This window comes from Azospirillum humicireducens, assembly GCF_001639105.2.
GTDB classification, from domain to species: Bacteria; Pseudomonadota; Alphaproteobacteria; order Azospirillales; family Azospirillaceae; genus Azospirillum; species Azospirillum humicireducens.
In genome coordinates this window covers 115343-173013 of sequence record NZ_CP028905.1, presented here as the reverse complement: position 1 = coordinate 173013, position 57671 = coordinate 115343, and the positions used below count along the sequence as shown (strand labels likewise).

29 protein-coding genes (2 of these 29 running past the window's edge) are annotated in these 57671 nt (G+C 67.4%); 18 read left to right on the top strand and 11 right to left on the bottom strand.

Annotated features, from left to right (window positions below; all coding sequences use genetic code 11):
* From A6A40_RS23760 to A6A40_RS23735, 5 genes are all read right to left on the bottom strand, one after another.
* A protein-coding gene (locus A6A40_RS23760) for a methyltransferase domain-containing protein (RefSeq protein ID WP_108548355.1) crosses the window boundary here: on the bottom strand, window positions 1–979 show its 5' portion. 149 nt of this gene lie to the left of the window's left edge; the window shows 979 of its 1128 coding nt (coding positions 1–979); it begins with the start codon at window positions 977–979; its stop codon lies off the left edge, out of view.
* Window positions 980–984: 5 nt separating this feature from the next.
* Window positions 985–2856: a glycosyltransferase family 4 protein gene (locus A6A40_RS30545; RefSeq protein ID WP_146191630.1), complete on the bottom strand. Its 1872-nt coding sequence runs from the start codon at window positions 2854–2856 to the stop codon at window positions 985–987.
* Complete coding sequence (locus tag A6A40_RS23745) at window positions 2850–3818, bottom strand: NAD-dependent epimerase/dehydratase family protein (RefSeq protein ID WP_108548483.1); 969 nt, start codon at window positions 3816–3818, stop codon at window positions 2850–2852. Before A6A40_RS23745 ends, A6A40_RS30545 begins: the two co-directional genes overlap by 7 nt.
* Before the next feature lie 108 nt (window positions 3819–3926).
* On the bottom strand, window positions 3927–5282 hold the full coding sequence (locus A6A40_RS23740; protein WP_146191629.1) for a tetratricopeptide repeat protein: 1356 nt from the start codon (window positions 5280–5282) through the stop codon (window positions 3927–3929).
* A gap of 173 nt (window positions 5283–5455) precedes the next feature.
* Window positions 5456–6594 (bottom strand): IS3 family transposase gene (locus A6A40_RS23735; protein ID WP_108548351.1). Its coding sequence is split into 2 segments (ribosomal slippage): window positions 5456–6339 and window positions 6339–6594, totalling 1140 coding nucleotides; the frame shifts between segments, so codons are not numbered across the junction.
* 265 nt (window positions 6595–6859) lie between these two features.
* Here A6A40_RS23735 and asnB point away from each other — a divergent pair.
* The 9 genes from asnB to A6A40_RS23690 all read left to right on the top strand — a co-directional run bounded on the left by asnB (window position 6860) and on the right by A6A40_RS23690 (window position 17092).
* Window positions 6860–8818, top strand: a complete 1959-nt coding sequence (gene asnB, locus A6A40_RS23730; RefSeq protein WP_108548350.1) for an asparagine synthase (glutamine-hydrolyzing) — start codon at window positions 6860–6862, stop codon at window positions 8816–8818.
* 49 nt (window positions 8819–8867) lie between these two features.
* Window positions 8868–9806: an NAD-dependent epimerase/dehydratase family protein gene (locus A6A40_RS23725; RefSeq protein ID WP_108548349.1), complete on the top strand. Its 939-nt coding sequence runs from the start codon at window positions 8868–8870 to the stop codon at window positions 9804–9806.
* The gene (locus A6A40_RS23720; protein WP_236783999.1) at window positions 9803–10738 is read left to right on the top strand and encodes an NAD-dependent epimerase/dehydratase family protein; all 936 of its coding nucleotides are present in this window, start codon (window positions 9803–9805) and stop codon (window positions 10736–10738) included. The genes A6A40_RS23725 and A6A40_RS23720 overlap by 4 nt, the downstream gene beginning before the upstream one ends.
* Before the next feature lie 16 nt (window positions 10739–10754).
* Window positions 10755–11852, top strand: a complete 1098-nt coding sequence (locus A6A40_RS23715; protein ID WP_108548348.1) for an NAD-dependent epimerase/dehydratase family protein — start codon at window positions 10755–10757, stop codon at window positions 11850–11852.
* Window positions 11849–12964: a non-hydrolyzing UDP-N-acetylglucosamine 2-epimerase gene (wecB, locus tag A6A40_RS23710; RefSeq protein WP_108548347.1), complete on the top strand. Its 1116-nt coding sequence runs from the start codon at window positions 11849–11851 to the stop codon at window positions 12962–12964. The genes A6A40_RS23715 and wecB overlap by 4 nt, the downstream gene beginning before the upstream one ends.
* Window positions 12965–13002: 38 nt before the next feature.
* Window positions 13003–13947, top strand: coding sequence for a Gfo/Idh/MocA family protein (locus A6A40_RS23705; RefSeq protein ID WP_108548346.1), 945 nt, complete (start codon window positions 13003–13005; stop codon window positions 13945–13947).
* Between the two features lie 13 nt (window positions 13948–13960).
* A complete protein-coding gene (locus A6A40_RS23700; protein ID WP_108548345.1) occupies window positions 13961–14545 on the top strand; it encodes an acyltransferase in 585 nt (194 codons plus the stop codon).
* Window positions 14542–15666 (top strand): DegT/DnrJ/EryC1/StrS family aminotransferase, encoded by a 1125-nt coding sequence (locus tag A6A40_RS23695; protein WP_108548344.1) that lies wholly within the window; start codon window positions 14542–14544, stop codon window positions 15664–15666. The genes A6A40_RS23700 and A6A40_RS23695 overlap by 4 nt, the downstream gene beginning before the upstream one ends.
* A gap of 70 nt (window positions 15667–15736) precedes the next feature.
* Window positions 15737–17092, top strand: a complete 1356-nt coding sequence (locus tag A6A40_RS23690) for a nucleotide sugar dehydrogenase (protein ID WP_162363842.1) — start codon at window positions 15737–15739, stop codon at window positions 17090–17092.
* A gap of 16 nt (window positions 17093–17108) precedes the next feature.
* Here A6A40_RS23690 and A6A40_RS23685 read toward each other — a convergent pair whose 3' ends face one another.
* Both A6A40_RS23685 and A6A40_RS23680 read right to left on the bottom strand, forming a co-directional pair.
* Entirely contained in the window at window positions 17109–19478 is a 2370-nt protein-coding gene (locus A6A40_RS23685) for an HAD family hydrolase (protein WP_108548343.1), read from the bottom strand.
* Between the two features lie 115 nt (window positions 19479–19593).
* A complete protein-coding gene (locus A6A40_RS23680; RefSeq protein WP_108548342.1) occupies window positions 19594–20085 on the bottom strand; it encodes an RT0821/Lpp0805 family surface protein in 492 nt (163 codons plus the stop codon).
* A 348-nt stretch (window positions 20086–20433) separates the two neighbouring features.
* On the opposite strand from A6A40_RS23680, the gene A6A40_RS23675 reads away from it, so the two are divergent.
* The 6 genes from A6A40_RS23675 to A6A40_RS23650 all read left to right on the top strand — a co-directional run bounded on the left by A6A40_RS23675 (window position 20434) and on the right by A6A40_RS23650 (window position 45299).
* Complete coding sequence (locus A6A40_RS23675; RefSeq protein WP_158279360.1) at window positions 20434–21201, top strand: phage tail protein; 768 nt, start codon at window positions 20434–20436, stop codon at window positions 21199–21201.
* Between the two features lie 637 nt (window positions 21202–21838).
* Window positions 21839–38566 (top strand): autotransporter-associated beta strand repeat-containing protein, encoded by a 16728-nt coding sequence (locus A6A40_RS32230; RefSeq protein WP_146191628.1) that lies wholly within the window; start codon window positions 21839–21841, stop codon window positions 38564–38566.
* Between the two features lie 87 nt (window positions 38567–38653).
* Complete coding sequence (locus A6A40_RS23665) at window positions 38654–40741, top strand: TolC family protein (RefSeq protein WP_236783998.1); 2088 nt, start codon at window positions 38654–38656, stop codon at window positions 40739–40741.
* On the top strand, window positions 40738–41583 hold the full coding sequence (locus tag A6A40_RS23660) for an efflux RND transporter periplasmic adaptor subunit (RefSeq protein ID WP_236783997.1): 846 nt from the start codon (window positions 40738–40740) through the stop codon (window positions 41581–41583). Before A6A40_RS23665 ends, A6A40_RS23660 begins: the two co-directional genes overlap by 4 nt.
* Entirely contained in the window at window positions 41580–43025 is a 1446-nt protein-coding gene (locus A6A40_RS23655) for an efflux RND transporter periplasmic adaptor subunit (protein ID WP_108548338.1), read from the top strand. Before A6A40_RS23660 ends, A6A40_RS23655 begins: the two co-directional genes overlap by 4 nt.
* Window positions 43026–43067: 42 nt before the next feature.
* On the top strand, window positions 43068–45299 hold the full coding sequence (locus A6A40_RS23650) for a biotin/lipoyl-binding protein (protein ID WP_108548337.1): 2232 nt from the start codon (window positions 43068–43070) through the stop codon (window positions 45297–45299).
* Window positions 45300–45328: 29 nt separating this feature from the next.
* Here the strand turns inward: A6A40_RS23650 and A6A40_RS23645 are convergent, their stop codons facing one another.
* The 3 genes from A6A40_RS23645 to A6A40_RS23635 all read right to left on the bottom strand — a co-directional run bounded on the left by A6A40_RS23645 (window position 45329) and on the right by A6A40_RS23635 (window position 53178).
* Window positions 45329–48439, bottom strand: coding sequence for a M10 family metallopeptidase C-terminal domain-containing protein (locus tag A6A40_RS23645; RefSeq protein ID WP_108548336.1), 3111 nt, complete (start codon window positions 48437–48439; stop codon window positions 45329–45331).
* A gap of 129 nt (window positions 48440–48568) precedes the next feature.
* Complete coding sequence (locus A6A40_RS23640; RefSeq protein ID WP_236783996.1) at window positions 48569–51580, bottom strand: glycosyltransferase family protein; 3012 nt, start codon at window positions 51578–51580, stop codon at window positions 48569–48571.
* Complete coding sequence (locus A6A40_RS23635; protein ID WP_108548335.1) at window positions 51577–53178, bottom strand: tetratricopeptide repeat-containing glycosyltransferase family protein; 1602 nt, start codon at window positions 53176–53178, stop codon at window positions 51577–51579. Before A6A40_RS23635 ends, A6A40_RS23640 begins: the two co-directional genes overlap by 4 nt.
* A gap of 207 nt (window positions 53179–53385) precedes the next feature.
* Here A6A40_RS23635 and A6A40_RS23630 point away from each other — a divergent pair, with 207 nt between their 5' ends.
* Window positions 53386–54729, top strand: coding sequence for a tetratricopeptide repeat protein (locus tag A6A40_RS23630; RefSeq protein WP_108548334.1), 1344 nt, complete (start codon window positions 53386–53388; stop codon window positions 54727–54729).
* A gap of 31 nt (window positions 54730–54760) precedes the next feature.
* Here the strand turns inward: A6A40_RS23630 and A6A40_RS23625 are convergent, their stop codons facing one another.
* Window positions 54761–55315 (bottom strand): hypothetical protein, encoded by a 555-nt coding sequence (locus A6A40_RS23625; RefSeq protein WP_236783995.1) that lies wholly within the window; start codon window positions 55313–55315, stop codon window positions 54761–54763.
* A 302-nt stretch (window positions 55316–55617) separates the two neighbouring features.
* On the opposite strand from A6A40_RS23625, the gene A6A40_RS23620 reads away from it, so the two are divergent.
* Window positions 55618–56130, top strand: coding sequence for an SIS domain-containing protein (locus A6A40_RS23620; protein ID WP_236784008.1), 513 nt, complete (start codon window positions 55618–55620; stop codon window positions 56128–56130).
* Window positions 56131–56138: 8 nt separating this feature from the next.
* Window positions 56139–57671: the 5' portion of an O-linked N-acetylglucosamine transferase, SPINDLY family protein gene (locus tag A6A40_RS23615; RefSeq protein WP_108548332.1), read on the top strand. It continues 189 nt past the right edge of the window; the window shows 1533 of its 1722 coding nt (coding positions 1–1533); it begins with the start codon at window positions 56139–56141; its stop codon lies off the right edge, out of view.

Genomic DNA, 57671 nt, shown 5'->3' with positions numbered 1-57671 from the left:
TCATATTATTTGTTTCAAAATCAAAAGAATCGTTCCAAAAGCACTTCATGAAGTTATAATATAATAGTCTTTGAATGTTATGACTTCCTGCAGGGATGCCAAGAATATCAATTGGCTTGTCAAGTGTAATATTGATATTCAAATCGGAAAGAGCACGGCCAAGCTCGGTAATGGCAGTACATGCCTCGTAACATTGTTCAGGATCAAGCTCACTGAAGGCCGCGCGAATATGTTGGTCAACAAATTGGCGAGCTGCTCCCATTTTGCGATAGACATAGAAGAACATCTGTCCACCTGGCTGCAACAAATTAAGAGCCGAACGCAGAGCGGCGTTTGTATCCGAAGTATGATGGAGTACACCATCCGCAATGATGAGATCGAAGCTTTCCGGGGCAAAAGGTGGAAGCAGAATATCTCCTCGGACACTGACGCAGTTGTCCAGATCACGGATATTATTGTGAGTGGTATAGGCTGCATCAGAAATATCCAGTGCAACCACATCACCGCTGCATTGCTCTGCAATAAAACGGGTATTGAACCCCGATCCTGGACCGACCTCTAGAACCCGCTGTCTTTTCCGATAGAAGCGTTTCAAGGCATGCATATCAGGTAGCCCTAGTTTTGCGCAATACCAGGAGAAAAAGAATTCCTGATGTTCCGGCTCCAAGCCATAGCGTTTGAAGCGGCGCCATTTATCAGAAAAACTGTCCATCGTTCGTTGTTCAGCAGACAAGTCTTTCGAAATGAAAGTTTCGGATAGGGAAGCAAGGCCATGCTGAGCAGCAAAATCATTGTCAGAAGGACGCAAGGATCCCGCTAACAGAACTGGAACACCATTGATGATAGGGAACCATGCTCTATCCCCATCTCTTAAAATTCCAGTTTGTATATGTTCTTGGTCTCGCATAATTACTTCAAGATCCAAAGGTCTTCCACCTTCTGGTGCGCGCAGAATATTTATAAAACGTTCCAGCATCATTCACCTCATCCCAAACCTGGTGGCTGACCGGCCATCAGACGATCATAAACGGTCTCGAATCTGGCTGCACAGGCGTCATCTGACCACCAAGCCATGGCATGTTCGCGGCTTTGCTGACCGAGTTCCCGGCGCAATTCAGGAGACAAAGCCAAGCGTCGAAGAACATCGGTAATGCTATCAACGTCTGCATGAACAATGGGAGCTTCACGGACACAACGGGATTCCAGTTGTGGGGAATCCTCTTCCACCGTGACCTTAGCGACGACAGGTTTACCCAACATTAGCCCTTCTCGGGCGGTAGCCCCGGTTCGACCATACATCAGTTGATCGATCACAATATCCGCTTGTGCCATGACGAAACGATTGTGAATGTTCGGAATATTCTTCACGAAATCAAGACGAATTGGAATACCCTCCGCTGCCAGTTTCTCTATCGCAGTAATGATGGCATGAGTTCCCTTGTAGTTGCGGCCGTTGACGGTACGCCGGTCAAAGTTCCCGACCCCATGATAAACGATGATTTCATTCTCGCGGCGTGGGCGCAGAAACTGCTCAGGAACATCGAGATCCGGCCGCCACATCTCCGCGCTAACTGCAAAAGTTAATGGCTCACGATAGGTCTTCGCTGTCAGCTTCATATCTATTAGAGGATCCGTTTCAATACAGATCAGATCACACCAACGTTCAATCTTCCGTCCCCAAGCTAAATTCGAATCGTCAGAGCAGACGAGCGCATTATCACGATGGACGCAAAGATCGCACATGCCGCCAGTCCATCGACGGAAACTGGTCTGAGAGACGGCATCCAGGCAGCCACAATGAGTATAGCCCAGTTTTACCCCTCGCCGTTTCAACTCAGCCAAATCTCCTGGGAATGTATAATGATTCCACCCGCCAAACCAGTTTTCTGCAAAAAACGACATGCACCCCATACCATGGAAATGAATCATTCCATAATTGACGGATTGATTGAAATAGAATTCTACCAATTTTCTGCGTTTTTCTTCGGGATCTGGATCATACAGATGAATGTCCTGGCCATGAAAGAACATGCTTTCTGGCCCGTCAGGATCGTGCTGGCTTACGCTGATGGCATCCCAGCCACGACGTCGGAGCGCCTGCGCAAGATAGAAAAAGTTATAGTAAGCATGATGTAGGAAGAGAACAGAGCGACGGCGAGGCTCGGCCTGAAGAGGAAGTTGATCTGGCAAGTCAAGAACGCGCGCATCGTGATAAGGAGGCAGTGGCGCCCCATCTTTTTGCGCCACCAAGTAGCGTAGCAAGGTACCAATTCTTGGCGGCAAATGGCTCGCCAAAGCTGGCGACTCAAATTCCAGTTCCTGTTCCAGCTTCCATAATTGCCTTTGCTTCATCAGCAACGTCAGCAACCGGCAGAGCAAGGCACTGCCTTTCTCCTGCTGCCAACGGGAAAGCGCTGTGAGGCGATGCCGTCCCCGTTCTTGTCCGATTGGCCAGTTTGAGAGGATCTCACCATGAACTTCCCAGGAAATCTTAACACCGACCGGCAGGTCTTTCGGTATGAGCAGATTGGACAGGAGAGGACGAAGGGAGAATGACACGGCTCGCACCGGCACCATATGCAGCACGAGCGTATCATTGATCAGGGTTGGGACCGCCTGGACTTCGCTGGCTCCGAGAGAGGTCATGCGTACGGAATTTCCAGCACGCAAAATGATTAGGGCTTCGGCCAGCGCCCTGATACCAAGCCGCAGAATGGCCAAACTACCGCTCTTCCGGCATTCTTGAACGACCATATCTGCAAGTTGCCGGTCATCCTCGGTCCAAGGGGTTCCGTAGGCGGCCGATGCCACATGGCGGGTGCGTAACAATCGCTCTATCGTCATGGTAGTCAGCAACCGGCCTTATCCGCAGTTCGCCAAGCGATCAGTCGTCGCAATCCTTCATCCAAAGGAATGGAGGCCCGGAACCCCAAGTCCGCGGCAGCCTTCTTTGGGCAACCGATACGGTTGCGCACCAGAGTGGCTTGGCTGCGCTCGCGATAATGGACCGGAAGATCACTTCCAGTCTGGGCCAGAAGGCATTCGGCGAGTTGGCGCAGGGATGTACGGATGCCCGTGCCGACATTATAGAATTGATCCGAGATCTCAGATTTCATGGCACAAATATTTGCGGCGGCACAGTCCTCAACAGATACAAAATCGAAAGATTCGCTGCCATCACCTAAAATAGTCGGCCCTTCTCCGCGTTCGATAGCATCCAACATCTTCATAATTACGGCAACATATGCACCCCTATAATCCTGCCTTGGGCCGTATACGTTCATGTATCTCAAGCCAACATAATTCAGGTTATATCGATGATGCAATGCACGCAGGATTGCTTCACCACAAATTTTAGTCGCTCCGTAAAAGTTTTTGTTATTGAATGGGTGATCTTCATTCATTGGCTCTTCAATCGCATCTCCATAAACTGATGCCGATGAAGAGAACACCAACTTTTTTACATTATTATTAATGCATGATTCGAATACATTAAATGCCCCTCTGACATTTACATCAAAAGCAGAACGGGGAAATTCATGGCATTGCAACAGCCACAGCGCGGCGAAGTGAAAGACACCATCGATACCCTTTAGCGCCTTATCCAAGAGATCCGTTTGACAGATATCCCCGCCAGCTTCGAAAATTCGAACGCGCGGATCGGAGAGCGCATTCCTGAGATTATGCAGTGTCCCACGACTGAAATTATCATAAACCAAAATCTCAGCGACATCTTCAGAAAGAAGGGCATCAACCGTATGAGAGCCGATTAGGCCAGCACCGCCGATTACAGCCAGCCGCTTTCCCTGCAAATCCATAATATCACCTTGCTGTGAGTTAATCATTATCTGGATCGTCATCTGAAACGATCTCACTTTAATTCTCGACTAGGCCGAGAAGATGGATCATCCCATGATCGACGGTTGCTACAGCTTGATGCCGTCCAGAACTGCAATCAGACGCTGTGTCGCCCATGGACGCAAGCGTGCCTCATGGCGAAGGTTGCTCCCATCGCGGTGAACTGCCTCTCGGATCATCGTCTCGGCCTCGCGCTGTCGGCCTACCCCCATATAGGAAAGCGCTAGGTTAACGAGAACCCATCCCACAGGCCCCCCTCCGGCGTTGCAGGCTGCCAGCGCCGCCTCGCCAAGCGCGATTCCTTCCTTCCCGTCCCTACATAGGGCGAGTCCGACCCCTCGGCTGGATTTCGTCCAAATCTCACCCCAACGGTAACCAGCGGCCAGGCGTTCTGCCTCTGCAAGGTCAACCATTGCCATGGCACTGTCATTCTGCGACAAATGGATGAAGGCGGAAAAGCACCAAGACTGATAGGCCTGCCTGGGAGGCAATCCAACCTTAGCTTTGGAACAGAGTTCCAAAGCTCTATCCAGCTTGCCGGTGGCCATACACCATTGCGCACGGATCTGGACGAGTTCCAGATCGTCGGGTGCCAATAGTTCGATCTGTCTCAACACCCTGTCCATCCCATCGAATTCTTCCAGCATCATCCAGGCGATGGCAAGCATCCGCCCTGAATCCACGTCTTCAGGATCAAGACCAAAAGCCCGCTCCAGGTAGACAGCCGCTTCCTGATAGAGACCTGCCCAGGATTTCCGTTGTCCGTAGGTCGCCCAAACATCCGCCAATTGCTTTGATGAGAGTCGGTTAACCAGCGTGTTCAAGATGGCAATACCCTCCGCCTCACGCTCCATCCATCCAAGCAATCGGGCACGGTGCAGCATCCATAGACCAGATGTCGAATCGACCTGCTCCATGGCCTCGACATAGGATAGATTTTGGCTTGCTTGCACAGCCGACCGAGTTTCCAAGATCAAGGTGGTGACCGCTTGTTCCAAAATTTTACGATCATCCACACATAGGCTTGGCCAAGAAACCTGGATCGAGGCCCTGAAATCGTCGGCGCGGCCTTGAGCCAGCAGAGCAAGCTCCCGGACGAGTTGCATTTTCTTGGCGAAATCAGGGTCATGCGTGGCCGCCTCGACGGCGATGGCATCGGCCATTGCCGTCTGTCCCCGATCACGCAGCAGATCAACCAATTCTACCGAAGCTGTCGACAAACTCGGAAGAAGCTCCAGAGCCATTCGGTAATGCTTGACCGCCACCTCATAATCGCCTGATCTGACAATTGCCCGACCCATTTCAAGGTGATAGTTTGAGAAAGTATGGGCACGGATCCTCTGCCGCCAGCTGGCAAAATCAATCCCGGCCGCTTGAGAAACAATTTCCTTTTCAGGCGAGCCGGTACCCTGCCCCATGTTCATCGCACTCCGTTCCCATCCCGTTTCCTCTTGCTATCTTTCATCATAACCCATCCATATCGATAAGAGGAAAAGAGATCTGCTCGGTAAGCATCCGCCGAGTACCACGGTCGGGTGAGATGGTCCCCGTTTCCCGGACAGCTTGGCGGCTGGAATAAGCTTGGTTCAGATTCGTATCACGCGGCCAATCTGATCTGGTCCCTTGTGCCCTCGTAGGCCTCTGCCGGTGTTCTGCCGCCGAGCGCCGAGTGTGGGCGTTCGTGGTTGTAATAATCGATCCAGTGGCCGATCCCGGCTCTGGCCTCGCTGCCCGTTTCGAAGGCGTGGAGGTAGACGCATTCGTATTTCATCGAACGCCACAGCCGTTCGATGAAGACGTTGTCCATCCACCGGCCGCGCCCGTCCATCGACACCCGAATGCCGGCCGCGGTCAAGAGGCCGGTGAAGCGCGGGCTGGTAAACTGGCTGCCCTGATCGGTGTTGAAGATGTCCGGCCGGCCGTAGCGTGCCATCGCCTCCTCCACGGCTTCGATGCAGAACGCGAAGTCCATGGTGTTCGACAGACGCCAGCTCAGAACCTTGCGGGTTGCCCAGTCCATCACCGCCACCAAGTACAGAAAGCCGCGGCGCATGGGAATGTAGGTGATGTCGCTGCACCACACCTGATTGGGGCGGTCGATGGTCAAGTCGCGCAGCAGGTACGGCCAGACCTTGTGTTCGGGGTGTGGCACGGTCGTCTTCGGGCGCTGGTAAACCGCCTGCAAGCCCATCCGTACCATCAGGCGGCGAACCCGCTTGCGGTTGACCTGGTGGCCGTGCCGGCGCAGATGCCGGGTCATCTGCCGGCTGCCATACCAAGGCGTTTCCAGGAACTGCCCGTCGATCAGCCGCATCAACTCAAGGTTCTCGGCCGGCTCGCCTTTGGCCGGTCCGTAGTAGCTGGACCGGCTGATCGAAACCAACTCGCACTGCCGGGTGATCGACAGGCGCGGATGATCCGCCTCGACCAGCTCCCGCCTCCGACCGATGCTCATCGACCGGAGGCCTTGCGCAAAAAATCCCGCTCCACCACCAACTGGCCGATCATTGCGTGCAGCTTCTCCACCTCGCCCTGATGGCTGGTTTCAGCGGCTTCCGCCTTGCCGGAGAACACACCGGCCATCCCCTCCATCGCCTGCTTCTTCCAGGCGTTGATCAGCGTCTGGTGTACGCCGTGCTTGGCAACCAACTGCGACACCGTCAGCTCGCCCCGGATCGCCTCCAGCGCAACCTTCGCCTTGAACTCTGCCGAATACCGCTTCCGTTTCCCCGTCATCGGGTCCGTCCTTCTTCCTGGGCGAACCAAGCTTAGCCGAATGTCCGGGAAACGGGGACCATCTCAGTTGTCAAACGGGCTCTGAAATCGTGGTTTGTTAACGAAATTCCCTTACCGTGCCATTTTCCGAGTAAGCGGTCGGCAATGCCTGCAAGGCCGGGGTTTTCGTTGCATTTGTGGCTGTATCCCGATGATGGGACATGTTCCGTCCTACGGGACGAAACCTCTACGGGCTGAAGACGGATTCAGAAGGACGGGAAAGCGCATGTGCGGAATTGCCGGAGTTATCAGCCTGACAGCCGAACCGCTTGAGCGCCCCGCGTCCACCGTGGCGGTGATGAACCGGCTGCTGGCCCATCGTGGTCCGGACGGGCATGGACTCTGGGTCGCCCCCGACCGCCGGGTCGCCCTTGGGCACCAGCGGCTCAGCATCATCGACCTGTCGTCGGCCGGAGCACAGCCCATGCACGGCCCTGGCGGGCTGACGCTCACCTACAACGGCGAAATCTTCAACTACATGGATCTCCGCCGGCGCTTCGAGGCCGGCTATCCGTTCCGCACCCGCACGGACAGCGAATGCATCCTGGCCGCCTACGCCGCGTTGGGGCCGGACTGCCTGGACGAGCTGCGCGGAATGTTCGCCTTCGCCCTTTGGGACGATGCCCGGCAGCAGCTGTTCTGTGCCCGCGACCGATTTGGCGTTAAGCCCTTCTTCTACGCCCAGGTGGATGGCCGGTTCTACTTCGCTTCTGAAATCAAGGCGCTCCTGCCTTTTCTCCCCGCGGCGGAACAGGACCCGGCTGCCCTGGCCGAGTATCTGACCTTCCAGTACACACTCGGCGAGGAAACCCTGTTCCGCGGCGTCCGTCAGCTTCTGCCCGGGCAGGCGCTGCGGGTGGATCGGAATGGCGTGCATATGTGGCGCTATTGGGATGTCCAGCATGAAATGGACCTGGACCACAGCGCCCATTATTTCGTGAACCGCACCCAGGAACTGGTGGAGGAGGCCGTCAGCCTGACCATGGTCAGCGACGTGCCGGTCGGAACCTACCTGTCCGGCGGCTTCGACAGCAGCCTGGTCACGCTGCTGGCGGCAGAGCGCCAGCAGATGCCGGGGCCAGCCTTCCACGGCAAGTTCTCGGTCCCGCCCGGCTTCGACGAGAGCCACTATGCCCGCGTCGTGGCCGAACAGTCCGGCAGCCCCCTATACGAAGTCGACATCACGCCGTCCGATTTCCTGACCCATATCGAACAGGTCATCTACCATCTCGACGTACCGATCGCCGGACCCGGCAGTTTTCCGCAATATATGGTCTCGCGTCTCGCCGCCCGGCACACCAAGGTGGTTCTGGGAGGCCAGGGCGGGGATGAAATCTTTGGTGGCTATGCCCGCTATCTGCTTGCCTATTTCGAACAATGCATCAAGGCCGCCGTCAACGGCACCTATCAGAACGGCAACTTCGTCGTTACCATCGAATCCATCGTGCCGAATCTCGGGGCGCTGCAGGAATATGTCCCGCTGATGCAGGAGTTCTGGCGCAAGGGCCTGTTCGGCTCCCTGGACGACCGGTATTTCCAGTTGATCGACCGTTCCGCCGACATGGAAGCCGAGGTGGACTGGACCCAGCTGGACAAGACGGCCGTGGTGGACAAGTTCAAGGCCATCTTCAACAACCGCAACAATGTCCGCAAGGAAGCCTATTTCGACAGCATGACCCATTTCGACCTGAAGTGCCTGCTGCCGGCTCTGCTGCATGTGGAAGACCGGATGAGCATGGCCCATGGTCTGGAATCCCGGGTTCCGCTGTTGGACCACAAGCTGGTCGAGTTCGCTGCCACCATCCCCGCCAACATCAAGTTCAAGAATGGCAAGCTGAAGCATCTGCTGCGCAAGGCGTTCAAGGGCAGCGTGCCCAGGGAGCTGTACAGCCGCCGCGACAAGATGGGGTTCCCGGTGCCGCTGAAACCCTGGCTGGATATCGAGTTGAAGGACTTCGTCCACGATCTTTTCGGATCGCAGCAGGCACGGCAGCGGGGCTTCATCAACACGGACGTGGTCTTGGGCAATCTGGCCCATTCCGGCCGCTTCTCGCGCAAGCTGTGGGGTCTGATGAGCCTGGAACTCTGGCATCGGCGCTTCATCGACCAGGCGGCGGAATTCCGCCGGATGCCGGCGGCCGAGCCCGAGATGGCTCTTTCCCCGATAGGGGAAGCGGTGGCATAGAGCATCCAACGTTGCGTGGTTCGGCATGAAGCCGGTCGCAGGAGGGGTCATGAAGGTTTTCGTCACCGGGGGAGCCGGTCTGGTCGGGTCCACCACCATCGACATGCTGCTGGACCGCGGCGATCAGGTGGTGGCCGTGGACAATTTCGCCACCGGACGCCGCGACAATCTCGCTTCGCATGGCAATCTCACCCTGGTCGAGGGGGCCATCACCGATCGTCCGCTGATCCGCCAGCTGATGGGGGATTTCCGGCCCGACGCCGTGATCCACACCGCCGCCTCCTACCGCGACCCGGAGGACTGGCCCACCGATGCGCAGACCAACGCCGTCGGCACCGCGACCATCGTGCGCGAAGCCAAGGACGCCGGCGTCTCCCGCCTCGTCTATTTCCAGACCGCATTGTGCTATGGCGTGAAGCCGCTGGCCCAACCGATCCCGCTCGATCATCCGCTGGATCCCGGCAACAGCAGCTATGCCATCTCGAAGACGGCCGGGGAGCAGTACATCCAGTACAGCGGCCTGGATTTCGTCACCTTCCGCCTGGCCAATGTGGTCGGCCCGCGCGGGGTCAGCGGCCCGATCCCGATCTTCTACGAGCGTCTGGCCCAGAAGAAGCGCTGCTTCGTCACTCCGGCCCGCCGGGACTTCGTCTTCTCCGGCGACCTCGCCCGCACGGTGGTCCGGGCCATCGACGGCGTGGGGCACGGCACCTATCATTTCTCCTCCGGTACGGATGTGGCCATCCAGACGCTCTACGATCTGGTCGCCCGCTCCATGGGGCTGAACGAGGTGCCAGAACCAGAAATTCGTCCGCTCGGGCCGGACGACGCCCCGACCATCCTGCTGGACCCCGCCCGCACCTTCGCCGACTTCGGACGGCCGGACTTCACCCCGATCGAGGAGATCGTCCGCCGCAGCGTCGAGTATTACCGCACCCACGGCGTGCAGGGCGGCTATACCCACCTGAAGGATCTGGGCAAGAAATGATGCGCCTGCTGATCACCGGCGGAGCCGGCTGCCTGGGATCCAACATCGCCGAGCATGCCCTTGCCCAAGGCGCGGCGGTTCTCGTTCTGGACAATTACGCCACCAGCTTCCGCGGCGGTCTGCCCCCTCATCCGAACCTGCGCGAGGTGGAAGGATCGATCCTGGACGGCTGTCTGCTGGCCCGGCTGTTCGATGAGTTCGCCCCCACCCATGTGGTGCATGCCGCCGCCTCCTATCAGGATCCGAACGACTGGGTGGGCGACCTGCGCACCAACGCGGAAGGTACGGCGAGGGTGATGGCCGAATGCGACCGTTTGGGCGTGCGGCGGCTGATCTATCTGCAGACAGCCCTATGCTATGGCCAACCGCTCCGGACGCCGATCCCGGTCGACCATCCCCTGGCCCCGATCACCAGCTACAGCATCTCGAAGACGGCCGGCGAGCAGATGCTGCCGCTGGGGCGGACGCCCTGGGTGTCGCTGCGGCTGGCCAATATCTACGGCCCCCGGAATTACACCGGGCCGATCCCGATCTTCTTCAAGCGCCTGCGGGAAGGAAAGCGCTGCTTCGCCACCGATGCCCGGCGTGACTTCCTGCATATGGACGATTTCCTGGACCTGCTGGACCGGGTTTTGGACGAAGGCGGGGCGCAGGGCGTGTTCAACGTGTCGTCCGGGGCGGACGTCAGCATCGCGGACCTGTTCGACGCCATGGTGGTGGCGATGGGCATCACCCTCGATGAGCCCGTGGAGGTGCGGCCCCCGGCCGCCGACGATCTTGCGACGCTGCTGCTGGACCCGTCGCTGACCGAACGGACCTTCGGCTGGCGCGCCCGCATCGGCCTGAAAGAGGGGCTACGGCGGCAGGTGGCCTGGTTCGACCGCCATGGGGTGGAAGCGACCTTCACCCATCTGACCGCGGCCCGGGGCTGAAGGGAAGGAAACAGGAATGAGCGACAGCAGCGCATTCGCCGGCAGCCGCATCCTGGTGGTGGGCGGGGCCGGCTTCGTCGGTAGCAATCTCTGCCATATGCTGGCGGCGCAGCGCCCTGAGGCGCTTTTCATCGTCGACAATCTTCTGTCCTCCCATCCCTCCAATCTTCCGGAGGGGTCGGGCGTGCATTTCGTGCTGGGGTCGATCGCCGACGACCGGTTGCTCGCCGACCTGCCGGAACGGCTGGACTATGTCTTCCACCTCGCCTGTTTCCACGGCAACCAGTCCTCCATCGCCGACCCGGTCGCGGATCACGACAACAACACCATCACCACCCTGAAGCTGTTCGACCGGCTGTCCCGCCGCCGCGACGTGAAGCGGGTGGTCTATGCGGGGGCCGGCTGTGCCGTCGCGAAGAAGACCTTCGACGGAGCGGTGGCGACGCCGGAAGACGCGCCCGTCTCGCTGTCCCATGACAGCCCCTATTCCATCTCGAAGCTGGTGGGGGAGATGTACGCCGCCTACTACGCGCGCCAGCATGGGCTGCCGGTGGTGACGGCACGGTTCCAGAACATCTACGGCCCCCGGGAAATCCTCGGCGCCGGCAGCTGGCGGGGAACGGTCCATTCGGTCTGGCGCAACGTCATCCCCACCTTCGTCTGGAAGGCTCTGCACGGGGAAAGCCTGCCTCTGGACAATGGCGGCATCGCCAGCCGTGATTTCATCTTCGTGGAGGATCTGGCGCGCGGCCTTCAGGCCTGCGCCCTTCGCGGCGCCGCGGGCGAGGTCTACAACCTTGCCTCGGGGGTGGAAACGACCATCCGCACCCTGGCGGAGACAATCAACCGGCTGACCGGCAATGCCGGCGGCATCGACCTGCGTCCGCCGCGGCCCTGGGACAATTCCGGCCAGCGTTTCGGATCGACGGAGAAGTCCAGGCGCGAGCTTGGCTTTGCCGCCGGGATCGGCCTGGAAGACGGTTTGGCGCGCACCATCGACTGGACGCGCGCCAATCGGGACCTGATCCGTCACTGCATCGATCATCACCAATGGTTCCTTAGCCATCCGGGTGCAGGCCGCTGGCCGCAACTGTCGCCGGCACTGTCGGCATGACCGGGCCGCTCCTGAAGCTCTGTTCCGTCGTCGGCGCCCGCCCGCAATTCGTCAAGGCGGGAGCGGTGGCCAAGGCCATGGCCGGGTCCGGCATCGATGATGTGCTGATTCACACCGGCCAGCATTACGACTTCAACATGTCGGAAGTCTTCTTCCGGGAACTCGACCTTGCCCCGCCGGCTCACAATCTGGGGGTCGGCTCGGGCTCCCATGCGGTCCAGACCGCGCGGATGCTGGAAGGGCTGGAACTCCTGTTCGAGCGCGAAAGGCCGGATGCCGTCCTGGTCTACGGCGATACCAACTCCACTTTGGCGGCGACACTGGCGGCGGTGAAGCTGGGCATTCCGGTCGCCCATGTGGAAGCCGGCCTGCGATCCTTCAATCGGACGATGCCGGAGGAGATCAATCGGACCGTGGCCGACAGCGTGTGCGACCTGCTGTTCGCCCCCACCGTCGAGGCGATGGAGCAGTTGCGGCGGGAGGGACAGCCCGAGGAGCGCATCCGTCTGTCCGGAGACGTCATGTATGATGCGGCCCTGATGACCGCCGATCTCGCCCGGCGGCAGAGCAGCATCCTGGACCGCCTCGGCCTGGCGGAAAAAGGCTTCCTGCTGGCAACCATCCATCGGGCGGAGAACACCGACGATCCGCGTCGGCTGCGCGTCCTGATCGGGGCGCTGGAACTGGCCGCCGAAGCCTTGCCGGTGGTCCTGCCCCTGCACCCGCGCACCCGCGCTGCCCTGGATCGTCTGGGAATTCTGCAAAAGGCGGCCCGGCGCCTGAAGCTGATCGAGCCGGTCGGCTTCATCGACATGGTCCGGCTGGAAATGGCCGCCCGCACCATCGCCACCGATTCCGGTGGCGTTCAAAAGGAAGCCTTCTTCTATCGCGTTCCCTGCTGTGTCCTGCGCAACGAGACGGAATGGCGGGAATTGCTGGAGGCCGGCTGGAACCGCCTGCTCCCCCCCGATGACGATCCACGGGCCATGGCGGCGGAACTGCTGGCCGAACGGCCCGCAGGACGGGACATCACACCCTATGGAAAGGGCGACGCCGGACGCATCATCGTTGAAACCCTGCTCGACCGCTATGGCAGACGGTCGAGAGCATGACCGCCGGGGGATCTGTCCGGCCACACATAAGAGGCGCCATGAAGACGTTCGCCCTGACCGGCATCGCCGGTTACATTGCCCCCCGTCATCTGAAGGCGATCAAGGAAACCGGCAATCGGCTGGTTGCGGCCCTCGATCCGAACCAGAGCGTCGGCATCATCGACAGTTATTTCCCCGATTCCCATTTCTTCACCGAGTTCGAGCGTTTCGACCGGCATCTCGACAAGCTCCGACGCAGCGGCCGGGGGATCGATTACCTGTCCATCTGTTCACCCAACTACCTGCATGATGCGCACATCCGCTTCGCCCTGCGCAGCCACGCGGACGCCATCTGCGAAAAGCCCCTGGTGCTCAATCCCTGGAACATTGACGGGTTGGCCGAACTGGAGGCGGAGTCTGGACGGCGCGTCCACACCATCCTGCAGTTGCGCCATCACCCGGCGATCCTGGCCCTGCGCGAGCGGGTGGCGGCTGCCCCGCCCGGCCGGGTGTTCGATGTCGATCTGTCCTATCTAACCTCGCGCGGGAACTGGTATTTCGCCAGCTGGAAGGGACGGGACGATCAATCCGGAGGCATCGCCACCAACATCGGCGTGCATTTCTTCGACATGCTGGGCTGGATCTTCGGACCCTGCAGAGCCAATCGGGTGCATGTGCTGCAGCCCGATGCGGCGGCGGGGCTGCTTGAGTTCTCCCGTGCCCGGGTGCGTTGGTTCCTGTCCATCAACGCCGATCATTTGCCCGAAGTTGCCAAAGTGAAGGGGCAGCGCACTTGGCGCTCGATCACCATCGACGGGACGGAACTGGAGTTCAGCGAGGGCTTCACCGACCTGCACACCGTCAGCTATTCCGAGATTCTGGCAGGACGGGGCTATGGGCTGGAGGACGCCCGGCCTTCCATCGAACTGGTGCATGCGATCCGCAACACCCAGCCTCTCGGTCTGGACGGGGATTACCATCCGCTTGCCCGACAGCTCGGTTGACGGGGGCTGGACCATGACAGACCCCCTGACCGGAAACGGCTGGACCGCCCATTCCTCAGCCATCGTCGACGACGGGGCGCGGATCGGTGCCGGAACCCGGATCTGGCACTGGACGCATGTGTGCGGCGGTGCTGCGATCGGCGAGGATTGCTCCCTTGGGCAGAACGTGTTCGTGGCTAACCGGGTGCGCATCGGCAACCGGGTGAAGATCCAGAACAACGTCTCGGTCTATGACAACGTGATTCTGGAGGACGGCGTGTTCTGCGGACCGTCCTGTGTGTTCACCAACGTCGTCAATCCGCGGGCCGAGATCCCGCGCAAGGACGAATACCGCGACACCCTGATCCGCCGGGGCGCCACGCTGGGGGCCAACTGCACCATCGTCTGCGGCGTCACCGTGGGCGAGTACGCCTTCATCGGGGCCGGTGCGGTGGTCACCAGGGACGTGCCGGACTATGCGCTGATGGTGGGGGTGCCGGCCCGCCGGGACGGCTGGATGAGCAGGGCCGGCGCCCGGCTGGGAGCGGATCTGGTCTGTCCGATCGACGGAACGCGCTATCGCCTTTCCGGTCCCGAGCAGTTGGAGGCGATGCCATGACGACCATCCCCTTCATCGATCTGGCCGCCCAGCGCCGCCGGCTGGGGACGCGCCTGGACCGGGCGATGGAGCAGGTCCTGGACCATGGCGGCTATATCCTGGGTCCCGAGGTGCAGGAGCTTGAGCGCCGTCTGGCCGGGTTCTGCGGTGCCCGCCACGCCATCTGCTGCGCCAACGGGACCGATGCCCTGGTACTTGCCTTGATGGCCAAGGGCGTCGGGGTCGGGGATGCCGTCCTGGTGCCGTCCTTCACCTTCGCCGCCTCCGCCGAAGCGGTGGTCCTGGCCGGCGCCACCCCGGTCTTCGTCGATGTGGGGGAGGACTGCAACCTCTGTTCCGCCAGCCTGGAGGCCGGGCTGGAAACCGCCCGTGCCCATGGGCTGAGGCCGGTCGCGGCGGTCGTCGTCGATCTGTTCGGCCACGCCGCCGACTATGGGCGGATCTGCGCCGTCTGCGCCGGGCATGGGCTTTGGATCCTCGCCGATGCAGCCCAGTCCTTCGGCGGCATCCATCCCAAGGGAAAGGTCGGGACGCTGGGCACGATCACCACGACCAGCTTCTTCCCGGCCAAGCCACTCGGCTGCTACGGCGACGGCGGCGCGCTGTTCACGGACGACGACGATCTGGCGCAAACGCTCCGCAGCTTGCGGGTGCATGGCCAGGGCAGCGATAAGTACGACAACGTCCGGGTCGGGCTGAACTCCCGGCTGGACACGCTCCAGGCTGCTATCCTGCTGGAGAAGCTGGAGATTTTCCCCGACGAGATCGAGGCGCGCAACCGTGTCGCCGACCGCTATGCCGGGGGACTCGGCGATGTCCTCGCCGTGCCGGCCATAGCGGACGGCGTGACCTCTGTCTGGGCGCAATACACGGTGCGCGTCGGCGGCGGCCGGCGCGACATGCTAGCGGCGCGGCTGAAGGACGCAGACGTTCCGACGGCGGTCTATTATCCGAAGCCCCTGCACCGGCAGACGGCCTATCGCGCTTTTCCGTCCGCTGGCGACCTGCCGGTCAGCGACCGCCTGTCGGCCGAAGTGCTCAGCTTGCCGATGCACCCCTACCTGGAGCCGGCGGTGCAGGACCGCATCATCCGGGCCGTCCGCGACGCCTTGCCGGCATGACCGACCACAGGCCGCTTTCCCCCCGCCGTGCCAGCGGGCATGATCGGGACCTATCCTCGGACAACGCCACATGAGCATGATGACGCCACAGCATTCCCTTCCCGATCCGGCCCTGCTGACCGAACGTTTCGAGGCCCGCCGGGGAACCGTCGCCGTCATCGGGCTGGGCTATGTCGGGCTGCCGCTCTTGCTGGCTTTCGGGCAGGCCGGCTTCGAGGTCATCGGCTATGACATCGCTCCGGAGAAGGCGGAGCGGCTGATGCGCGGCGACTGCTATATCCAGCACATCGATTCCGCCCCGCTGCGCCCGCTTCTGGACACCGGCAGACTGAAGGCCACCGCCAGGATGGCCGATCTGGCCGGCGCCGACGCCGCCATCATCTGCGTGCCCACCCCGCTGACGGCGCAGCGCGAACCCGACCTGAGCTATATCGAGAAGACGGCTGCGGCACTGGAGCCCTATCTGAAGCCGGGCCAGTTGGTGGTGCTGGAGTCCACCACCTGGCCCGGAACGACGATGGAGGTGATGCGCCCGATCCTGGAGCGGGGCGGTCTGGTCGCCGGGCGCGATGTCTTCCTGGCCTATTCGCCGGAGCGCGAGGATCCGGGCAACGCCCGCTACTCCACCCGCAACATTCCCAAGGTCGTCGGCGGCGACGGCGAGGCGGCGACCGCCATGGCCGCCGCCCTGTATCGCCAGGCCATCGGAGACGTGGTGCCGGTCAGTAGCACCCAGGTGGCAGAGGCGGTGAAGCTGACGGAAAACATCTTCCGCTCCGTCAACATCGCCTTGGTCAACGAGCTGAAGGTCGTCTATTCCCGCATGGGGATCGATGTCTGGGAGGTCATCAATGCCGCCAAGACCAAGCCCTTCGGCTACATGCCCTTCTATCCCGGCCCCGGCCTGGGCGGCCACTGCATCCCGATCGACCCCTTCTACCTGACCTGGAAGGCCCGGGAGTTCAACGTCAACACCCGCTTCATCGAACTGGCGGGAGAGATCAACTCGCAGATGCCGGGCTATGTGGTGGGGGTGCTGCAGAACGCCTTGAACGACCATGCCGGCGTGGCGCTCCGGGGCAGTCGGGTTCTGCTGCTCGGCATGGCCTACAAGAAGAATGTCGACGATGTGCGCGAAAGCCCGGCCTTCGCCCTCCTCTCTCTGATGGAGGAGCGGGGGGCAGTCGTCGACTATCATGACCCGCATGTGCCGGAGATCCCGCCCACCCGCGAGCATGCCCAGTATTCCGGGCGCCGCAGCGTCGGCCTGACCGAACAGACCCTGACCGGTTATACGGCGGTGCTGATCTGCACCGACCATGACGCCGTCGATTACGGTCTTCTGGAAGGCTATTCCGGGCTGATCGTCGACACCCGCAACGTGATGGCCGGCCGGCACAGCCGGGGGACCATCGTCGCCGCCTGAGATCGTCGCCGCCGGATCAGGCGCGCTCCAGGTCCGGCCGACCCAAGGCGATCAAGCGCGGCGGCGACAATCCGCCGGCCGCCGCCTGTTCGTGCATCAGCGCCGCCAGCCGCTCGGCATAGCCCAGCGTCACCAGCACCAGGGGCAGGCCCAGGCTGGCCATCTCGCCCATGTCCCGCACCGCCACCCCATGGAACAAGGGGGGCAGGACGAGATGGCCCATCAGGTCGGCATAGGCCGCCGGCTCCAGCCCGGCCTCGCGGGCGTAGCGGATGAAGTCCGGCCCCATCCCGCCGTCGCCGCCCACGGCAAGGACACCAAAGCGTCCATCCGTCCGCCCCCGCAGCCGCTCCACCAGTGCCCGGCAGACCGGGCCATGCCCACCCTCCAGCCCCAGCAGGTCTGCCGGCTGGTGGAAGATCCCGGGAACCAGGCGGGTCAACGCGCCCTGTGGCCAGGGGGCGAGGGCGGGGCGCAGCCCCAGCGCCAGGGCCAGGATCGGCCCCTCCCCCATCTCCGCCAGTGGTTGCACGACGGCCTGCGCCGTGGCGTCGCAGAGGACGCGCTCCCCGTCCGTGCCGTCATTCTGGTCATAGGCGAGGCCGCCCAGGATGTCCGCCTCCTGCGCGGTCGGCCGCAGCAGGGCCGCGGCCAACGGTAGCAGGGCCTGCACCCCCGTCACCGCCATCGTCTCCCCCCGTGCCGGATAAACGGCGGTCATAAGGTCGGCATAGCGGCGGATGCCCTGCTGCAACAGCGCAAGAATCCGCCGTTCCTCCCCCTTCGCCGGCGGCTCGGCCAGAAGCGGCACCACCCGCCCGCCGGAATCCCGCCGATGGCCCAGCGTGGTGCCGTCCAGCCCGGTCAACACCCGCTCCAGGATTTGCGGGCTGCGATAGAGCACCCGGCCCAGCGTCATGCCGGTCCTGTCCTGTCCGGCAAAAACCCGCACCCCGATGCCGTCGGCAAGAGCATGGACGATGTCGGCGACCGCATAGGTCAGGAAGACGCGGCAGCGCCGCCGGCCCTCCGGCAGCAGCCGGGCCACCGCGGCGGGCGTGCTGCCGCGCGCGCCCAGGTCGACCAGCGCCACCGGCCCTTCCCGCCCCAGAACCTGCACCAGATGGTCGAGCAGCCGCTCCCGCGCCTCTTCGGCCAGACGCGCGGCGCGGGCGCGCAGGTCCGGGTCGTCAAACAGGGCCAGCACCCGGTCGGCGGCGGCCCCGGATTCTGTCGCTGGCTTGGCGAGAAGCTCCTCTAGCCTCAATCCGGCAAGGTCCTGCAGGGTGGCCGGCACCTCTCCACCCGCCTGGACCAGCAGCCGGTCCCAGGGCAGGTGCGGTCGCTCCCCCAGGATGCGGCGGGCCGCGGCGGCATCCAGCCCCGCCAGTTCCAGCGGCATCAGCGCCTGACGGGACAGGTGGAGGGCCACCACCTCCATGTCATAGCCGCGATGGGCGATCCAGTCGCGCATCAGCGGGGCGAACACGGCAGCCTCGCGCATCAGCGGGGCAATGCGGCGGATGCCCTGGTGCCGGCACTCCTCCACCACCCAGCGGCAATATTCCGCCACCGCCGGTCCCAGCACCAGGGCGCCGAACTCCAGCGCGAAGGCATCCTCCGCGTCATCCTCCCGGCCGGCCAGTGCGGCCAGCCGCCGGGGTGGAGGCGGAGCGTCGGCCGCCAGACCCATCACGCTTTGCTCGCGCTCGCGCAGGCGCGCCAGTCCCGGTCCCGGTACATAATGGATCGCCTCCAATCCGGCTGCGCGCGCCATGGCGACGTCGCTCAGCGGATCATCTCCGATATGGATAACGCGGCCGGGGGAAATCCCGGGATGGGCGGCCAGCAGCAGCTGGAACAAGCCACCATCCCGTTTTGAGCAGCCTTCAGCGCCGGAGACATGGAGGCGGCCATAAAGCTCCGGCCCGATCCCCGCCGCTGCCAGCAGCCGCGCTAGGTCATCGGGCGACAGATACATGTCCGACAGCAGGACCACCGGAATCCCCGCTGCCGACAGGTCTTGCAGCACGGTCAGCAGCAGAGGATTGGCGAAGAGCCGTTCCGCCTCCACCTCCAGTTCCAGGGCGGCCAGCATCGCCGGATCGGCCGATTCCGACAGGATCGGCCGAAGCTCGGCATGGATGGCGGCGAGCTCCACCTCCCTGCTTGCAACTCTGGTCCTGGCTCGGCGCTCCGCCTCCTCGCGTGCCAGACGGAACAGCACGGGCGTCAGTCCAGGCTCAATCAGCCCTGCGGCAAGCGCCCGTTCGCCCACCGCCTCGAACAGGTCGCCGGGCTGCTCCACCCGGCGCAGCAGGAGGGTGTCGAAGACGTCGAACGACACCAGCAGAGGCTGGCGGTCGAAAATGGTAGACGGGTTCATAGGAGCTGACCGGGATCGTTAGACGGAGGGAGCGACGGGAAGGGCCGCCCATCTTCCTCCGCCAAACGGAGGTCGGCAAGCGGACGCAGGAAAGCCGACGCTCCGTCTTGTTCCGTCAGCCCACGATCTTCCATGACCCGTCGGGCTGGCGGCAGGCGGTGCCGAAGGCCTGTTCGGTGCGGCCGCCGACGACGATGGTCTGCTGGAACTCGCGGCAGTAGGAGCCGGAGCCGTCATAGCCGTCGCGGACCGGCACGATGACGCCCTGATTGCCCGACTGCGGGTTGTTCCAGCTGATCCGCTGGCCGATGGGCGCGCTGTAGGCCTGGGTCGCGGCACGGTCGGCATAGGCCTGGTCGGCACGGTCGAGCGAAGCGCCAAGCTCCCGCCCGGCGAAGGCGCCCAAGAGCGTGCCGATGCCGACCGCCACCAGCTTGCCCGAACCGCCGCCGAAGCGCGAGCCGATCAGGCCGCCGGCAACCGCACCGCCGACGGTGCCGAACCCCTCCTTGGTGCCCATCGAGCCGGTCTGGCAGCCGGCGAGCGCGGTGGACAGCGCAAGCACCGCAACCGCTGCGATGCGGGTGAAACGGGTGTGGGCACGCATCGAAGAACTCTCTTCTTCCCAAGGAACGGTGACCCGATCATAGCGCAAGCGTCGCCGTCTGTGCAGCAGGCCTTTCCCTCTCCCCGTCAGGCCGAAGGGAAATCGTCGTGATATGTCATGGCGATGTCAGATATCCCTGGATCGCGCCTGCGTCTATAATGCCAATCGTTATGTCTCCAGAAACGCGAGATTTTCTGAAAAATTCTATTTAAAGGGTTTTTGATTATGGTAGGATTTTGAAGCGAAATCAGATCGCACGCAACCTCACCTCGAGCGAAGAATTAAATAAATTTCCAACACTTTTGCAAAGATGCCTCACCAAACCACAGACAAGGAATTATGATTTCCATGAAAAAAATTTTCCTTCCAATGTCATTTGCGCTTCTCGGTGGAATTTCCCTTTCGTCGAGTCCTGCGCTTGCCTGCAACGATGATGCATATATCGGAACAATCTGTACATTTGCCTTCGACTGGTGCCCGCGCAACTATATCCTAGCCGATGGCCGCACTTTGGCGATTCGGGAGTATCAGGCGCTGTTCGCACTGGTCGGTTTCAGCTACGGCGGCGACAAAGTGAATACGTTCGGCATTCCTGACCTGCGCGGCCGTGCCGTCATCGGCAGCGGCACCGGTCCCGGCCTGGCGAACATCGCGATTGGCGCCAAGGTCGGCCAGCAGGAGCTTCTGCTGGCGCCGACACAGGTCCCGCTGCAGCCGCACACCCACGCCGCCACCTTCACCGGCACCGGCGGCGGAACAAGCGGTTCGACCACCGTGCCGTTCACAGGCAACGTCAGCGTTCCCATCACCAACGGCGGCAACCCGGTGTCGGCCCCGACCTCGGGAACCGTCTATCTCGGCGATGCCAGCGTCTCGGATGGCGGCCTCGGCGTCACCCTGAACGGTCCTTACAACACCAGCGGACCGGGCACCGCAGCCAATGTGAAGGGGACGGCCAGCGGCTCCATCACAGTACCCAACACCGGCATCACCGGCGGCAGGGTGGCCGTCGCCCCGGCTTCGGCCGGCGCGACCCAGAAAGTTTCCACCCAGTCCCCGGCGATCGGGCAGACCGTCTGCATCGTGGCCAACGGCCTTTATCCGAATCGTCCGTAAGGGCGCCGGCACAGGGCTCCACCGGCAGGCGGGGATCTTCCGGAAGCGGCGGATGCCACCCCCGCCTGCTTCCGGTCGATGACGGTGCCGGCGCCTTGAACAGGGACGGCCGGGCTCCGGGCGCACAGATCACCCCCGATCGCCGCCGCCTCCCGATCGGCGCAATCTCGCGTCGGCGCCGTCGGACGTCTTCCATACGCTCAGGTCCGCTTTTCCGGCGCCGCCGTCAGCGTCGCGGGCCGCCGCTCGTTCCGCGACGAGGTCATGCAGCTTCGGAGCCGCGCAAGGCGTGTTGCCCGCCTTCCCCGATCCGACATCCCGTCCTTTACCCCCCTCTCTCAATACTTACGCTTCCGCTTCCCTCCACAGATCCCGAGACATCTGCCGGCCCGCAAGACCCGGACGGACAAGGTTGTCGAAATTCGACGGTTTTCCTCTTCGTCCGGTGACAATCGGCGGGTCTGTGACGGGTTGTAACGAATTGCATCGGCCGGCCATCGGATTGCACCTGTGAACAAACCGGATCCATGCAAGATCGTGTGTGGCGTTGAAGCGATTACCTTTAGTATAGGATTCGCGGGGTTCTGAAATTGTGGGGGTAGTAGCGATGCGCAGGCGGGTTCCGAACGGTGCGGGCATGAGCGGGCGTCCCGGCAAGTCCGGCAAGCCATCCTCCTCCATCCTCCCGATGGCCCTCGAACCACGCTTCATGTTCGATGCGGCCGGCGTGGCGACCGTTGCGGAAACGCATGTCCAACCCGACCAGCCACTGCCGGATGCCCAGCCGGACAGCCAGTTGGGCAATCCCGATGCCTGGCAGCCGGATGCGGCCAAGGCTCCGCAGGCAACGGACACGGCGGCCTCCGGCCAGGCCGTCCCCATCTCCCCCGCCCCGCCCTCCGCACAGCTTTCCACGCAGACCCCCGTCCTGGCCTTCGATGCCCAGGTGCAGAATCAGGAAACCTACCGGTCGGTGGTGTTCGTCGACACGTCCGTTGTCGATTACCAGACGCTGATCAAGGACATCGCCCCCGACGCCAAGATCGTCCTGCTCGATTCCCAGAAGGAGGCGTTCGGCCAGATGGCGGACGCGCTGTCCGGCATGTCCGGCCTGGAGTCCGTCCAGGTGGTCAGCCACGGCGGCGAGGGGCATCTCTACATCGGCGGCAGAACCTATTGGACGGCGGGGCTGGAGAACCGGGCGGCCGACCTTCAGGCGATCGGCAAGGCGCTGCGGCCCGGCGGCGACCTTCTGTTCTATGCCTGCAATGTCGGTGCCGGCCAGAATGGCCAGGATTTCGTCCAGACGATCCACCGGCTGACCGGCGCCGATGTCGCGGCGTCCAGCGACAACACCGGCAGCGGCGAGGACAAGAACTGGACCCTGGAGGTTCGGACCGGCGCGATCGAGGCGGCGGCCCCCTTCGCCCAGGCTTCGATGGATGCGTTCACCGGCACCCTGCAGACCAGGACGGTGACGCTGGCCTCGGGGACGACGGGAACCGACGCGACGGCCGGATCGCTGAACTACCAGATCACCAACGCCGCCGACGGCGATGTCATCGTCTTCGATCCCACCCTGAAAGGAACGGCGGTGTCGCTGGGAACCGGCTCGGCCAGCCCGCTCACCATTTCCGGCAAGAGCCTGACGATCAACGGCGACGTCGACAGCGATGGGATCGCCGACATCGCCCTCAACGGCGACCTCGACACCAACAGCGATACGACCTCGACGGATGCCCGCGGCATCACCCTGAATGCGTCCGGCAAGACGCTCACCGTCCAGAACCTGGTCTTCGAACGGTTCAATGGCGGAGCGGCAGCGGGCCTGGGGGTCCTGAGCGCGCAGAACGGCACGGTGAATGTCGAGGGCGTGACGTTCCGGTACAGCTACGGCACGACGCTGGCAGCGCTCGCAACCGGGACCTTGAGTGTCAGGAACTCGCTCCTGCTCGACGGAAAGGGCACGGGCGCAAGCACCAACATGTTCGCGCCGATCCGGTCCAGCGGAGCCTCCCTGGTCGTCGAGAACACGGTCATTGCCAACAACAGCTACACGAGCAGTTCCACCGACGCCAATCTGATTGGCGGCATGATCATCATATCCACAACGAACACATTCGACGCCAAGATCCGCAACGTCACGATCGCCAACAACACGACAGTCAACACGGTGTCCAACGGCCTTGCCTCCGCCGGCATTTCCGCCGGTGGGTCGTCAGTGGGCGCCGGATCGAAGCTTCTGGTCGCCAACACCATCATCGCCGGCAACAGCGGCAGCATGAACGGCACCGCCCTGAGCGATCCGAACTCCGTCAAGGTTTCCTCCGGCGCCTCTGCGAACCTCACCCTGACCGATGTGAACAACTACAAGGGCACCATCGGCGGAACGGCGACATTCAACGATGAAGCCAACCGCGATTACCGGCCCGCTTCGACCGCAACGTCCTTCATCAATGCAGGCGACGGCAGCACGGCGACGAACACGGGCGGAAGCTACGACATCCGCGGCATGGACCGCATCCGCGACGGCGCCCTCGACCTCGGCGCCTATGAAGTGCATTGGAATGCGGGCACGCCGACCGCCGACCTGAACGGGTCGGGCGCCGGAAGCAACGAAACCGTCAACACCGCCACGCCCGCATCCGGCGTGCTGATCGCCCCCAGCGCCGTCCTGGCGCAGACGGACAGCGACACCCGCCTGCTCCGCGGCACCATCGCCCTGTCCGGCACGGCGGACGGCGCGGCGGAAATGCTGAGCGTGTCGGCGTCGGATGTCACCACGATCAACGGCTATGGCATCAGCGTCACCGGCAACGGCACGGCGACCATCACCCTGATGGGTGCGGCGAGCGTCGCGAACTATCAAGCGGCCATCCGCCTGATCCAGTACAAGAACACCTCCGGCAGCTACACGTCGGGCACCCGCACGGCGACGGTCACCGTCAATGACGGCGAGACGACCAGCAGCGCCCAGACCAGCTCGATCGTCGTCACCGGCGGCATCTCCATCCCCTCCATCATCTCGGCCACCTACGATGCCGCCACCAACCAGCTGGTGGTGACGGGCAACAACATCGCCGACGGCGACAGCATCGACGTCACCAAGCTGACCCTGACCGGCGAGGGCGCCAACAGCTATGCGTTGACCGGCAATTCCACGGTCACCTCGGGCCCCAGCTCCAACGTCTTCACCATCACGCTGGGGGCAACCGACCAGGCCTTCGTCGAAGGGCTGCTGAACAAGGACGGCACCAGCTCCCAGGGGGCGACGACCTACAATCTGGCGGCGGCGGCCAACTGGAACAGCACGCAGTCGGCGCCCGCCGACACGACCGGCAACGGCGTCACCGTGTCCAGCACCCAGAAGCCGGCGATCGGCTCGGTCACCTACGACGCATCGACCGGGGTGCTCACGGTCACCGGCACCAATCTGGTCCACCAGCCGGGCAGCAACAACGACATCGACCTGACGAAGCTGACGGTCACCGGCCAGGCCAGCGGCACCGCCGCGCTGACCGGCGCGGTGGAGATCACCAGCGCCACCAGCTTCACCGTCACCCTCAGCGGGGCGACCAAGACCAGCGTCGACGCCCTGCTGAACAAGAACGGCACCAGCTCCACAGGCGGCACCACCTACAAGATCACCGCGGCCGACGACTGGAACGGCACGATCTACGGCGACATTTCCGATGCCACCGGCGCCGGGATCACCGTGTCGGGCAACAACAGCGCCCCGGCCATCGCCAATCTGAACGCCGACAGCGTCGCCTGGGCCGGCGTCGGCGCCACCGTGACGCTGGACGCCGGCACCGCCGTCACCGTGTCCGATGCCGAGAACGGCGCCGGCAACTGGAGCGGCGCCAGCCTGACAGTGCAGCGGTCGGCCACCAGCGGTACCGCCAGCGGCGCCTGGTCGGCCGACGTCTTCGGCTTCGGCGGCAGCTACACCGTCACCCCCAGCAACGCCACGTCCGGCACCATCGCCGACGGCGCGACGCAGTTCGCGACCTACACCAACACCGGCGGGGTGCTGACGGTCACCTTCGACGGCAACGCCACCGCGGCGCGGATCGGCACGCTGATGAGCGGCATCAGCTATCGCAACGACACGCCGGCCGGCGACGCGACGATCCGCTTCACCCTGGACGACGGTCACGGCGCCAGCAGCACGGCCGACGTGGCGGTGACGACCAGCTTCATCTATGTCACCGGATCCGGCGACGACTCCACCATCGACGCGACCGACGGCGTCGGCCTGCGCGAGGCCGTCGCCATCGCCAACGGGCAAGCCGGCACCCAGACCATCGTGTTCGGCAGCGGGCTGGCCAGCCAAACCATCACGCTGGGCTCCGATCTGGCGATCGGCGAGAACATCACCTTCGACGCCGACGCGGCCAGCGACCTGACCATCGCCGGCAGCACCATCACCGTCGCGACCGGCACCACCCTGACGCTGAGCAACGGCAGCGGCGACACGCTGACCGTCTCCAGCAAGATCTCCGGCAGCGGCGGCGTCACCAAGACCGGCACCGGCACGGCGACGCTGAGCGGCGGCAACGACTACAGCGGCGCCACCACCGTCAGCGCCGGCACCCTGACGGTCAATGACGGCATCGGCGACAGCAGCGCCGTGACGGTGACGAGCGGCGCCACGCTGGAGCTGTCCGGCAGCGAGACCATCGGGTCGCTGGCCGGCGGCGGCACCGTCACGCTGAACGCCAACACGCTGACCACCGGCGGCGCCAACACCAGCACCAGCTTCGACGGCGTCATCGGCGGCACCGGCGGCCTGACCAAGGCCGGCAGCGGCACCCTGACCCTGACCGGCACCAACGGCTACACCGGCGCCACCACCGTCAATGCCGGTACGCTGGAACTGAACAGCAGCGCCGGCACCGCGCTCGCCGATGGCAGCGCGGTGACGGTGGCATCGGGCGCCACGCTGAGCCTGGCGTCGGCGAGCGAGACCATCGGCACGTTGAGCGGGGTCAGCGGCGCCACGCTGGCGCTGGGCGGCAATGCGCTGACCGTCAACCAGGGGACCACCGGGACCTTCGCCGGAGCCATCACCGGCACCTCGGCGGCAAGCCTGACGCTGACCGGCACCACCAACAATACGACACTGACGCTGTCCGGCACCACCAACAGCACCGGCTTCGCCGGTGGCATCACCGTCACCAAGGGCTGGCTGGAGGTTTCGAGCGCCGGCAACACGGGCACCGGCACCCTGACGCTGAACGGCGGCACCCTACGGGCAAGCACCTCCTTCACCAACAGCAACAGCATCGTCATCGGCAGCAGCGGCGGCACGTTCAGCACCGGCTCCGGCAACACCCTCACCATCGCCGGCACCATCAGCGGATCGGGCAGCTTGACCAAGGGCGGGGTGGGCAATCTGGTCCTGTCCGGCGACAACAGCAGCTTCACCGGCGCCTTCACCATCGGCAACGGCACGGTCACCGTCAGCCACGCCAACGCGCTGGGCAGCACCGCCGGCGGCACCACGGTGTCGAGCAGCGGGGCGCTCGCCCTGTCGGGTGGCATCACCATCGCGGAAAATCTGACCCTGTCGGGCACCGGCGTGTCGTCGGGCGGCGCGCTGATCAGCGCCAGCGGCACCAACACGGTCAGCGGCACCGTTACGCTGAACGACGACACCACCGTCACCACCACCAGCGACCTGACCCTGTCGGGCGTGGTCAGCGGCAGCTTCGGCCTGACCAAGGCGGGCACCGGCACCCTGACGCTGACCGGCACCAACAGCTACACCGGCGCCACCACGGTCAACGCCGGCACGCTGGCGCTGAACAGCAGCGCCGGCACCGCGCTCGCCGATGGCAGCGCGGTGACGGTGGCATCGGGCGCCACGTTGACCCTCTCGTCGGCGAGCGAGACCATCGGCACGCTGAACGGGGTCAGCGGCGCCACGCTGTCCATCGGAGCCAACGCCCTGACCATCAACCAGGCCAGCAGCGGCACCTTCAGCGGCGTCGTCAGCGGATCGGGCAGCCTGACCAAGACCGGCAACTTCAACCTGACGCTGGACGGCAACACCAACCGCACCAATTTCTCAGGCACCCTCACGATCGACGGGGCCGGCTGGATTGTGGTGGGGGCCGCCAGCAACCTGGGCAGCGGCGACATCACCCTGACCAATGGCGGCCACCTGCGCCTCAGCGGCGACATCACCCTGCCCAACAACATCGTCGTCGGCACCGGCGGCGGTTCCATCGGCAATCTCGGGGGGACCAGCTCCACCATCTCCGGCACGATCAGCGGATCGGGCGCGCTGGAAAAGAACGCCACCGGCACGCTGACCCTGTCGGGCAACAACAGCAGCTTCACCGGCAGCATGACCGTCAGCGTCGGCACCCTGATCGTCGCCCACAACAACGCGCTCGGCAGCACCGCCGCCGGCACCACGGTGGCGAGCGGCGCGGCGCTGTCGCTGTCTGGCGGCATCACCATCGCCGAGAACCTGACCCTGTCGGGCACCGGCGTGTCGTCGGGCGGCGCGCTGATCAGCGCCAGCGGCAGCAACACGGTCAGCGGCACCGTCACCATGGCGGCCAACACCACCGTCACCACCACCAGCGACCTCACCCTGTCGGGCGTGGTCAGCGGCAGCTTCGCCCTGACCAAGGCGGGCACCGGCAGCCTGACGCTGTCGGGCAGCAACACCTACACCGGCGCCACCACCGTCAGCGCCGGCACGCTGGTCGCCGGGAATGCCAACGCGCTCGGCACCACCGCGGCCGGCACCACCGTGTCCAGCGGCGCCACACTGGCGGTGGCAAACAACGTCACACTGGCGGAAGCGCTGACCGTTTCCGGCACCGGCGTGTCGTCGGCCGGCGCGTTGCAGGTCACCAGCGGCAGCGGCACGGTCAGCGGCACCGTCACCATGGGCGCCGACACCACCATCGGCGTGTCGGGCACCGGCCTGACCCTGTCGGGCGTGGTCAGCGGCAGCTATGCCCTGACCAAGGCCGGCACCGGCAGCCTGACGCTGTCGGGCAACAACACCTACACCGGCGCCACCACCGTCAGCGCCGGCACGCTGGTGGTCACCCACGACAACGCGCTCGGCACCACCGCCGCCGGCACCACGGTGGCGAGCGGCGCCACCCTGGCGGTGGGAAGCGGCATAACGCTGGCGGAAGCGCTGACCGTCTCCGGCATCGGCGTGTCGTCGGCCGGCGCGTTGCAGGTCACCAGCGGCAGCGGCACGGTCAGCGGCACCGTCACCATGGGCGCCAACACCACCATCGGCGTGTCGGGCACCGGCCTGACCCTGTCGGGCGTGGTCAGCGGTGCCTATGCCCTGACCAAGGCGGGCACCGGCACCCTGACGCTGTCGGGCAGCAACAGCTACACCGGTGCCACCACCGTCAGCGCCGGCACGCTGGCCGTCGCCCACAACAACGCGCTCGGCACTACAGCCGCGGGAACCACCGTCAGCAATGGCGCCGCGCTTGCCATTGCCGACGGCATCACCCTGGCCGAGGCGTTGAATGTGAGAGGCTCCGGCGTATCGTCGGGCGGCGCGCTGCAGGTCACCAGCGGCAGTGCCACCGTCACCGGCGACATCACCTTGACCGCCAACACCGTGATCAACGTGACGGGCACCGGGCTGGCCCTGTCGGGCGTCATCTCCGGTTCCGGCGGTGTGATCAAGAGCGGCACCGGCACGTTGACGCTGTCGGGCACCAACACCTATACGGGCGCCACCACCCTCAACGTCAACGGCGGCACGCTGGTCGTCACCGGGACGCTGAACGGCGCGTCGGCCGGTGCGGTCACCCTCGGCAGCAACTCCACGCTGGCGGGAACCGGCACCGTCAACGGCGGGATCACGCTGGTGTCCAACGCAACCCTGGCCCCCGGCATCGCCGGCACCAACAGCGGCGTCGGCACCCTGACCATCAACGGTGGGCTGACCATCCAGTCGGGCGGTATCCTGGCGGTCGATCTGGCCAGTGCCAGCAGCTACGACCAGGTGGTGGTCACCGGGGCGGTCAGCATCGACACCAATGCCACCCTGACCACCGGCGGCGCCTATGTCCCGTCCCGGACGACGAACGGCGACAGCTTCGTCATCATCTCCAACGACGGCAGCGATGCCGTCACCGGCAACTTCAACGGGCTGACGTCGGGGGCGTCGATCACGCTGAACAGCGGCACGATCACGATCAGCTATGCCGCCGGCAGCAACAGCAACGACGTCGTGTTGACCGGGCCGGCCAACCAGGCGCCGGTGCTGGGCGGCACCTTCACCGGCGCCGGCACGGTCAACGACAACGCCACAATCACGCCCTTCGCCGGCGTGACGATGACGGATGCCGACGACAGCACCGGCACCTTCACGGTCACCATCACCTACACCGCGGCCAACGGCACGCTGTCGAGCGCCGGCGGCGGGCTGAGCGGCACGGCCGGCAACTACACCCTGACCGCCACCACGCCGGGCGGGCTGCAGACCCTGCTGCAGGCGCTGGTCTTCACCCCCACCAACAACCAGGTGGTGCCCGGCACCACGGTGCAGACCACCTTCAGCCTGACCGCCAGCGACGGCATCAGCAGCAGCAGCGCCAACACCGGTACGGTGATCACCACCAGCTCGATCAACGACGCGCCGACCGACATCGCCCTGTCGAACAGCTCGATCAGCATCTTCGAAGGCGCCAACGGCGTGGTCGGCACCCTGTCGGCCACCGACGCCGACACCGGCCAGACCCTGACCTACACGCTGGTCAGCGGCACCGGCGACACCGACAACGCGCTGTTCAACATCTCCGGTACCTCGCTGCGGGCGAACGACGCCACCACCCTGACCAGCGGCCAGAGCTATTCGATCCGCGTCCGGGTCAGCGACGGCACCGCCACCTACGAGAAGACCTTCACCATCGGCGTGACGAACGACCTGGTGGTCGACGTCACCGCCATCGACAGCAGCGCGCCGAACGGCACCTATGCGGCCGACAAGGCCGACGGCGGCGGCCTGGATCTGCGGGAAGCGATCGCGCTCGCCAACAACATGTTGGGCAACATCACCATCCGCTTCGCCAGCACGCTGAACGGCACCATCACGCTGCCCGTCAGCCTGACGGTGCGCAGCGGCGTGACGCTGGCGATGGACAGCGACACCAACAGCCGGTCGATCACCATCACCGGCAACGGCTTCACGCTGGGCAACAGCTTCGGCGTCAGCGTCGACACCGGCGACACGCTGACGATCAACTCGACGCTGGCCGACAACGGCACCAACACCGCGGCCCTGACCAAGAGCGGCGCCGGCACGCTGGTGCTGGGCGGCACCAACAACACCTCCAGCGGCAACACCGGCATCAACACCATCACCGTCGGCGCCGGCACGCTGTCGGTGGCGGGCGACGCCAACCTGGGCACCGATGCGGTGACGATGAACGGCGGCACCCTGGCCGTCACCGGCGCCACCACCATCGACAACGACCTCACCCTGTCGTCCGACAGCAGCATCACCAACGCCAACGCCGTCACCCTGTCCGGCGCCATCACCGGCACCGGCGCCCTGACCAAGCTCGACAGCGGCAAGCTGACGCTGAGCGGCTCCGGCAACAGCTGGTCCGGCGGCTTCACCATCCGCAACGGCGAGGTGGAGTTGGGCACCACCGGCACCATCGGCAGCGGCACCATCACGCTGAACGGCGGCACGCTGACCACCACGGCGACCAGCCAGACGCTGACCAACGCCATCGCCATCGGCAGCAGCAACGGCACGGTCAAGACCGCCAACGCCCTGACCCTGTCCGGCATCGTCAGCGGCAGCGGCGCCCTGACCAAGACCGGCAGCGGCACGGTCACCCTGTCGGGCAGCAACAGCCACAGCGGGTCGGTCACCGTGTCGGCCGGCACCCTGACAGCATCGGGCGGCTCCGCCATCGGCGACGGCAGCGCCGTCACGGTGTCGACCGGCGCCACCCTGGCGCTGGGCGCCGCCGAGACCATCGGCTCGCTGTCCGGTGCCGGTACGGTGACGCTGGGCAGCTACATCCTGACGGCCGGCGACGGCACCAACACCACCTTCTCCGGCGTGCTGTCCGGCACCGGCGGGCTGACCAAGGCCGGGTCCGGCACCCTGACCCTGTCGGGCAGCAACACCTACACCGGCGCCACCAGCGTGTCGGCCGGCACCCTGGCGCTACAAGGCGGCGCGTCGATCGCCGACACCTCCGCCGTGACGGTGTCGGCCGGGGCGACCCTGTGGTTCGACGACAGCGTGAGCGAGACGATCGGCTCCCTGTCCGGCGGCGGCACGGTCACTCTCAACAACGGCACCCTGACCATGGGTGGGGACAACACGTCCACCACCTTCTCCGGCGTCATCGAGCAGAACCAGACCGGAAACATCGTCAAGACCGGCACCGGCACGATGACGCTGTCGGGCACCAACACCTACACCGGCACCACCACCATCAGCCGCGGCACCCTGTCGGTGACAGGCGCCACCAACATCAGCACCGGCGCGTTGACGATCGACAACGGCACGCTGGCGATCACCGGCACCGGCGCCAGCCTTGCCAACCTCATCACCGCCGGCACCTTCGGCGCCACCGTCACCGCATCCAACACCGCCACCCTGACCGGCGTCATCAGCGGCAGCGGCAGCCTGACCACGGGCGGCAGCGGCACCCTGACGCTGTCGGGCGCCAACACCTACAGCGGCGGCACCACCGTGTCGGACGGCACGCTGACGCTGTCGGGCGGCAGTGCCATCGCCGACGCGGGCGCGGTGACGGTCAACTCCGGCGCCACCCTGGCGCTGGGGGCTGCCGAGACCATCGGCTCGCTGTCCGGCGCCGGTTCGGTGTCGCTCGGCAACTATACCCTGACCACCGGCGGCAACAGCAGCACCAGCTTCTCCGGCGCCATCAGCGGCACCGGCGGGCTGACCAAGGGCGGCACCGGCACCCTGACCCTGTCGGGCGCCAACACCTACACCGGCGCCACCACCGTGTCGGCCGGCACCCTGACCGTTTCGGGCGGTTCGGCGATCAGCAACAGCAGCGCGGTGACGGTCAACTCCGGCGCCACCCTGGCGCTGAGTGCCGCCGAGACCATCGGCTCGCTGGCCGGCGCCGGTTCGGTCACGCTCGGCACCTACACCCTGACCATCGGCGGTGACAACACCAGCACCAGCTTCTCCGGCGTGCTGTCCGGCACCGGCGGGCTGACCAAGGGCGGCACCGGCACCCTGACCCTGTCGGGCGCCAACACCTACACCGGCGCCACCACCGTGTCGGGCGGCACGCTGACCGCTTCGGGCGGCTCGGCGATCAGCGACAGCAGCGCGGTGACGGTCAACTCCGGCGCCACCCTGTCGCTGGGGGCTGCCGAGACCATCGGTTCGCTCACCGGTGCCGGCTCGGTGACGCTGGGCAGCTACACCTTGACCGCCGGTGGCGACAACACCAGCACCAGCTTCTCCGGCGTGCTGTCCGGCACCGGCGGCCTGACCAAGGGCGGCACCGGCACCCTGACCCTGTCGGGCGCCAACAGCTACACCGGCGCCACCACCGTGTCGGGCGGCACGCTGACCGCTTCGGGCGGCTCGGCCATCGCCGACGACAACGCGGTGTCGGTCAGCTCCGGCGCCACCCTGGCGCTCTCTGCCGCAGAGACCATCGGTTCGCTGAGCGGTGCCGGCAACGTCACGCTGGGCGCCAACACCCTGACCGTCAGCCCGTCGAGCGGCTCCACCAGCTTCTCCGGCGTGCTGTCCGGCACCGGCGGCCTGACCAAGTCGGGGGCCGGCAGCCTGACCCTGTCGGGCGCCAACACCTACACCGGCGCCACCACCGTGTCGGCCGGCACGCTGACGGTGTCCGGCGGCTCGGCCATCGCCGACAGCAGCGCGGTTACGGTGGCGAGCGGGGCGACGCTGTCGGTGCCGGACACGGAAACGGTGGGGTCGATCGCCGGCGCCGGCGCCATCGTGCTGGGCGGGACTCTGACGGCCGGCGGCAACAACACGTCGACGGAGTTCAGCGGCGTCATCAGCGGCTCCGGCGGCGCGACGCTCACCAAGCAGGGCAGCGGCACGCTGACCCTGTCGGGAACCAACACCTACAACGGCGGCACCAGCATTTTCGCCGGCACGATCATCGCCGCCTCCACCGGCGGTCTGGGCACATCCGGCGTCGATCTGGCCGCCGGCACGACGCTGAGCTTCGCGGTGACGGGGAGTTTCGGCAACTACATCCAACTGAGCGGCGCCGCCACCATCGACGTCGGCTCGGGATACGCCGCCACCCTCAGCAACACCATCGACGGCTCCTTCGACCTGACCAAGTCGGGGGCCGGCACGCTGACCCTGTCGGGCAGCAGCACCTACAGCGGCAGCACCACCGTGTCGGCGGGGACGGTGCTGGTGACAGGCGCGCTGGGCGACACCAGCGGGGTGACGGTGGCCTCCGGCGCCACGCTGGGCGGCACCGGCAGCATCTTCGCCAGCGGCTCCTCCAACACGCTGACGGTGGCCTCCGGCGGCACGCTGGCCCCCGGCGTCGCCGGGACCAACAACGGCATCGGTTCGCTGACCGTCAACGGCAACCTGTCGATGAGCGGCACCCTGGCGGTCGAGATCGCCGGCACCGGCTCCCCCGGCACCAACTACGACCAGGTGATCGTCAGCGGCGGCGTCACGCTGGCCAGCGGTTCCAGCGCCGTCACCGTTACCCGTGTCAACGGCTTCACCCCCGTCAATGGCGCCACCTACAAGGTGATCGACCAGACCGGCAGCGGTGCGGTGTCCAGCACCCTGTCGGGGCTGGCGCAGGGCGCCACGCTGAACACGAACAACGACCTCTACACCGTCGATTACGCCGGCGGCACCGGCAACGACCTCGTCCTGACCGCGCTGGTCAACCCGACCGTCTCGTCGGTCAGCGCCAGCACCGCCGACGGCAGCTACAAGGCCGGCGACACCATCACGATCACCGTCACCTTCAACCGGGCGGTGACGGTGACCGGCACACCGACGCTGGCGCTGGGCAACAACAGCCGGACCGCGACCTACGCCAGCGGGTCGGGCACCACCACGCTGAGCTTCACCTACACGGTGCAGGCCGGCGACACCTCCGCCGACCTCGACTACGCCTCCACCTCGGCGCTGGCGCTGAGCGGCGGCACCATCCTCGACAGCTCCACCAACCTCGCCGCGATCCTGACGCTGGCGGCGCCGGGAGCGGCCAACTCGCTGGGGGCCAACAAGGCCATCGTCATCGACACCACGGCACCCAACGCGCCGAGCGCGGCGGACATGACCGCCGGCACCGACACCGGCACCTCCAGCACCGACAACATCACCGGCAACGCCACCCCGACCTTCACCGGCACGGCGGAGCCGAACAGCACGGTCCGGCTGTACGACACCGACGGCACCACGGTGATCGGCACCGGCACGGCAGACGGCAGCGGCAACTGGTCGATCACCGTCTCCACCCTGTCGCCGGGCAACCACACAGTCACCGCCAAGGCGACCGACGCCGCGGGCAACGTCTCGACCGCCTCGACCGGCCTGCCGATCACCATCGACACCGCGGCGCCGGCCACCCCCGGCACGCCGGTCCTGGCGACGGCCAGCGACACCGGCACGTCGGACAGCGACGGCATCACCCGCACCACCACCCCGACCGTCACCGGCACGGCGGAGGCGGGATCCACGGTGACGCTGTACGACACCGACGGCACCACCGTGCTGGGCACGGCGACCGCCGACGGCTCGGGCAACTGGAGCATCACCAGCTCCACCCTGACGGCGGGCACGCACAGCCTCAGCGTCAAGGCGACCGACACCGCCGGCAACACCTCCACCGCCTCGTCCGGCCTGTCGGTGACGGTCGATACCACGGCGCCGACCGTCTCCTCCGTCACCTCCTCGACCCCCAACGGCACCTACAAGGCCGGCGACACCGTGTCGATCCAGGTCGTCTTCTCCGAGGCGGTGACGGTCACCGGCACGCCGACCCTGGCGCTGGGCACCGGGCGGAGCGCGACCTACGCCAGCGGGTCGGGCGGCACGACGCTGACCTTCACCTATGTGGTGCAGGATGGCGACACCGCCGCCGACCTCGACTACGCCTCCACCGCGGCGCTGGCGGGCACCATCGCCGACATCGCCGGCAACGCCGCGACGCTGACCCTTCCGGCGACCGGCGGCGGGTCGTCGCTGGCCGGAAGCAAGGCGATCGTCATCGACACCGCGGCCCCGACGGTCAGCGCCGTCTCGGCGGTGAACGGCACCTACCGGGCCGGCGCGGCCATCGACGTCACCGTCACCTTCTCGGAAGCGGTGACCGTCAGCGGCACGCCGACCTTCGGGATCACGCTGGACAACGGCACGGTGGTGCAGGCGGCCTACCTGTCGGGGTCGGGCGGCACGGCACTGACCTTCCGCTACACCGTCGGCACCAATCTGGTCGACGCCGACGGCATCGGCATCGGCGGTTCGATCAGCGGCGGCAGCATCGCCGACCTGGTCGGCAACAGCGCCATCCGCACGCTGAGCGGCATCGCCAGCATGGCGGGCGTGCGCATCGACAGCGTCCCTCCCACCGTCACCGACGTCACCTCCAGCACCGACAACGGCACCTACACCACCGGCCAGACCATCTCGATCCAGGTGACCTTCAGCGAGGCGGTGACCGTCAGCGGCACGCCGACGCTGGCCCTGAACACCGGCCGCACCGCCACCTACAGCAGCGGGACCGGCACCAACACGCTGACCTTCACCTACACGGTGCAGGCCGGCGACGCCGCCGTCGATCTGGACGCCGTCAACAGCTCGGCACTGGCCGGTTCGATCACCGACATCGCCGGCAATGCCGGGGTCCTGACCCTGACGGCGCCGGGCGACTTGCGGTCGCTGGGGCTGAACAAGAACATCGCCATCGACACCACGGCGCCGTCGATCCGCAGCATCATCGTGCCCACCGACGGCCTGTACGGCGTCGGCAAGACGCTGAGCTTCTACATCCAGGCGAGCGAGGTGGTGATCGTCAACGGTGCTCCGACGATCACGCTGGACATCGGCGGCCAGACCCGCCAGGCGGTCTACAACAGCGCAGCCAGCAGCGGGGCGATCCTGCGCTTCGACTATGCCGTGCAGGCGGGCGACAGCGACAGCGACGGCATCGCCGTCACCGGGCTGAACCTCAACGGCGGCAGCATCGCCGACAGGGCCGGCATCCCGCTGCCCGTGGCGCTGACCGGCGTGCCGGGCCTGCAGAACGTGCTGGTCGACACCGTCCCCCCGGCGACCCCCTCGGTCCCGGTGCTGGCGGCCGGACAGGACACCGGCCTCTCCGCCAGCGACGGACTGACCAACCTCAACCGTCCGACCGTCGGCGGCACGGCGGAGCCCGGCTCCACCGTCACCGTGCTGATCGACGGCGTCGCGGCCGGCACCACCATCGCCGGGTCCGACGGCAACTGGAGCTTCACGCCCACCACCCCGCTGGCCGACGGCAGCCACGCCATCACCAGCCGGGCGACCGACCAGGCCGGCAACAGCAGCGGCACCTCGGCGGCGCTGACGCTGACCATCGACGCCACGGCGCCGGCGCTGTCGACCCCGGCAATCGCCGGTGCCGACAACACGGCCAACGTCATCTCCACCGGCCGTCCGACCCTGACCGGCATCGCCGATCCGAACAGCACGGTCACCGTGATCGTCGACGGCGTGGCCGTCGGCACCGCGACGGCCGGCAGCGACGGCCGCTGGAGCTTCGCCGTCGCCAGCCCGCTGGCCGACGGCGCCCACAGCGTCGTCACCACCGCCACCGACCGCGCCGGCAACATCGGCCGGTCGGGCACGTTGAACCTGACGGTCGACAGCCAGGCCCCGACGGTCTCCGCCGGCGGGAGCGCGCCGACGCTGAACGCAGGCGGCACGGCGACGCTGGGATCCGCCGTCTCGCTGTCGGACGCCAGTTCGCTGAACCAGGTGATCGTCACCCTGACCGACGCCCGCAGCGGCGACGAGCTGGTGATCGGCGCCCTGCCGGCCGGCATCGCCGCGGCCCGCGACGGCACCAGCATCGTGCTGACCGGCGTGGCGTCGGCCGCCGACTATCAGGCGGCGGTGCGGGCGATCGGGCTACGGTCGGGCGCCAGCGACCCCAGCTTCGCCGGCACGGCGACCAGCCGGTCGATCGCCATCCAGGCCCGCGACCTCGTCGGCAACAGCTCGACCGCGGCAACGGTGACGGTCGCCGTCGCCCGCGTTACGACCACGACCACGACCACGACCACGACGACACCCACCGTCAACACGACCAACAGCCCGGCGGTCACCACGACGGTCACCAACAGCGGCAACGGTCCGTCGCAGTCCGGCAGCTCGACGACCGGCTCCTCGTCGAACGGCCCGTCCTCCAACACATCCTCCGGCAGTGTGCTGGGCGGCAGTGTGCTGGGCGGCAGCGTTCTGGGCTCCGGCGGGTCCGGGCCGAGCCTGCCGGGCAGCAGCGGCACCGGCGGTGCCGGCACCCCCGGCGGCTCGTCCAGCACGGATGCCGGCCGGTCGGTGACGCTGGGCAGCGTGGGCGGCAGCTCGTCCAGCACGGACGCCGGCCGGTCGGTGACGCTGGGCAGCGTCAGCGGCAATTCGTCCAGCACGGATGCCGGCCGGTCGGTGACGCTGAACAGCATCGGCGGCTCCGGTTCCAGCAGCGGCTCCGGCAGCGGGCTGGGAGGAAGCGGCCTCGGCGGTGGTCTGGGCGGCGGTCTGGGTGGCGGTCTGGGCGGCAGCCTGGCTGGCGGCGGCCTTGGCGGCGGCAACCTGGGCGGCACCGGTCCGGGCGGCACCGGCTTGGGTGCTACCGGCTTGGGCAGCGGTCTCGGCACCGGCGGCACGCCCGGGGGGACCGGAACCGGCACGGGTGCCAATACCGGCGGCCAAAGCACTTCCGGCCAGACCGGCACCCAAGGCAACGGCCTGAACAACGGTCAGGGTCAGGGTCAGGAGCGGGGCAACGGCCTCGCCACCGGACAGGGCCGCGGGCCGGCGGCCGGACAGCCGGGACCCCAGGCTCCTCAGGGCCAGCGAGGGCAGGGCCAGCAAGGCCAAGGCGAACCTCAGGTCCAGCCCCAAAACCAGAACCAGCCCCAGAGCCAGGGCGCCCCTCAGGATGGCGGCGGCACCCCGGCGGACGGGGCCGGACAGCCGGCGGACCGTGGGGCGGACAGCCGTGCCGAGATCATGCCGGCCTCCCCCGGCTTCGCCCGCCAGGTCGCCCGCGCCCATGGCGGCCCGGCCGGTGCCGCCGACCTGCTGACGGCCCTTGCCAACCACATCCTGCCCGACAGCTGGGCCGCCTGACGGCGGTCCAGCTCCTGGCAGCGCCTTTTCCCTCCAGCGTCGCCTTCCTCTCACAATCCTTTTCCGCCGAACGGAATTGCTCCCGCCATGAAGACTTCGACCGCTCACCTCCGCCACCGCCTGCTCTCTTCGGTGGTCCCCGCCACTGTCCTGGCGGCATCCCTGCTGGCCGCGGGCTGCGCGGTCAAACCCGAGCCGCTGACGGCCGAGGAGAACCTGGCGCGCGTGCGCAAGGATCTGGGCGTCGTGCTGGCCCCGCAGGAGCCGCTGACCAAGGCGGTCTCGATGGACGAGGCGATGGCGCGCGCCATCAAGTACAACCTCGACGAACGCGTGAAGCTGATGGAGGTGGCGGTCGCCACCGACCAGCTGGAGCTGTCGCGCTACGACATGCTGCCGCGCGTGGTGGCCGCCGCCGGCTATGTCGGGCGCAACAACGACGCCGGGTCGGAAAGCCTGAACCTCGCCACCGGCCGGCGGACGGGCGAAAGCACCACCGCCACCGACAAGCACCGCCGCACCGGCGACCTCGCCTTCACCTGGAACGTGCTGGATTTCGGCGTCAGCTATCTGCGGGCGCGGCAGAACGCCAATCTGGTGCTGATCGCCGACGAGCGCCGCCGCCGCGTCGTCCAGGGCATCATGCAGGACGTGCGCACCGCCTATTGGCGCGCCGTGGCCGCCGAACGGCTGCTGAAGCGGCTGGCGCCGGTGGAGAAGCGGGTTGAGGGGGCGCGGCGCGACGCCCGCACGCTGGAGGCCCTGCGCGTCCAGGCGCCGCTGCAGGCGCTGAACTACACCCGCAGCCTGGTGGAGACGCTGCGCCAGCTGCAGTCGCTGCGGCGCGAGCTGGTGGCGGCGAAATCGCAGCTGGGCGCACTGATGGGGCTGCCGCCGGGCGAGCCGTTCGAGATCGAGCTGCCGCCGGCCGGCGTCATGAAGGCGCCGCCCAAACTGGACGTCGCGGTGGAGGCGCTGGAGACCTACGCCCTGCTGAACCGGCCGGAGCTGCTGGAGGAGAGCTACAACCAGCGCATCTCCGCCGACGAGACCTGGCGGTCGCTGCTGAAGCTGCTGCCGGGCATCGACGTCAACTCCGCCCTGCGCTACGACAGCAACAGCTTCCTGCTGAACCAGCGCTGGGCCGATTACGGCGCGCGGATCAGCTGGAACCTGATCAACCTGATCTCCGCCCCCGCCACCAAGTCCTACGCCGAGGCGCAGGAGGAGCTGGTCGCCTTCCGCCGCCAGGCGCTGAGCATGGCGGTGCTGAGCCAGGTCCATGTGGCGGTGCTTCAGTTCCAGGAACTGAAGCAGGAATTCGCCCTGACCGCCGAGCAGGCCGACCTCGACACCCGCATCCGCTCGCAATACACCAATGTCGGCGAGGCCGGTCAGGTGGGCGAGCTGGGCGTGATCCAGTCGGAGGTGACGGCGCTGCTGTCCGACCTGCGCCGCGATCTGGTTCTGGCCGACCTGCACAATGCCTATGCCCGCGTCATGGTGTCGGCCGGCGTCGATCCGCTGCCCGAGACGATGGCGGCCGACGACCTGCCCACCCTGACCCAGGCGGTGGCCAAGGGCCTGTCCTCCTGGCAGGAGCGCGCCAACAGCGTGCTGCGCGTCAAGGACCTGGCGGCCGCCCCCCGGACCGCCGAAAAGGACGCCGCCAAGGAGACCAAGACCGAAGCGGCGAAGCCGGAAGCCCCCAAGCCGGAGCCCGTGACGCAGGAGCCGGCCAGACAGGCGATCCCGGCCGCGGCAGCCGAACCGGCCCCCGCTCCGGTCAAGGCTGCCGCTCCGGCTCCTGCCCCGGCGGCACAAGCCGCGGCTCCGGCCGCAGCCCCGGTTGCGACGGCGTCCTTCTCTCCCGTGATCCAGGCCGATCTCGGGGCTTATGCAAGCCACAGGCTTGCCGAGCAAGAATGGGGTATCATCGCCAAACGCCTGGGAGCGGAGGGCAACGGGGTTGGCGCCCTGTATGTCAGCACCCGGCGCAGCCAGGACGGCAAGACCATCGTCCAACTGCGTGCAAGCGGCTTCGCCGACCGCTCCGCGGCCGAGCGGTTCTGCCATCGTGTAAAGGATAGTCAGCGGGAATGTTCCGTTCGCACCCTTTCGGCCCAGGAAAGACAGGCCGACAGCCTGCCGGCCAATCGGCTCGCGGCGCTGTGATCCGTTCCGGTGTCGCCGCCGGCGCTGCAGCCGGCGCTCTCCTGGTCGTCCTGCTGGGTGGGGGGCTCGCCTTCACCCCGGCAGCGGCCCAGGACGCCTCGCAGGGACAGGTCCGCGCCCTGATAGAAGCCCGGCGGCATGCCGTCCTCTCCTCCGAGATTCCCGGCCGCATCGCCCGCATGGGCGTCGATGCCGGCCAGGGCTTCAAGGCCGGCGACCTGCTGGTCGCCTTCGACTGCTCCAGCTATCAGGCGGAACTGGACGGCGCCCGTGCCCAGCTGAACGCGGCCGAGGTGACGGCGCGGGTCAACCGGCGCCTGAACAGCCTGCGCTCCATCGGCGAGGCGGAGGTGCAGCTGGCCGAGGCGAAGGTCCAGGTCGCCCGCGCCGATGTCCGCAAGGCCGAGGTGCAGGCCCGGCGCTGCGACGTCAAGGCGCCCTTCGACGGCCGGGTGGTCGAACGCCGGATCCAGGAGCATGAGTCGGTCGCCGCCGGGACGCCGCTGCTGGAGATCCTGTCCGACCGCGACCTGAAGGTGGAGCTGATCGTCCCCTCCTCCTGGCTGGTGTGGCTGAAGCCGGGTCAGCGCTTCGACCTGCGCGTCGACGAGACCGGCATCACCCTGCCGGGCGAGGTGCTGCTGCCCGGCGCCAAGGTCGATCCGGCCAGTCAGTCGGTGAAGGTCACCGCCAAGCTGGCCGGCGAGGCTGCTCCGGCCGGACTGGTCGCGGGCATGAGCGGCACCGCCCTCTTCCCGGAGCCGGCGGTATCGTCGCTGCCGGCCGGGAATCAGGGAGGTGGCAATCAGGGGATTGCCAAGTCCGGAACCGCGAAGCAATGAGCGCCGCGATGGCCCAGACCTCGCCCCAGCAGGCGGGAACGCCCCAGGGCGGGGCGCAGCCGGTCAACGGCCTGCTGATGCTGCTGGAGCTGCAGCGGCAGGCCTGGCGGCAGGCGACGGCGCCGGAGCTGCGCTATCACATCGTCAACCAGACCCGCCGGCTGATCGCCTACCGGCAGGCCGCCTTCCTGACCCTGGCGGACCGGGGGCGGCCGACGCTGGAGTCTGTGTCCAACATCGCGGTTCTGGAACCGAACGCCCCCTTCGTCCAATGGCTGGAGGAGGCGGTGCGCGCCGTCGCCGCCGGACCGCAGGCCGACACCGTCCATGTCGTCGATCCCGCCGCCCTGCCCGCGGCCGTGCGCAGCGCCTGGGGAGAATGGGGGCCGGCGCAGGCGTTGTGGTGTCCGCTGCGCAAGCCGGAACCCCAGCGGGAGACCCCACCCGGCGCCCAGGCGGAAAGCCGGGACAAGGCCGCCCCGCCGCCGGCCGGCCTGTGGCTTGGCCGCGACGAACCCTGGACCGACGGCGAAATCCTGCTGCTGAGGCATCTGGCGGAGGGCTACGGCCATGCCTGGTGGGCGCTGTCGGGCAAGCGCGCCAAGCGGCGCGGACTGCGCCGCGCCCTGCTGCCGCTGCTGGTGCTGCTGGCGGTCGCCGGCGCGCTCGCCGTCCCGGTGCCGATGTCGACCCTGGCCCCGGCCGAGATCCAGACCAGCAACCCGGTGATCGTCGCCGCCCCGCTGGACGGCGTGATCGAGCGGTTCCATGTGCAGCCGAACCAGGCGGTGGCGGCCGGACAGCCGCTGTTCAGCTTCGAGTCCACCGTGCTGCGCAGCCGCTTCGAGGTGGCGCGCAAGGGGCTGACCCAGGCGGAGGCGGAGCTGCTGACCGCCTCGCAGGCCGCCTTCGCCGATCCGCAGACCAAGGCCCGCGTCGCCCAGCTCCGCGCCCAGGTGGAGCTGCGCCGGGCCGAGCTGGCGCTCGCCCGCGACCTGCTGGACCGGGTGACGGTGAAGGCCGAGCGCGCCGGCATCGCCGTCTTCACCGACGTCAACGACTGGCTGGGCAAGCCGCTGTCGGTGGGCGAGCGCGTGCTGACCCTGGCCGACCCGCAGGCGCCGGAGATCGACATCATGGTGCCGGTGGGCGACGCGCTGGTCCTGGAGCCGGGCTCGCCGGTCGAGCTGTTCCTGAACGTGGATCCGCTCCGCCCTCTCCGGGCCCGCCTGACCCATGCCAGCTACGAGGCCGGCCTGTCTGCCGCCGGCGTGCTGTCCTACCGCGTCAAGGCGGCGCTGGAACCGGGCCAGAACCCGGGGGAGGCCCCGCCGCGCATCGGCCTGCGCGGCACCGCCAAGATCCTGGGCGACCGCGTCCCGCTGGCCCTCTACCTGTTCCGCCGCCCGCTGGCCCTGCTGCGCCAGTCGCTGGGCATCTGAGGCACTGCCTCCAGGCAACCCCCAAGGCACTCAAGGACTCCCGTGTCCATCGCCCTTACGCCCGCCGCCGGTCCCGCCGCCACCCTTCGCGCCGCCGCCCAGGCCGATCCGCTGGCGTCGCTGCAGCTGCCCGGATTGCGCGACGATCTGGCCCTGCTGCCGGCGCCGGCGGGGCAGGACGGCGCGCCGGGCTGGACCATCCACGATCCGGTGCGCAACCGCTATTTCCGCATCGGGCCGGAAGGCTTCGCCCTGATCGCGCACTGGCACCACGCCAACCCGCGCGCGATCGCCGCGGCGGTGGCGGAGGAGAGCCTGTTCGAGCCGTCGGCCGACGACGTCGTGGGCTTTTACCAGTTCCTGGCGGCCAACAACCTGACCGTCACCACCGACACCGCCTTCCTGGCGCGTCAGGCGGCGGCGCGGAAAACCGGCTGGTTCTGGTGGCTGGTCCACAACTACCTGTTCTTCCGCATCCCGCTGGTGCGGCCGGACCGCTTCCTGTCGGCGACGGTGGGGCTGGTGGCGCCCTTCTACAGCCGGGCCTGGCTGGTCGTGGTGCTGCTGACAGCCGCCCTGGCCGGGCTGCTGGTGGCGCGCCAATGGGACGCCTTCCTGCACACCTTCCAGCATTTCTTCTCGCCCGAAGGGCTGGCGCTCTACGGCATCACGCTGCTGGGCACCAAGATCTGCCACGAGCTTGGCCATGCCTACACCGCCAAGCGCTTCGGCTGCCGGGTGCCGACCATGGGGGTGGCCTTCCTGGTGATGTGGCCGGTGCTCTACACCGACACCACCGATGCCTGGAGGCTGGTCTCGCGCCGGCAGCGGCTGGCGGTGGGAGCCGCCGGCATGGCCACCGAGCTGACGATCGCGGTCTTCGCCACCCTGGCCTGGAGCTTCCTGCCGGACGGGCCGCTGCGCAGTGCCGCCTATTTCCTGGCGACGGTCAGCTGGATCACCACACTGGCGATCAACATCAGCCCCTTCATGCGTTTCGACGGCTATTACCTGCTGTCCGACGCGCTGGACGTGCCCAACCTGCAGGAGCGCGGTTTCGCCATGGCGCGCTGGAAGCTGCGGGAATGGCTGTTCGGCCTCGGCATGGCCCCGCCGGAGGAGATGCCGGCGGCGCGCCGGCGCATCCTGCTGGTCTATTCCTACGTCACCTGGGTCTACCGGCTGGTGCTGTTCCTCGGCATCGCGCTGCTGGTCTACCATGTCGCCATCAAGGTATTGGGGATCCTGTTGTTCGTCATCGAGATCGGCTGGTTCATCGCGCGGCCCCTGCTGCACGAGGTGAAGGCCTGGTGGTCGTTGCGCGACCGCTTCCGGGTCAACCTGCGCACCGGGCTGACGCTGGCCGGTCTGGCGGCGGCGGTCGGGCTGACCCTGTTGCCGGTGACCGCCACCGTCTCGGTGCCGGTGGTCTGGCGGGCGTCCGGCTTCGCCACCGTCTACGCCCCCTTCCCCGCCCGGCTGGAGGAGACGCTGGTCGCCCGCGGCCAGAGCGTGGTGGAGGGCGAGCCGCTGTTCCGCCTGACCGCCCCCGATCTGGAGGGCAAGCTGCGGCAGGCCGAACTGCGCATCGACTGGATGCAGGAGCAGATCGCCCGCCTGACCGCCAGCCGCGAGCAGCTCGACCGCGTGCGGGCGATGGAGGAGGATCTGGCCGCCGCGCTCGCCGAGCGGCAGGGGCTTCTCGACAGCCGTGAGCGGCTGGTGGTGCGCGCTCCCCTGTCGGGCACCGTGCGCGACATGGAGGATGCGCTGACCCCCGGCCGCTGGATCGGGCCGAAGCTGCCGCTGGCGATGGTGGTGGCGCCCGGCAGCGGCGAACTGGTCGGCTATGTCGGCGAGGGCGATTTCGACCGGCTGAGCCCGGGCGCCGGGGCGGAGTTCCACCCGGATGACCCGCTGGCTCCCCGGCGCGCGGCGCGGGTTCGCGCGGTCGATCCGGTCGCCGTCTCGGTTCTGGACGTGCCGGCGCTCGCCTCGGTCAATGGCGGCCCGGTGGCGGTGGAGGGACAGGCGGGACCGCAACCGGGCCAACCGCATGGCAGTGCCGGCCGCAGCGCGCTCGCCCCGGTGGAGGCGGTCTACCGCATCACCCTGGACATCGAGCCGGCAAACATCGGGCCTGCCGCTGCCGGACAGCAGGGGCCGGAACGCGTCACCCGCGGCATCGTCCGCGTGGCGGGCGAGGCCCGCAGCATCGCCGAACGATTCTGGCGCGTGGCCGCATCGGTGCTGATCCGCGAAACGGGGTTCTGACCGGCTCCTTCCGGATTGCGGCAGGCGACCTACCCCATCCCCGCCGCCAGCATCCCGTCATTCGGCGCAGCGAACCCGGCCCCGGACGGGCGGACATAGCCGATCGGGTTGGGACGCAGTTCGTTTCGGCCATAGGTGATGAAGTGGATCAGCGCCTGCTGCTGATCGCTGCCGAAAGCGGCACTGAGGTCGGGGTTGGCCGTCAGATAGGCGAGCGCGTTGAAGCGGACCGGGCGCCCCTCCGCCTGTCCGGTGGACTGGTAGTGGGCGGTGGCGGCCGCGGTGTCGGTGCCGAAGGTTGCGGCCAGATCCGGGTTGGCGGCCAGATAGCTCAGCGCGTCGAAGCCGGCGGCGTCGCGCCGCGGCGTGTTGCCGTAGAGGACGATATAGAGCTTCAACTGCTGCTCGTTGCCCGAAAAGACGCTCAGCAGGTCCGGGTTGGTCAGCAGATAATCGCGGGCGTTGAAGCTGGTGCTGCGTTTCTCCAGCCGGCCGTAGCGGATGTAATGCTCCGCCGCCCGCGTGGAATCGGTGCCAAAGGCGGCGGCGAGATCGGGATTTGCCGCCAGATAGGAGAGCGCGTCGAAGCTGCTGCCGCGCCCTTCCTGCTGGCCGTAGAACAGGTAATGGCGGACCCCCGCCGCCGGGTCGGGCCCGAAGGCGGCGGCGAGGTCGGTGTTGGCGGCCAGATACCCCAGGCTGTCGAAGCCGACGCCGCGCCCTTCCCGGCGGCCGTGGGAGAGGTAATGGCGGACCGCCGCCGCCGGGTCGAGCCCGAAGGCGGCGGCGACATCCGGGTTCGACACCAGATAGCCGTAGCCGTCGAAACGGGTGCCGCGTCCCTCGCGCTGGCCGTAGGTCAGGTAATGGCGGGTGGCGGCGACGGCATCGGTACCGAAGGCGGCGGCCAGATCGGCGTTGGCAGCCAGATAGGCCAGCGGATCGAAGCTGCCGGCGCTGCGCCCTTCCCGGCGGCCGACGGCCAGATAATGCCGGGTCGCCGCGTTGCGGTCGTACCCGAAGGCGGTGGCCAGGTCCGGGTTGGCCGCCAGATAGGAGAGCGGGTCGAAGGAGCCGGTCGCCCGCCCCTCTGCCCGGCCGGAGCGCAGGTAATGCTCGCGCGCGGCGGCCTCGTCGGTGCCGAAGACGGCGACGAGGTCGGGGTTGGAGGCGAGGTAGGCCAGCGGGTCGAACCCGGCCATCGTCTCGGCCAGCGAGGTGACCCGCAGCGTCACGGTCTGGCCGCTGACCGCACCCTGGCTGTCGGTGACGGTATAGGCGAAGGAGCCGGGCGTCCCCGATGTCCCGGACGGCGCCTGATAGGTCAGTCCGGCCAGATCGGCTATGCCGAGCGTCATGCCGGCGGTGACGGGGCTGCCGTTCGCCAGCCGCAGGATGCCGCCGGTCGGCAGCCGGGCCAGGGTGACGACCATGCTGTCGCCCTCGTCCGGATCGCTCGGCCGATCGATGCCCAGCGATATGGCCGGCCCGCCTTCCTGCACGACCAGCGTCTTGTCCGACTGGACGGCCGGCGGCCGGTTGGCGGGGCGGGAGGCGACGATGAAGCCGATCCAGAGGCTCCACGCCACGCCGTTGTAGGCGCGCACCGACAGCGCGTCGAGGCTGGTCAGGGAGGAGGCGGCGAAGGTGACGCCGGCGAAGGCCGCCGCACTCAGCGAGACCACGGCACCCGTCGCCTGGGCCACCCCGCCGACCATGATGGAGCCGGCGCCCTGGGTGTTGTCGACCAGCTCATATTGGGTGACGAGGCCGCCGGCCGGGTCGGTCGCCGTCACCAGGCTGGCAAGGCCGATCGAAGAGCCGATGGAAACCCGGCCGGTCCGGGCGGTCACCGCCGGGGGCAGCAGGCTGATCCGGGTGTCGGCGAACAGGGCATATTCGACGTCGGTCAGCGTGTCGGTGCCTTCGCTGCCGCCGGAGATGGTGGCGCGATCGGCGGTGACGGTGACGGTGTAGGAGGCGCGGCTGCCATTGTAGACCGCGGTGTCGATGCCGCCGCCGCCCTGCAGCGTGTCGTCGCCCGCCCCCCCGGTCAGCGTGTCGGAGCCCTCGCCGCCGGTCAGCAGGTTGCTGGCGGTGTTGCCGATCAGGATGTCGTTGCCGCTGCCGCCGATGGCGGTCTCGATGGTGACGCCGTCGGCGATGACCACATTGCCGACCGCCAGCCCGCCCGACCCGTTGGGACCGATGGAGCTGAAGGCGCCGGGCGTCAGATCGATGCTGACGGCCGACACCTGCCCGCTGGCGTCGATGCTGTCGGTGCCGCCGGCATCCCAGATGGCCTGGCTGACAGCGACGGTGTTGCTGGCGAACGCATAGCGGTCGTCGCCGATGCGGGTGGCGGTGTTGGCGCCGTACAGGTACTGGGCAGCCGCGATGTCGTACAGCGCCGGCCCCGTCGCCAGCCCGTTCAGGCCCAGGCTGGGGTGCCGGTTGTAGGACATGAGCGTGTAGCGGTAATTGTCCTCGGCCGAGGACAGATAGGGCGGCTCGCCCCCGCCGCCGGTGGCGTTGTAGTTGCCGGGATGCTTCAGCCCGATGGCGTGGCCGATCTCGTGCAGGATGGTCAGGTAGCCGTAGGTTCCGGGCGTCGGGCTGGTGTTGGTCGAGCTGTTGTTGGCGAGATAGATGTCGCCGCCGCCGCCATAGAGCGATCCGGTCGGATAGTAGGCGTAGGCGGCGCTGGAGCTTTGCCGGTTGGTGCCGAGGCGGATCGACCCGCCTTGCCCGCCGTTGGCGCTGTCGGAGGTTTCGACGAAGAAGATGTTGGCGACGGCGCTCCAGGCGGCGAAGGCCTGGCGCGCCGCGTCGCGCTGCGTGGCGGACAGCGGCGCGAACCCGGTGGTGTCGGAACCGGAGGCGTAGGACGGCGCCTGCTCCATGAAGCTGTAGCTGACCGTCGCCCCGCTGCCGACCCCGCCGCTGCCCCAGCGCGGCGTCCCCGTCGCCAGCAGGGTCGAGATGGTGGAGAAGGAGGCTCCCTGCGGCAGCGCACCTTGCGGATCGATGCCGGCGGCGATGGGGGCGGCGCTCCAGCCGACGGCATTGCACAGCAGGCAGGCGCAGGGTGGAAAGGTGCCGGCCGGACCGTCGGACAGGTTGGAAAGGGTGTTCGTCATCGCCGGGAGGAAATCCGCGCCGCGGGCTGCGGCTCCGTTATTCTACAATCTTTCATTCCCCGATCGAAAGGGGAGGCGAATCCGGACCTTTTTTCCTGTCGGACGGCACGCCGCGGCTCTCCCTCCCACTCATCTCTTCCGGGCGATCAGTTCCTCGAACACCGCCTCGATGCGGTCGACGGAGCGGGCGACGGTGAAGTCGCGCGCGCGGTCGCGGCCGGACAGGGCCATGCGCAGCCAGCCGGCGCGGTCCCCGATCAGGCGGCGCAGGCAGCCGGCGAGCGCCTCGTGGTCTTCCGCCTTGAACAGCAGGCCGTCCACCCCGTCGCGCAGCACCTCGCCGCTGCCGCCGGTGCCGCTGCCGATCACGGTCAGGCCGGCGGCCATCGCCTCCACCTGCGAGATGCCGAAGGGTTCCTGGAAGACGCTGGGGAAGACCAGGACGTTGCAGCGGGCGAACAGGCCGGACAGGCCGCGGCGGTCGAGAAAACCGGAGAAGTGCACCTTGCCGGCCATGCCCTGGCGCTCCACGAAGTCGCGGCAGCGGGCCGCAAGGTCGGCATCCGGCGCCTCCCCGGCGAAGGTGCAATCGAAGTCGATGCCCTCGCGGTGCAGAATTCCCAACGCGTTGACCAGCGTCTGCGGCCCCTTGTAGTTGACGAACAGGCTGGCGAAGGCGATGCGCAGCCGGTCGGTCGCGGGCATCGCCGCGCGGTGGAAGTAATCGACGCGGGCGCCGGGATGGATCACCGTGGCGGGCAGGCCATAGCCGCCGGCGGCCAGCCGCTCCGCCACCCAGCCGCTGGCCGGCCCGGCGCGGTAGAGAGGGGAGCGGGGCGCCGCCTCGGGCGCGTAGCCGGGATGCTGGTTGCCCAGGCAATGCAGCACCGGAACGCCGATCTGCCGGGTCAGCGGGTCGAGGAACTCGGTCGCCAGCATGTCGAGGTTGCCGACCAGACAGGCGTCGGCGCGGAAGTCGCGGGCGGTCTCCAGCACGCGGCGGATGTTGGCGCGGATCAGGGCGGCACAATGGGCCCGATCGTCGTGGATGAAGGCCCGCCCGTCCTTCCAATATCCATAAAGGGTCAGCGACCGGTCGACATGCCCCTCGATGTCCTCGGTCCCGGCCATGCCCGGCCGGGCGAGGGCGGGCATGTCGGCGGTCAGCACCTTCACCGTATGACCGCGGCGGATCAGTTCGGCCGAGAATTCCCACAGCTTGCGGCCGTAGCCGCCGAATTCCTGCGGCGGGAACAGGTTGGTGACCACCAGGATGCGGCGGGGCCGCCCGGTCGAGGGGGCCGTCGCCTGCCGGAACAGCGCGTGGTAGCGCTCGAGCGACGGATGGCTGCCGGCCGCCGCGGCGACGGCGCCGGCGTCCAGGTCGGGGGCAGGATCGGCAATCCCGGCGAACCGGGCGGCACGGCGGGCCTCGTTCAGATAGATGGCCGCCTCCACCGGGCGTCCGCCCGCCGCGCACAGGCGGGCCAGCCCGGCGAGCGCATCCGGCTGCTGGCGATCCAGCCCGACGGCGCGCAGCAGGAACCGCTCCGCCAGGGCAGTCTCGCCGAAGCGGGCGGCGAGCCGGGCGACGCCGGCCATCTGCTCGGCGGTCCGCAGCATCGGCTCCAGCGCCGCGAGGCGGGCGCGCCGCAGGTCCGGGTCCAGTGCCTCCGCCGGAACCGGGTCGGACAGCGAGCGGCCGGCATAGCGCAGGGCGTCGGCGCATTGGAACAGGATGCCGCCGGGTTCGGTAGGCACGAAGCCCCAGCCGGCAAGATGGGCGGCCGCCGCGGCATGGTCCTGCGCCGAGACGGTCGGACAGAGGACGGAAGCGCCGGGCAGCCGGGACATCCGGCGGTCGGTCCCCGCCCGGTCCGGCCAGGGCAGCAGCGTCACCGCATCATCCCGCACCCGCTCGGCAGAGGGCGGCAACGGCAGGGCAACCGGGCCGGCCGCGTCGCCCGGCGCGGCGAAGTCCACCCGCGGCAGGTCTTGGGCCATCAGGCGCAGGTCGGCGGCGAAACCGTCCGCATCCCCGCCGGCATGGACGGTCAGCCGCGACGCCGTCAGCTGCAGCCGCTGCAGCGCCTCGTAGGCGGCAAGGCGGCGGCGGAAGCCGAGGCTGCGGGCCGGCCGCGGCGCCAGCCCGCGCCGCTCCCCGCGCACCTCCAGCGCCGGATCGACGCGGTCGTCGAAAACGGCGGCGAAGAACTGGGCGCGCTTGACCTGCGGGCTGTGGAATTCCAGCAGATGCGCCTGTCCGGCCCGGCGGATCGCCATCGCCTGGTCCGGGTGGTCGAGGTAATGGCGCGCCAGATCCACCAGCTCGTCCGGCGAACGGTATGTCACGAGATGACGGCCGGGGGTGAAGCAGCGCTCCAGCCCGGCCTCCGGCGACAGCGCGTCGGTCAGCAGGAAGCCGCCGGCGCCCAGCGCCTCGAAGACGCGCAGGTTGAGGTCGCCATTCAGCGAGACGTTCAGCGTGACCTGCGAGGCGGCGTAGACGTCGGCCGCCCTCTCCGGCTCGCCGCGCATGCCGAGCAGCGGCAGACCGGCCGCGGTCAGCCGGTCCAGCACATGGCGGCGCCAGGGATGGAAGGTGCCGATCTGGCCGACGAAGGTGAGGGGTATCGGGGGATCCGCCGGGATGTCGCGCCGGCGCAGCCCGTAATCGACCGCCGGGATCCAGTAGACCCGATCGAACCCAGCCTCCAGGAACAGATGGGCGTGCTGGCGGGTGTGGTCGAGCATCACCGCATCGAAATCCTCCATCGCGCCATAGGACAGCAACGTGCGCAGGGGAGATGCGAAATGATGGGTGTCGCCGACCAGCAGCAGCTTGGTGCCCGGCAGCCGGTCCAGCCCGCGGGGCAGGTTGCGCCGGGTGGCGTCGGCCTTCACCACGATCAGCTCAGGGCGCTGGTGCGCCGGCAGCCGGGCGACGACGGCCGGCAGATCATATTCGCCGAACGGGGTGTTCAGCGAGGAGAAGCCGTCGCCATCCTCCACCGTCGGGCAGTCGGGACCGCAGAACAGCTCCCGCTCCGAGAACAGCGGCCGGCGGTAGTAGCCGGGCGGGGCCAGGCAGCAGAAGAGCGTGACGGGATCGGGCAGTCCGGAGGGGGGCGGAGGGGTCACAGCGCGTCGCACTCCCGCAGCAGGGCGATCAGCCGGCGGGTGGCGGCCTGCCAGCTGAACTGCGCCAGCAGGTGGGCCTGCGCCGACCGGCGGGTGGCGGCCGGATCGTCGATCACCGCGCGCAGCAGCCGGGCGGCCTCGTTCTCGTCGGGACTCCACCAGTCCTGTCTGGCATAGCCGCCGATGCCGGGCGTGACCGTGGCGGGGATCATGTGCGCCACCCGCTCGTCCAGATAGGCCCGATAGGCGCTGTGGTCGGGGGCCAGCAGGGTCAGGCCCATGGCGCCGGCCTGGGCCATCGGCAAGTCCCAGCCCTCGCCGTGCGACATGCTCCAGTAATGGGTGGAGGCGGCGTGCAGCGACATCATCGCCGCATCCGACAGCTTGCCTTCCACCAGGAAGATCGGCGCCACCTGCGTCAGCGGCCGGCCGGCCTGCTCCGACGCCTGTCTCAGCAGCCCGCCGATCCTGTCGGCGATCCCCCCGCCCTTGCCGGCCTTCAGCAGCAGGGCCGCCGGGTCCTCCGGCCGCGTCGTCCGCACCCAGACGCGGAGGAGCCCGATCAGGTTCTTGCGTTCATTGAAGTCGGAGACGTTCAGGATGCGCACCGGGTAATCGGCGAACCGGCGGCCGATATGGTCGGTGATGACGATGGGGGCGATACCTCCGGGATCGATCCCGTCCACCCCGGCGGGGCAGATGTGGATGCGCTCCGCCGGATGGCCGGCGCGCAGCCAGGCGGCGCGCGAGGAGTCGGTGGCGACCACGACATGATCGTGGCGCCGGCTGAGCCCCGCCCACAGGGGTGGGATGTCGATCCCCTCGAACATGCTGAAATTGACGGTCTTCAGACCGGGGATGCACTCCACCGCCGGCGGCGTGGTGATCGACAGCACCGCCTTGGCCCGCACCGGACGGTCGAGCGAGAGCAGCAGCGGATCGATCATGCTGTCCGGAAGATTGTCCCCTTGGCCATAGTTCAGGTCGACCAGCCGGACGGCGATCCCGGCCGCCACCAGCTCCTGGACGAAACGGCGCACGACATAGGCATAGCCGCTGCTGTCGCGGAACACCCCGCGGACGATCAGACCCGGCGGCAGGGACGGGTCGGCCGCATCGTCGCGGAGGCTGCGGGCGGTGGCGCAACGCTCCAGGGCGCAGCGCAGGGTCACCGCGGGAGCGCCGCCGCCGCTTTCCACCGCGGCGGCCCGGCGCAGAAGCCGTTCGGCCTCGTCGATCCGTCCGCAGGCGAGCGCGTCGGTCCCCAGGCGCGTCAGGGTGGGAATGCAGGACGGTTCCGACACCAGCTTGCGGCGGAAATGCGCCGTGGCCTCGTCCAGCCGGCCCATGGCCATCAGGATGCCGGCCTGGTTGAACAGGGCGGCGGGATGGTCCGGCTGCAGCCGAAGCGCGCGGGCAACGATGCGTGTCCCATGCCGCTGGTCGATGCGGCGCTGCAGCAGGCCCAGCAGATGAAGGGCATCCATATGGGCCGGATCGCTGACCAGGATGAGGCGATAGAGCCTCGCCGCCAGATCGGCGTCGCCGGTCCGGTGCAGGTCGGCGGCCCGGGTCAGGATGTCGTGGATCGAGGTCATGCGCGGGCGCTGTTCCGGAACCGGGGACGAAGGACGGAGCAAGGAGAGGAGGAAGCGGGGAGAGGGATTGGATATCCGGATCGGGAAGCCGGAAGGCGACGGAAGATCGGTGAAATTGCCGAGGCTTGCAACAAGGCAGCTTGACCCTCCAGCCGGAGCGGGTGCAAGTCAGGGCGCGCGCGCCTTTCCTTTCTGGGTACTCTATCCATGGCCGACTCCGCCGAAATCGCCGCTTCCATCGAGATCGAAACCCTGCAGGGGCAGCGGATGACGGTTCCCGATGCCGTCCGGCAGGCGCTCGACTATTGCAACTCGGGCTGGCTCGACATCAGCGGCTTCATCTGCGAGCGCATTCTGGCCGCCGATCCCGGCAACGCCCACGCCCTGCTGATCCAGGGCATCTCGGCCTACAAGAACCGCGAGCCGGCGAGGGCCCTCCCGATCCTGGCGGAGGCGCTGCGCCGCGAACCGGGTTCGGCCGACATCCTGTATCATCTGGGGCAGGTGCTGCTGCTGTGCGGGCATCTCGACCGGGCGGGTCTGGCCTTCCAATGCGCCATCGAGGGACGCTCCGACTATGCCGAGGCGATGGCCGGGCTTGCCGAAGTGCGCCGGGCCAAGGGCGACACCGACGGCGCCTATGAGCTGCTGCGGCGCTCGGTCGCGCTGAAGGGCAATTATTCGCCCTCCTACATCGCCTATTCGCTGATGCGCTTCGACCGCTCGCTGCCGCCGGGGACCGAGGGCGGATGGAACCGGCGGCGGGAGGCGCTGCGCGACCGCCCCTGCCTGACCATGGCCTCGCTCGGCTCCTACGGCCGTTTCGCCCAGACGGTGAACGAGTATGTCGCCATGCGCCTCTATGCCGAGAAGTACGGGATGGAGTTCCTGACCCCCGACTGGGTCGGACACGCCTTCTTCTCCCTCGACGACCCGCGGCTGGACCCGTCGGTGTTGCCGCAGTTCCAGGGCTGGCTGCGGCAGCGCAAGGATTTCGCCCACGGATTCGACGGGGAGGTGGCAGATCCCTTCCGCGACCGCGACCTGTTCCTGGGCGGCTCGCCGGTCAACCCGATGCTGAAGGAACGGCAGGCGGATATCCTGTCCTGGCTGACCCCGCGCCCCTGCTGGAGCCGCTTCCTGGAGCCGCCGGTGGAGGCTCTGCGCCGCCGCGGCCGCACGCTGGTCGCCGTGCATATCCGACAGACCGACTGGTGGAACCAGGACTACACGCCGCTGTCGCTCTATCTGGACTGGCTCGACGGGCTGTGGCCGACGCTGGAGGACCCGGTGCTGTTCGTCGCCACCGACGAGCCGAGCGTGGTCCCCGCATTCGCCCGTTTCAATCCGACCACCCCGGCCGATTTCCCGGTCCGCTGGGAGGGGCTGGAGTATCTGCAGGATTTCCATGCGATGACGCGGGCCGACATCCTGGCGATCAGCACCGGCTCCTTCGCCGCCACCGCCGCCGCCCTGAACCCCTCCCCCCGCCTGCTGCTCCACCCTGCCGAGGGCAACCGCGGGCTGGTGCCGTTCCAGGCATGGCGCTAAGGGACGCGCGGCCGGACGACAGGCGCCTGCCTCAATCCGCCGTCGTTTCCGGCGGCTTGGCCGTCTCGTTCACCGGGCCGCGCGCCGGGTTGCGCATCGGGTTCCTGGGGTCGAACAGGCCCAGGCGCTGCAGGGTCTGGGCGAAGCCTTCGGTCAGCATGGTGATGCGGTCGCTGATCTCGGCGATCTCGCGGGCGGAGATGACCGGGGCGTCGGCCGAGATGCGGCCGTGGGCCCGGTAGTTCAGGCGGATGGCGACGTCGTCGGTCTCGCCCTGGATCCAGGAACCGTGCAGGATCTTGTTGCGCTCCCGCCCCAGCTCCAGCGCCTCGTCGCAGCGGGCGATCAGCGCCTTCGCCTCGTCGGGGGGAAGGCGCAGGCCGGCGATGGCCTTCAGGGCGTCGAAGCGGGCCTTGACCTGCATGTTGGAGGCGACGGGCAGGAATTCGGTGTGGTCGGTGCCGAGCAGCCGGGAGATGCACAGCGACACCATGTCCTCGAGCTGGGCCCAGGACACGGCGATCATGCCGATCGCGCAGTACATCTTCACGCTGAGGGGGCCCAGCCGGACCGTTCGCGTCGTCATTGGCCACCCTTGGCATCTCCGCCCCGGTCGCCGGGACACGGGACCGAAAATAAGCGTTCCGGCCGGTGGGGGAAAGCCGTCATTGCGCGGCTTGCAGTTGACAGGCCCCTGCGATCCATAGGATGCACTGCCCGCTGCACACGGGGCGCGCGCGCGCGTGCGCAGACCGTCCTCTCCCTCGTCCCGCCACCGCCGGCGCGCACCATCGGTCACGCAAAGGTATCCCGCCCATGGCCCCCGCCACCTCCACCCCCTTGCTGCACGGCTGCCTCACCGCCGCCATCGACGTCCTGCAACGCACCATGGAGAGCCTGGATCCGGCCCGGATGGAGGCCGCTGTCGCGGCGGTCACCGCGGCGCTCGGCGCCAACAAGGCGCTGCTGGTCTGCGGCAACGGCGGCTCGGCGTCCGATGCCCAGCACATCACCGGCGAACTGGTCGGCCGCTTCCTGAAGGAGCGGCGCGGGCTGAAGGCGATCTGCCTCAGCTCCAACCCGGCGGTGCTGACCGCCTGGAGCAACGACTATTCCTACGACACCGTCTTCTCGCGCCAGACCGAGGCCTATGGCGAGCCGGGCGGCGTCATCCTCGGCATCTCCACCAGCGGCAACTCGCGCAACGTGATCGCCGCCTTCGAGGTGGCGAAGAGCCTGGGCATGACCACCATCGCCATGACCGGCGAGGGCGGCGGCAAGATGGCGGCCCTGAGCGACATCCTGCTCGACGTGCCGTCGCGCTCCACCCCGCTGATCCAGCAGGTCCACATCTGCCTCTACCATTACCTGTGCGAACAGGTCGAAGCCCGGCTGGCCTGACAGCGCCCATGGCACCGCTCACCCAGGATGACCGCAAGGACCAGGACGCGCTGAAACGCCGGGCGCTGGACGCTCTCGGCGCAGGGCGGCTGCAGGAGGCCGAGTCCCTCTATCGCGAGCTGCTGGCCCAGGACGGCATGGCCGCCGACCTGTGGAACAACCTGGGCGTCGTCCTGGCCGAGCGGAAGCGCCCGGCCGAGGCGGCGGCGGCGCTGCGCAACGCCCTGATCCTGCGGCCGGACTATGACAAGCCCTGGGTCGGGCTGGGCAGCGATGCCTTCGGCGACCGGCTGGAGGAGGCGGTGCGATGCTGGACCCGGGCCATCCAGCTGGAGCCGCGGCAGGGATCCGGGTTGTGGTTCAACCTGGGCGTGGTCCGGCAGATGCGCGGCGAGGCGGCCGAGGCCGCCGCCCTGTTCGACCGGGCCGAGTCCCTGACCCCCGACGACCCGCGCATCGCCAGCCAGCGGCTGCTGTGCCTCAACTATCTCGACCTGCCGGGTGAGCGCCTGCTGGCCGAGCACCGTCGCTTCGACCAGCGGTTCGGCGACAAGGCCGACGGGAGCCGCCCGCCCGCCGTCCCGCACGCCAACCGGCCCGATCCGGAGAAGCGGCTGCGCATCGGCTATCTGTCGGTCGAGTTCCGCGAGCATCTGGGCGCCTATTTCCTGACGCCCCTGTTCGAGGCCGCCGACCGCGGCCGGTTCGAGATCGTCTGCTATTCGATCCTGCCGGAAGTCCACGCCGACGCCTACACCGCCCGCTTCAAGGCACAGGCCGACGGCTGGCGCACCATTGGCCATCTGGACGACGAGGCGTTGGCGGCGCAGATCCGCGCCGACGGCATCGACATCCTGGTCGACCTCGCCGGCCATTCCGGGCTGAACCGGCTTCCGATGCTGGCGCGGCGCCCCGCGCCGGTGCAGGTGACCTGGCTCGGCTACCCCAACGGCACCGGCATGGAGGCGGTCGGCTACCGGATCGTCGATCCGGTCAGCGATCCGATCGGCCCGACCGACCTCCATGCGGTGGAAGCCCTGGTCCGGCTGCCCGCTCCCTTCCTGTGCTTCCGCCCGCCGGCCTCCGCCCCGCCGGTGGTGCCGCTGCCGGCGGGCGCCACCGGGGCCGTGACCTTCGGATCCTTCAACAAGCTGTCGAAGATCACCGACGGCACCGTCGCCCTGTGGGCCGAGGTGCTGCGCCGCGTGCCGGACGCCCGCCTTCTGCTGAAGGACCGGCCGCTGTCCGATCCCGGCACCGCGGACATGACCCGGTCGCGCTTCGCCGCCGCCGGCGTCGATCCGGCCCGGCTCGACCTCGTCGGTTTCATCAAGGATGCCGCCGGGCACCTCGCCGCCTACAACCGCATCGACATCGCGCTGGACCCGCATCCCTACAATGGCACCATCACCACCTGCGACACGCTGTGGATGGGGGCGCCGCTGGTGACGCTGGCGGGCAGCCGCCACGCCGCCCGCGTCGGCGCCAGCCTGATGACCGCCGTCGGCCTGCCCGAGCTGGTCGCCGCCACTCCCGACCGC

Coding starts and splice junctions, on each gene's coding strand:
- A6A40_RS23745 (WP_108548483.1), bottom strand. CDS start 3,818: ATGGATTTGCAGGGAAAGCGGCTGGCTGTAATCGGCGGTGCTGGCCTA.
- A6A40_RS23740 (WP_146191629.1), bottom strand. CDS start 5,282: ATGAACATGGGGCAGGGTACCGGCTCGCCTGAAAAGGAAATTGTTTCT.
- asnB (WP_108548350.1), top strand. CDS start 6,860: ATGTGCGGAATTGCCGGAGTTATCAGCCTGACAGCCGAACCGCTTGAG.
- A6A40_RS23725 (WP_108548349.1), top strand. CDS start 8,868: ATGAAGGTTTTCGTCACCGGGGGAGCCGGTCTGGTCGGGTCCACCACC.
- A6A40_RS23720 (WP_236783999.1), top strand. CDS start 9,803: ATGATGCGCCTGCTGATCACCGGCGGAGCCGGCTGCCTGGGATCCAAC.
- A6A40_RS23715 (WP_108548348.1), top strand. CDS start 10,755: ATGAGCGACAGCAGCGCATTCGCCGGCAGCCGCATCCTGGTGGTGGGC.
- wecB (WP_108548347.1), top strand. CDS start 11,849: ATGACCGGGCCGCTCCTGAAGCTCTGTTCCGTCGTCGGCGCCCGCCCG.
- A6A40_RS23705 (WP_108548346.1), top strand. CDS start 13,003: ATGAAGACGTTCGCCCTGACCGGCATCGCCGGTTACATTGCCCCCCGT.
- A6A40_RS23700 (WP_108548345.1), top strand. CDS start 13,961: ATGACAGACCCCCTGACCGGAAACGGCTGGACCGCCCATTCCTCAGCC.
- A6A40_RS23695 (WP_108548344.1), top strand. CDS start 14,542: ATGACGACCATCCCCTTCATCGATCTGGCCGCCCAGCGCCGCCGGCTG.
- A6A40_RS23690 (WP_162363842.1), top strand. CDS start 15,737: ATGAGCATGATGACGCCACAGCATTCCCTTCCCGATCCGGCCCTGCTG.
- A6A40_RS23685 (WP_108548343.1), bottom strand. CDS start 19,478: ATGAACCCGTCTACCATTTTCGACCGCCAGCCTCTGCTGGTGTCGTTC.
- A6A40_RS23680 (WP_108548342.1), bottom strand. CDS start 20,085: ATGCGTGCCCACACCCGTTTCACCCGCATCGCAGCGGTTGCGGTGCTT.
- A6A40_RS23675 (WP_158279360.1), top strand. CDS start 20,434: ATGAAAAAAATTTTCCTTCCAATGTCATTTGCGCTTCTCGGTGGAATT.
- A6A40_RS32230 (WP_146191628.1), top strand. CDS start 21,839: ATGAGCGGGCGTCCCGGCAAGTCCGGCAAGCCATCCTCCTCCATCCTC.
- A6A40_RS23665 (WP_236783998.1), top strand. CDS start 38,654: ATGAAGACTTCGACCGCTCACCTCCGCCACCGCCTGCTCTCTTCGGTG.
- A6A40_RS23655 (WP_108548338.1), top strand. CDS start 41,580: ATGAGCGCCGCGATGGCCCAGACCTCGCCCCAGCAGGCGGGAACGCCC.
- A6A40_RS23645 (WP_108548336.1), bottom strand. CDS start 48,439: ATGACGAACACCCTTTCCAACCTGTCCGACGGTCCGGCCGGCACCTTT.
- A6A40_RS23635 (WP_108548335.1), bottom strand. CDS start 53,178: ATGACCTCGATCCACGACATCCTGACCCGGGCCGCCGACCTGCACCGG.
- A6A40_RS23630 (WP_108548334.1), top strand. CDS start 53,386: ATGGCCGACTCCGCCGAAATCGCCGCTTCCATCGAGATCGAAACCCTG.
- A6A40_RS23625 (WP_236783995.1), bottom strand. CDS start 55,315: ATGACGACGCGAACGGTCCGGCTGGGCCCCCTCAGCGTGAAGATGTAC.
- A6A40_RS23620 (WP_236784008.1), top strand. CDS start 55,618: ATGGAGAGCCTGGATCCGGCCCGGATGGAGGCCGCTGTCGCGGCGGTC.